The sequence below is a fragment of the Micromonospora sp. DT47 genome, assembly GCF_049844475.1.
Classification (GTDB): domain Bacteria; phylum Actinomycetota; class Actinomycetes; order Mycobacteriales; family Micromonosporaceae; genus Micromonospora.
Map to the genome: position 1 here is coordinate 1 of NZ_JBNCLC010000032.1, position 42372 is coordinate 42372.

A 42372-nucleotide genomic window follows, 5' to 3' on the forward strand; every position below is an offset into this window, starting at 1 on the left:
GGGCCATGATCATCGTCATGACCCGCCGCCTCGCCCGTCACCAACACACCTGAAACCCTTATTTACCAGGCTCTTAGGAGTTCTTAGTGGACCGGACTCAGCCAGGCGAACGGCGTCGAGGGGCGCGGCCGGGGGGGCGTTTGGGGCGCCTGGGTCCGTGGGCGACTACACCGCAACACGGACAAGGACCTGACCGACCTGACCGTCCGAAACCAGGACGGCAAGATCACTAAGGCCGAGACGATCTGGCACCACTGCCGTTCTGGAACGCCTCAGAACGGCAGTGGAGCCACGCCGGGGACCTGAAGCCCGCGACGCGGCGTCCATGGATGCCGGTTACATCAACTCCTGGCCCCTTACGCTGTAACCGTTTTGGCCTCGTACGCGGCTCGCGTGCGAGGCCTCCGTTCACGCCTGGAAGTCCGGGTTCATCTTGATGATGGAGAAGTGCCCGCCCTGCGGATCGGTCAGCACCGCGAAGCGCCCCGGCGGGATCTCCTGCGGCGGCACGGGTGCGGCGCCACCGAGCTCAACTGCTTTGGCCGCCGTCTCATCGGTATCAGCGACCGCGAAGTAGACCATCCAGTGGTTCGGCAGGTCCGGCGGCCACAGGTCGCCTTCCATCGGCATTAGGCCCGCGGCCGGATCGCCACCGAGCTTGAATGTCGTGTACGTGAATTGCTCACTGGCGCGATCATCCGGTACCCATCCGAAAACCGCGTTGTAGAACTCCTTGGAGCCCTTGGGATCCCGGGTTGTGAGCTCTGACCAGGTGTAGCTGCCGGGCTGGTTGAAGATCTCGGCGCCGGTCATGTCGCGGGGCTGCCAAAGGCCAAACGGCGCCCCACCCTGATCCACGACCACAGCGAAGCGGCCCTGGGTCATCACATCCATGGGCGGCACGATCACCTGGCCGCCCGCTTTCGTTATCTTCTCCGCGGCTTCATCGGCATCGGTCACGTTAAGGTGGGTCAGCCACGCCACCGGGTTGCCTTCGGCCATGAGCGGCCCGGCACCCGCGGCAGGTTTGCCGTCCTTGTTGAAAATGGTGTAGCCCATCGCTTCCGGCTCCGGTGCCACGTGGGCTGTCCAGCCGAAGAGCTGCGTGTAGAAGTCCGTGGCTCCTGCCAGGTCTGAGGTCGAGAGATCGACCCAGACCAGCATGCCGGGTGAAGTGTTGGCCATGTCTATCGATCCTCCCATCCGGTTCTGACGTTGTCCCGGTAACGCCTTCGACAGCTTTCACGGGCGGGTGACGTGTGTTCGCCCGGCGTGCTGCTGCCGCCTTGCCGGGCAGACCCGCATCGGTAACTGACGTGTTACGGTAACCCCGTCGTTACGAATGTGGGCGAAGGGACAGTCACGAGATGCGGTTTTACGAGGCGACGTCGACGATTGCGGCGGCTCCGGATGCGGTGTGGCCGGTGCTGGTCGACGGGGCGGCCTGGCCGCAGTGGGACTCCGGCGTCGATGGCGTGGAGGGGCGCATCGCGCTCGACCAGAAGATCAAGATTCGGTCGCAGGCGGCGCCGGGACGAGCGTTCGCGGTCCGCGTTACGTCGTTGGAGCCTGAGCGCGCGTTGAGGCTCAGTGGCGGCATGCCGCTGGGTCTGTTCAAGGGGGTGCGGACCTATTCGCTCGCGCCGGACGGGACCGGTGGCACGACGTTCTATCTGCGCGAGGAGTACAGCGGCCCGCTGCTCGGGCTGATCTGGCGATCGATGCCCGACCTGGGGCCGTCGTTCCGCCAGTTCGCCGAGGGACTCAAGAAGCGTGTCGAGTCCGGCAGGTGAGCGGGTGGTCCGGGCGCAAGCCACCGGTGATCCGTTCGAGGCGCTGGGTGACGCGAACCGGCGGGCGATCCTCAGTCTGCTCGGCGGTGGCGGCAAGTCGGTGCAGGAGATCGCAGCCGTCCTGCCGATCAGTCGGCCGGCGGTCTCCCGGCACCTGAAGCTGCTGAAGACGGCGGGACTTGTCACCGAGGAGCCACGGGGGACCCGGCGAATCTACCGACTCCAGGACGAAGGGATGCGAGCCGTCCAGGCGTACCTCGAACAGGTCTGGGGCGATGCGGCCATGCGTTTCCGGTTGATGGCCGAGAACACCCAGAGCGAGCGAAGCCGGTGATCGAGCCGCTGCGACTGTCCTTCGACGTCGACTGCTCAATCGAGCACGCCTTCACCGTGTGGACCGCACGGATCGATGGTTGGTGGCTGGCCGACCACACCGTCACCGGCGAGCCCGGCAGCATCGTCGTATTGGAGCCGCGCGTCTGGCGCAACCGCAACCGTGCCGGCTGGCAGTCCTTGCTCCCGTACTACCGCGGGGTATGGACCAGGTTGCCGGCGGTGGCGGCGAGCGTCATCGCGGCCTCGGCCAGGTCGACCGCGGTCTCCGGCGGGACGACCAGCAGGTCGATTGACAACGGCCCCGAACTGATCGCGCACGCGCTGGTCCACTGGTGCCGATACAGCGGCGTCGACCCGGCCTACATCGACCCGGCATCGCCGTGGCAGAACGGAGTCTGCGAGTCTTTCAACGGCCGTTTCCGCGATGAGTTCCTGGTCTGCGAACAGTTCGACACCCTGCTGGAGGTGCAGGTCCTGGCCGAGGACTGGCGCACCGAGTACAACACCTACAGGCCCCACGGCTCGCTGGATGTGCTCACCCCGGAAGCCTTACGACAGCGGTGGATCACCAACCGGCAACCAACGCTCGCATAGCCGGTGGTCGGCCCACCCCTCGAGGCGATCAACCGAACAGCTCTCGGAATCCCTCCCGCCATGACGGGTACTCCAGGGTCAGCCCCAACTCAGACTTGGCCTTGGCGTTGCTGGTCGCGCGGAGCTGGGTGCCGTAGTACACGGCTTGAACGCCGATCTGTTGCTCGGCCTCCTCCTCAGAGACGCGCCGCGGCGGAGGAGCGTCCAGGATTTCGGCCAGGTACGGCAGCCACTCAGCCTGGGGGGCGGGCTCGTCGCCCACAACGTTGTAGATGCCGGGGCTTCCCCTGTCGACCGCTTGCACGGTGGCCGACACCGCGTCGCGGACGTGAACAAACGGATACCGGCCGGCGCCCTCGCCGACAATCGGCACGTCGCCCGACTTGACCCCTGTTGCCCATTCTCCACCCGGCCCGATCGCGGTGCCTTCACCGTAGAGAAAACCGTATCGAAGGACGACGCCTTCGATCCCCGGTGTGCCCAACACCAGTGTTTCGGCCGCGATGTTCGCCTGTATGTGGCTTCGGATCGGCTCCGGGGCTTCCACGTACAGGGGTGACGACTCGTCCGTGGGGCCCGATCCGACCGGCTGGGTCATGAAGCTGGCGCTCTGCGCAACGACCCGACGGGTGCCGGCTTCGCGAGCCGCCGTCATCAGTGTCTTCGTGCCCTCGCTCCGCAGCCGGTTGGTCATTGCCAGCCACGTAGCGTAGTCACGAGACGGCGCGGAGAGCGCCGTGATCTGGTTGATGATCACCTTCGGTTCGGTCTCGAGGATCGCCTGACGCACCGCAGCATCGTCGAGCCCGTCCATCAATGCCGGCCGCGCCCCGAGTGCCTCTATGACGGAGAAGTTCTCGCTCCGGTGGGTGCTGGCCGTGACCTCGTGGCCCAGGTCCACCAGCGCCTCGACGAGGGGCCGGCCCAAGACCCCTGTTCCCCCCGCGACGAAAATCCGCACTGTCGTCTCCTTGCTGGAACGAGGCAGCTCTATCCACCGCTTCCTCAGGTTATGCCGCAATTGTCATGAGCCGACCGCCGACGCTGCGGCTGATCCGGTGGCGGCTGGATTCGGGCGCGGTTGTCGGCGAGACCGGCGAGTCACAGGTCGACCTCCACGAGGTGCCAGAACCGGAGCCGGGAGCCGGGCTCATCGATCAACGGGCGGATCGGGGATCTTCCCGCGGTACCCGCCCGGTGACGGCCCACACCTGACCACGACGCTCCGGTCGACACGGGCCGACTACCTCGGACGGCAGGGGGTAGAGCCCGGACAGGACGGGCGACGCCGGGAGGAGGGACATGGGCCGGAAGCGACAGGACGTACGGGTAGCGGTGATCACGGGCGCCAGCGCCGGGGTGGGGCGGGCCACGGCCCAGTTCCTCGCCCGACGGGGCATCGCGATTGCGCTGCTGGCCCGAGGACGCAAAGGGCTGGACGCAGCCGCGGACGAGGTGCGGGCGGCCGGCAGCCGGGCCCTGCCGATCGAGGTGGACATGGCCGACCACGAGCGGGTGGTCGTGGCCGGGCAGCGGATCGAGGCCGAACTGGGACAGATCGACCTGTGGATCAACGTTGCCTTCAGCTCGGTCTTCGCCCCGTTCCAGGAGATCCGGCCGGAGGAGTTCCGGCGGGCGATGGAGGTCACTTACCTCGGCTACGTGCACGGCACCCGGGTCGCGCTCGCGCACATGACGCCGCGCGACCGGGGGACGATCGTGCAGGTCGGGTCGGCGCTGGCGTACCGGGGCATCCCGTTGCAGGCCCCGTACTGCGGGGCCAAGCACGCCATCGTCGGGTTTACCGAGTCGCTGCGTTGCGAGCTGCTGCATGACAGGAGCAACGTCAAGGTGACGATGGTGCAGCTGCCTGCGCTCAACACACCGCAGTTCGACTGGCTGCTGTCCCGGCTGCCCCGGCACGCGCAGCCGGTGCCGCCGATCTACGCGCCGGTGGTGGCTGCGCGGGCGATCGTGGCGGCCGCCGACCGGCCTGGGCGCCGCGAGTACTGGGTGGGCATGCCGACCGCGCTGACCATCCTCGGGAACCGGATAGCGCCGGGGCTGTTGGACCGGTACCTGGCCCGTACCGGGTACGACTCGCAGCAGACCGGCCGGCCGGCCGATCCGGACCGGCCGACGAACCTGTGGCACCCGGTGGATGGCCCGGACGGCGAGGACCACGGAGCGGAGGGCAGCTTCACCGGCCGGTCGCACAGCCGCAGCCCTCAGGCCTGGCTGTCCCGGCACCGCGTGGCCACCGCAGCCGGCTTGGCCGGAGCGGCGGTCGGCGCCCTGGCCTGGCGCAGGCACTGACACCGTCCGGCCCGGCATCCTAATTGACGCCCATCGCTGGTTCGGCGGCTTCGGCGGTGCCAGCGGCCGCGGACGCCTCCCCACCGCGGTTGCTCCAGTCCGGCAGGCCGCAGACCGGTGGCGGCAGGATCCCCCGGTCCGCGCCGGAGTCGATCCGGCGGCTCTGTTGCGTTGAGGGTTGGCATGATCGAGGCAGGTTTGAGCAGTGAAGTCGTTGACCTGCTCTCGCCCGTGGCTGCCTGCGAAGTCGGCGTTCGCCGGGTTCCGGTTGCCGCCGGAGGTGATCGTGATCGCGGTCCGCTGGTATCTGCGTTTCAACCTGTCCTATCGGGACGCTGAGGAGTTGCTGGTCGCACCTTCAGTTGGGTACTCGCGTCAGCGCCGACCACAACGCCGACTGGTCCGCCCCTGTCTTGACTGCAGGGCACAATCCGTTCCGAGATGAGGACGGTCGACCCGAGATTGGACAATGCTCGGATCCGCCAGAGCGCGGCCGGTTGTTCTGGTGTGTGCACTGCGCCGACACCGTGCTGCTCGTCGAGCTGACCGGCCAGCGGTACGACCGGCTGGTGCTGGAGGTCGACCGGCCGCGCGAGGTGTGCCGGGCGATCACCCTCGCCCGGTGTCCCGGCGAGCACCCGCGCCCGGTTTCGCTGAGGTCCGCGCCGCGGCCGTCCCGGAGTCCGCTCGCGGGGCAGACGGATTGCCGGCCGGGTGCCATGATGACTCCCGATGCAGCGCGGGACCCGCCGCTGCCATGGGGGATCGTCACAGACGGAGAGACTGCCAGCAGCCCGGCGCACGCCGGGCTGCTTTGTCGACCCGCCCGCTTTCTCCATGCACCGGCGGACACCGCCGCCGCACCTCGTCCCGCCACCGGGGCCGAGGGACAGCCACCCCTCAGGAGGAAGCATGCACGACAAGCGTTCCGACCGTCGCGGTCTGCTCCGGGCCGCGGCGGTCACCGCGGGCGCTGCCGTCGCCGCGCCGGCGCTGGGCGCCATCACGCCCGCCCAGGCCGCCGCCCTCGCGTCCACCGGCGCCATCCCCTGGGTCGGTCCCGCCGGCTCCGGCGCCACATACGAGATCGACCCGGCGGTCGGCGCCCAGGCCGCCATCAACGCTGCGCTGACCAACAGCAGCCAGGGGGCTGTCTACATCGCGCCCGGCACCCACACGGTCAAGGCCCCGGTGGTGCTGTACGACAAGCAGGCCCTGATCGGCGCCGGTCCGCTGGTCACGATGCTGCGCGCCGGCTCGGGCTTCAGCGGGTCGGCCCTGGTCGTCAACGGCTCGACCAGCGACGTGAACGGCTCGCGGCAGTGCGTGACCGACATCGGACTCGACGCGGCGAACCTGGTGGCCAACGGGATCAACTTCCAGATGAACGGCGCGCCGACCTATTACGGGCCGGACCCGGCGCCGTGGGTGACCCGGGTCTTCGTCACCCGGACCACCGGCGACGGCATCTACCTCGGCGGCACGTACTCCGGCGGGCAGCGCGAGTTCAAGTTGACCGACTGCCGCGTGGAGGACTCGGGCGGCTGGGCCTACAACCTCCAGTCCTCCGACGGCTTCGTCAGCGGCTGCTCGTCGCAGGGCTGCTCCGGCGGCGGCTACCTGATCAGCGGCGGCAACATCAAGGTCTGGGGCAGCAAGGCGTACGGCACCGGCACCGCGACGGCGCCGAAGCCCGCGTTCCGGCTCGAGTCCGCCCGCGCCACAGTCGTGGGCTGCGAGGCCCAGGACACCATCGGCAACGGCTTCGAGATCGTCGCCGCGAATTGCACGGTCTCCGGTTGCACCGCCGACTCCACAGGGGTCGGCAGCAGTGCCAGCAATGACGCTCAGTCTGCGGGCTTCTACGTCGCCACGTCCGCGCTGAGCCTGGAGGGCAGCGCCTTCCAGCGGAGCGGCGGCGGCGCCTCCTGGCTCCTCTCCGGAGCGGGCATGCGGTGCGCGCTGTACCTGGCCAGCGGCGCCGACTACCTCTCCGTGCGGCTGGTCGCCGGCGCGGGCCGGGCGGCGCCGTTCCAGCGCCTGATCAGCGGTACGGCTGGCGCCCACTCATCGGTCTCGGTCATCGGCTGACAGGCCGCTCGTGCACTCACAGACTGAGCCGGTTGCTCGGGGTCGGCATCGGCTTCCGGGTGCTCTGCGTGGTGCTCGTCATGGGGCTCGCGGGTCTGGCGGTCCTGCCGACCGGCTGGCCGGTCTACCTCATGATCGAGGTCGTCGGGCAGCTGGTGGTCGCCGCGGTTGCGATTCGGTACGCGGATGTATTGCGCCGGGGAATAGGCCGACAGAGTAGGCGTCGCGACGTGTCATGACCGGGCGGGAGGCGTGCCTCCTGCCCGGTTCGCGTCGTGCTCGGCGTCGTCGCTGCAGGCGAGCTGCGTGGCCACAATGTCGACGTAGCCGTCGACTGGACCCTGCGCCCGGAACCGGGCCAGCACCTCGCGCTGCGTCTCCAGCGCCTCGGCCAGCTCCTCGCGGCCCTGCTCGGGGCGGCGCGCGCCATCGGCACCAGCAGCGCGTGGAAGACCGGCGCTAGGAGCAGCGGCTCGGCGAGTACGAGGTCGCGGACCGCGTGGTCCTCGTCCATTGATGATCACGGATCATGATCGACTCGGTTGGTTCGCTGAATCTTGTCCGGTTTGTGGTGTCAAGTGGTGACGGGTCTTTACGCCGCCGCTGGTCGATCTCTACAGTTCAGCAACTCTTCCACCTTGATCAACGGGTATCGGTGACTGAGCCCTTTTCGTCGTGATCATGCTGGTCACGGCGGGTGCGGGCAACCCGGAGATCGATGAGGGCGAGGCTCCACGTAAGACGGCAGTCGACCAAGATCCGATGCCCGGACCGGGAGCTTCGCCGTGCTGTCCTACCCCGCCACGATCCCGCTGTCCAGCCGAACCCTGAACCACCTCGCCGAGCGCGTCCGCACCCACCGCTACCAGCGTCGATCCCGGTGGCGGCGCCTGGACCCCGGCCGGCAAGCCCTGCTCACCCTCGCTCACCTGCGCAACGGCGACACCTACACCCGCCTCACAGCCGGGTTCGGCATCGGCGTCGCCACCGCCCGGCGCTACCTCCGCGAAGCTGTCGACCTGCACGCCGCAGCCGCCGACGACCTGGCCACCGCCATGCACCGGATCCGCAAGCTGGCGTACGCGATCCTCGACGGCACGCTGATCTCGATCGACCGGGCCGCCGACCAGAAGCCCTACTACTCCGGGAGACATCAGCGTCACGGCGTGAACGTGCAGGTCATCGAGGCCATCCTCGTCCTAGACCGCATCGACACCAGCCGCTACTCACGATGAAAACGGCTCACTGATCAAGCTTAGAAAGCCGCTCCCCGATGTGGGCAGCGAAGCGTCTGCCCGGAGTGAATGTCTTGAGGCGCCGGCGCACTTACAGCCGCAGAGCGAGCGCCACATGGCGCTACTCCTCCTTCACATTCGCCAACCAGCCGCGTGCCACGCTTGCAGCCTGCCGGTCCCAGGCCCGCACGCCGCCTCGGACTGGCCATGCCCGTGTCCTTCCCTCTTGGGGCAGGTCGGCGCACACGTCGGCGAACCGACGTGTGAGGGCATCTGCGGCCAGCAGCGCGTCGGCGCGGCCCCGCACAGCCTGCTCGTTCACTCGATCCAGCAGCTCGACGTGAGCGGCGGCGTGGTTGAGCCACTCGTGGTCGACTTCGGGGTCCGAGCCGATGGCCAAGACCAGGACTGATGGTTCGACACCCTCGGCGAGGGCTGCGGCCAGACGGCAGTGTCCGTCAATCAGCAGGTAGCCGTCGAAGCCACTCACGGACCACAGCAGGATTGGCGGAAGTACTTGCTCGCGGGCCTGTCTGCGGTAGGCCTTAACGCGGGCGGCATTGGCATCGGGTAGCTGACGCAGGGGGAGCACGCCGTTCCAACCCTCGCCCAGCCAGTCGAGGTAGGCGGCGGGGTAGTCCTGGGTCAGGTCGTCTCGCAGGCAGTACGGCGGCAGCCTGCGGGGGCGGAGGATCCAGAACCCGTTGTGCAACGGCCCTGCGCCGGCGTCATCGAGCCAGGAGGCGAATTGATGGGCCCATCGGTCGAACCAGGCTGCGCTGCCGGGTGGAGTGACCTGGCGCGCATGGTCGGCTCGCAGTGGGGGAAGCGGCGAGAGATATTCCCCGGTCCGGTACACGTGCACGCCATAGTTCCAGCGGTGCACCTTCCCGAGAAGGGCGAGGCGGCTCGGTTGACGTAGCAGCATGCGCCCGCCAGACGCGACCTCAAGTCGCAGAGCAGGCATGTCGCGGCCGGTGACGATCAGCCCAAGGCCTCCCGTGGCGGCATACAGATTGACCCGGTGCACTGATCGAGCTTAGTACTCCAGCCGCACTTCGCGGAGTCGGAGTCTTCGCTGGTAGTGGCTGATCTGGGCGCGGTATTGATGTCGCCGTCGCCACCATGACCTTCGATTGATGTGGGCGGTGGTCCGGGCTCGGGTGATCAGGTGTGCCAGCAGACGTCCCTGGCGTCTCCCGACCAGAGCTGTCCTCTGTAGACTCTCGCGTTCGTGGCGGTTGAGGATCTTGCTGGCTGGGCGGTCGGGCTCGATGACCTGATGGCCCGGATCTCGGGTCGGTTCGGCCGGGTGGAGCCGCGTCGACGGGCCCGTGCCCACCTGCTCGGACTGCTCTCGCCGGTGGCGGGCAAGAACGGCTGGACCCTCGCCGAGGCGGCCGGAGATCGGTCTCCGGATGGCATGCAACGGCTGCTCAACAGGGCGGCGTGGGACGCCGACGCGGTGCGTGACGACCTGCGTGGGTATGTCGTGGACCACCTCGGCCACCGAAGCCGGTGTGCTGATCATCGACGACACCGGCTTCCTGAAGAAGGGCGTCAAGTCCGCCGGGGTGCAGCGCCAGTACTCCGGAACGGCCGGGCGCACCGAGAATTGCCAGATCGGTGTCTTCTGCGCCTATGCCAGCCCGGCCGGGCGGGTGCTGCTGGGCCGGGAACTGTACCTGCCGCAGAAATGGTGCGCTGACGCCGAGCGGCGCGCCGAGGCCGGTGTGGATGCGGCGGTGCGGTTCACGACCAAACCCGCGCTCGGGCTGCGGATGCCGGCCCGCGCCCTCGACGCCGATGTCCCCGCATCCTGGGTGACCGCGGACGAGGCCTACAGCCAGGACTCCAAGTTCCGGCTGTGGCTGCAGCAACGACACGTCGGATACGTCCTGGCCGTCCCGCGCAGTCAGAAGATCCCCACCAACGGCGCAGCGCCCGCGCGGACGCCCTCGCCGCCGCCGCACCAGCCTTGGCCTGGAAACGCCGCAGCTGCGGCTCCGGCGCCAAAGGGCCACGGCTGTATGACCGGGCCATCGCGTCGCTGCCCGACACCGGCACCGGCCAGTACGGCTTCACCCGATGGCTGCTGATCCGCCGCTCGATCACCAACCCCGACCAGCTGGCCTACTACCTGTGCCACGGACCCGACAACACCAGCAACGAGGAACTGATCCGCACCGCCGGCACCCCGCTGGGCGATCGAGGAGTGCTTCCAGACCGCGAAGGGTCAGGTCGGCCTCGACGAGTACCAGGTCCGCCGTCACGACGCCTGGTACCGGCACATCACCCCGGCCATGTGCGCCCACGCCTTCCTCACCGTCACCGCCGCGGCGGCGAAAAAGGAGGCACCCGATCCGACCAGCATGGCCTCATCCCCCACACCCTCGCCGAAGTTAGACGTCTGCTGGCACACCTGATCACCCGAGCCCGGACCACCGCCCACATCAACCGATGGTCATGGTGGCGACGGCGACATCAATACCGCACCCAGATCAGCCACCACCAGCAAGACTCCGACACCGCGAAGTGCGGCTGGAGTACTAGCACGGCAGCCGCCATTCGGGATCATGGCTGAAGTTCGAGGTTGAGTCGGCGTGTGTAATGGGATCGTCGCGCTCGGGCTTGATGCTGACGCCGCCAGCCTGACCAGTGCAAACGGTGGGCGAGGTTGCTGATCGGCCGGATGATGAAGGCGTTGCTCAGGCCCGGCGGCGCTAGGGCAGGGGTCAGCGGCCGTTCGCCTGCGGCGCCCACTCGCACGCCCGCACCGCCGCCTCCAGCACGGCCCGTTCGGTGGCGGTGAGCGGATAGGCGTCCCCGGCGCCGGGGGACGGGGTCAGGTGCGGGCGGACCCGCTCCGCGTCGGCGGCGTTGAGGGCGGAGACCGGCTTGGTCAGCAAGTTCAGCGGATGCTCCAGGTCCTGGACGACCGTCGAGTAGAAGTCCGACGCCGAATCGCGGGTACGGGTGGCCAGCCCGCCCTCGTACACCGCCAGCCGGCCGTACGGCGCCGACGCGAACTTACCGATGGCACGCCCTACCCGCAGGTCGTCGTCGTTGTCGTCGGGACAGGCCTGGACGAGGAAGTCGGGAGCCGGGCACCGGTCGAGGGTGCCGATGTCGTAGTGGTAGTTGACGTTGCCGCCCTCCGCCACCAGGAGATTCCACGGCGCCACCGGGCTGAGTCTGAAGAAGGTACGCGGCGAGGATCTCAAGCCCGAGTGCAGGCCCCGGATTCGGCCGCCGATGATCTGCCAGCGGTGCAGGCCCTTGTCGTAACCGGCGGTGACGATCGAGTCCTCGGTGAAGGTGACCGCGTTGATGTCGCCGTGCTGCAGCCGTTCCACCGCGATGTCGTGCAGCGGCTGGAGCCGGCTGTCGGTGACCAGCAGCCGGGTGCCGTCGGCGAAGACGATCCGGGTGCCGGTGGCGTCGACGGCGAACAGGTCGGCGCGACGTAACCCGAACTCCCGCAGATTGAGCTGCTCCTGCTGGCCGTCGGCGAGGGCGAACGCGAACGCGTTCAGTTTCGTACCGACGACGAAACCCGTGGCGGTCGGTTCCACCACTGCGTCCAGCAGCCCGCTGCCGTTGGCCAGTACGACCTCCCTACCGGGGGTGTACTCGACGATCTCGGTGTCACCCCGGTAGCCCCCGCTGTCGAACTCCCGGCGGGCGATCACCGTCTCGCTGTCGAGCGCACACAGCGACCAGTGCTGCGCGGGTCCCTCGTAGAGGATGCTCCGTACACCCGTCCGGTCCACGGTGACCACCCGCGAGGTGTGCGTGTCACGGCCCCTGGTGCCCAGCGCCACGACCGGGTGGCGTACCGAGAAGCCGACCGGGTTGGCGAAGCCCAGGCTGGTGGGCAGGATCTGGGTCGTACGGTCGAACAGTTGCGTGCCGAGCCGGATCGCCTCCTTCGGGTTGATGCCGGTGAGTAACTCCGCCAGCCGGGTGTCGGCCTCCGACGGCGAGTTCCACTTGCGGAGATTGAGGTGTGCCGCAGCGCCCACGGCCTGGGGCAGCGGTTGGGACAGGATCAGCCACCACAGGCTTCGCCAGTCGCCCTGCCGGGCCATCTTGCGCGCCAGACTCGCCGGCTCCGAACCACCGCCGATGCGTGGGAACACCGCGTGTCGCCTCCCCCTGGTGAGATCCACCTCTGGTAACTACCCGGACACATTCTGTCGCTGGTGCTAGATTGAGAACCAGCCACCCGGTTTGATGTCCACCCCGAGCCGGCGCAACGTTGCATCCTTGAGCTGTGCGTCGAAGTCGCCGATGGCGCTCGCCGCGCGTACCCGTACCGAGCGATCCGAGTCCGGCGACTCGGCCAGTTCCCGCAACAGCCGCAGGCCCTCCTCCCGGTCCACGCCGGCCAGCGCGGACGCGGCGGTCACCTGGGCTTCGCCGGTCAGTTCGGCGGCGTACGCGCGCAGCAGCGGCAGACCCGCCTCCCGGTTGCGTCGGGCGAGCAGCACGGCGGCCTGAATGCGCGGGCCGTCGTCCCAGCCGGGTTCGCTGGCCAGGGCGACCAACCGGGCGTCCCCTTCGGCCGGTGCGTAGTGGGCGAGTTCGGCCGCGGCCCGCAGCCGGTGCTCGGGTTTCCCGCCGACCGCGCGGGCGATCTCGCCCAGCGTCCGTACCCCGGCCTCGCGGTCATGCTGGGCGAGCAGCACTGCGGCATCGCAGCGGTAACGACCGGGCAGCGCGCCGTCGGCGAAGTCGCGGAGCAGGGCGATGCCGGTGTCGGTGTCGTAGCGGGCGAGCCGGTGGGCCGCCTCCACCCGGTAGCCGGCGTCGACCCGGCCGTCCCGGGCGATCCGCTCCAGCAGCAGCGTCGCGGCGGCGCGGGCCTGCCCATCTCCGTTGGCGGACGCGGCCAGGGCGTCGGCCGCGTAGACCCGGCAGTCCGCGAAGAAGCGTCCGTCGGCGGCGAAACGCCGCAGCCACTCGGCCCCGGTGGCGCGGTCATGGCCGGACAGCTCGATCGCGGCCTCGACCTTGGCCAGATCCGGGCAATGCGGGTCCGCGACCAGGGTACGCAGCCGTGCGGTCCCCGCCGGGGTGTCGTGCTCGGCGAGCCGGGCGGCGGCCTGGGCGCAGTAGCGGGACGCGGTGTCGTCGGCGAACCGGGTGAGCAGTGCGGTGCCCGCGTCCCGGTCGACGTGCGCCAGGTGCCCCGCCGCCGCGATCCGCAGTTGCAGCGGGAACGAGTCGTCGTGGGCGTAGGCGGCCAGCAGATCCGTACCGCGTGGGTCGTGCCCGGCCAGTGCCGCGGCGGCGTTGATCCGGTCGACCGGTACCGAGTCGGGGTCGGTTGACATGTCGTGCAGTCGGCTCTGCTGCGGTGCGAGATGGGCGAGCGCGGCGTGGGTCTGCCGCCAGTTCCGGATCACCGGGACCGCGTCGCGGTCCGGCCCGTCGGGGCGCTGCCAGAGCTGATCCAGGATCCGGCCGCGGGTCTCGTCGTCGCACATTCCCTCCGCGAGCAGCCACGAGGCCTGCTCCACCCGCTCCGGATCGGCGGCCAACCGGCTGGCGATCTCGCGCTGCCGGTCGGCCGGCTGGCGGTCGAACGCGAACAGCGCTGCGATCCGAGTGTCGGCGTCGGAGAGGGCGTCGCCCCAGGTGGCGGGGTCGGTGCCGAGACGGTCCCGCAGGTGCGGCGCCGCCAGGTACTCGGCGAAGGTGCGGTGCAGGAAGCGGGGGTCGGCCGTGTGGACGTCGACGACCAGGCCGGTGGCCTCCAGCAGTGCGGCCACCGCCCGGTGCTGGTACGGGTCCTCGTAGGTCGGCTCGGTCAGCAGGCTGGTGGCGGCCCGGGTCAGCGGTGTGCCGTGCCGCAGGTGCGTGTCGGCCAGGTCGCCGAGGAAGCCGCGCAGGGCGGCGGTGACGGCGGCGTGGCGTGGGGCCTCCCGGGCGTACCGGGCACGGAGCAGGCCGAGCAGGCCCTCGACGCGATCCCGCAGTGGTGTCTCGTACGGGCTCTGCCGTTGCGGGAAGCGGCCGAGGAACTCCGCCACGGCGCGGGCGTACAGGTCGACCCGGCGGGACTGGGCGCGCGGCTCGCCGCCCGAGTCGAAGTACTGGCCGACCGCGAGACGGGCCAGCAGGGGCAGCCGGACCAGGTCGAGCATGCCGTTGCCCCGCACGTACGCCAGGAACTGTGCGGCCCGGGCCGCCGCTCGCTCGTGGATCTCGGGGTCTGTCAGCCGCTCGGCGCCAGCGGTCTGGTGGGCCATCACGAACCGGCGCAACTGCTCGACGGTGAACGGCTGGAGGCGGAACTCGGTGGCCCCGACATTGGCGAGGCTGCGCCAGGTGCTGTCGTGCAGGCTGCGCGCGGAGAGCACCAGCCGGCGCGGCATGCCGGACCCGCTCGCGCTCTCCCGCGCCGTGCCGAGCAGGACCTCCATCACCTGCCGCCAGTCCTCGGGCCGGGTGACCTCGTCCAGCGCGTCGACCAGCACCAGCAGTTGGGCACCGGGCACCGGCGGGTCGGCGTCCAGCAGTGCCCGCGCCGACGGGCTGGCGGCCGAGGCGATCGAGTCCCGCCCGACCAGTTCTCGGGCGGCGATCCGCAGCGGGAGCAGCGGCCCGAACGGCGCCCCGCCCGGCGTCGTGCCGCGGGTCGCCGCCCGCCACCATCGCCAGGCGGTGGTCTCGACGTACTCCAGCAGGCTGGACTTGCCTACCCCGGCCTCGCCGGTGACGACGACGTGCCGGACGGTCGGGTCGGTGAGCAGGCGCTCGACGGATACCGGCTGCCCGGTGACCCGCAGCGGCACGATCGGGGCCGATCCGTCCCGGCCCGCCGGGGCCCGCGCGTCCCGATCGGCGGTGGTGTCGAGGTGCTGCCGGGTGTAGACACGGGCGAGCTCGCCGGGCTCGGCGGCGTGGTAGGTGAGGCCGCCCCGGTCGCGCACGGCGTTGGCCGGGGGAGCGGCGGCGAGCAACTCGGGCGGTAACAGTGGGGTATGGCGCCGCAGGTGCCAGGCGCGTACGGCGGTGGCGGCGCACCCGGCGGTGGCCACGGTCGCTGCGGCCGGTGTACTCCAGGGCAGGGCGACGCCGGCGGCAGTCGCCGTGCCCAGCAGCAGCGCCGCCGGGGAGATCCAGACTGCGGCCGAATGGCGACGTCGGGATACGTCAGCCGGCGCGGGCCGGCTCGGCTCCGGCCGCTCGATCGGCCGGTACGCCCACACGCCCGTCCCGCCGGCCCACCGGATCCACTCCGCCAGCAGCGGATCGTCCGCGAACGCCCGCGCGGGTACGGCCCGCAGCTCGGCGACCGATCCGGAGCCGCCACTGGCGTCGGCGGTGACGATCCCGGCGAGCCGGTCCCCGGTGAACAGCGCGGCCCCGGACATGCCCGCCCAGCCGCTACCGGACGTCGGCCTCGCCAGCGCACCGGTGCTGATGACCCAGTGCCCGGAGCGCACCCCCGACAGTGGGTGCACCACACCGCTGAACTGCCGCGACTCGCGCATCCTGCCCACCACGTCGTGGTTGGGGAAGCCGACGGCGGTGACCTCGACCGGGTCGGCGGCGGTGAGGTCGGTCCAGTACGTCGTCGACCAGCCGGCCGGCGGGGCCGGATCGTGGGCGCCCTCGGTGACCAGCAGCACCGCCACATCGGACTCGGGCCGCCACCACACGGTCACCGCGTCCCGGAACGGCCGTCCGGCACGGGCGTCCGCCAGCGCCCGGACCCGACACCGGGGCCGGTCCCGGGACAGCTCGTCCAGTGCGGCCGGCGACAGCGGGCGGCGCGGCGGCGGCCGGCCGGGCGCGGACTCGCCGTCCCGGGTGCTGCCCTCGGCGGCGTGCCAGACCGTGAGCACGAGGTGCGGCGCGACGAACCAGCCCGAGCCCACCACCCCGGCCGGCGGATTGAACACCTCCGCGACGCGTTGGGCGGTCAGCGGCACCGTCCGATCCCTCTCAGCCCGGCTCGCCGTCGACGTCTGCGGTCACCCGTACGGGATGATCGCCCCGTGGCGCCACCGGGTTGAGCGTCAGCGACAGTCGGTGGGTCGTGTCCGACGCCAACTTGCCCGCCGCGCCGAACGACACCACGCCGAACCGCAGGCCGCCGTCCCCGGAGCCTTCCCGGATGATGGCGAGCGACAGCTCGACGTCCACCTGCCCCAGCTCGAACTGCAACGGCTTTCCGCTGCCCTGTGCCATCGCCGCCGTCAGTTCGGCCCGCAACGCCTCGATCGTCTCGGCCAGCCCACCGGCAACAGCCCCGTTATCGCTGCCCATGACAACTCCCATGACTCGGCTCCGGCTCATGAACACCGTCCATGATGACACTCGCGTCCGCCGATGCGGCTCCGCGACGGGGCGGGGTTCCCGGCCGGCCCCGGAGCCGGCCTGATGTCGGCCTGGCCCAGCCTCGGCCCATGGACATCATCCTGATCCCCGGTCTGTGGCTCGATGGCTCGTCGTGGGACGAGGTCGTGCCCGTCGTCGAGCAGGCCGGGCACGGCACGCACGCGCTCACGCCTTGCCGAGCCGGCAGCAGCCGGTAGGGGCTCGGGAGCTGCGCACGGAGCCGCAGGCGACCGCCTCGCCGGCAATCCATAGGTTCAGGGAGAGTGGCAGTAGAGGAACTGGCTCACCGAGTTACAGCGCGACTCCGGCTGGCTGCGATGATCGAGGCCGCCACCTCGTCAGCCCGAGTGTGCCTGCCCGTCCAGGTGGCAAGGTTGGACTTCTGCACGGCCCACGCGACCACGCGCTCACCTGTCGAGGTCGTGATGGTCAAACCGCCATACCCAGGCTCGACCTTCGCCACATCCCGCAGGCTGACGTGTTGGGAGCCGTTGGGGTTCCGCACGATCACTTCCGTGTCTGTCAGTACCACCGAGGGGCGGAAGGCGAACCGGAACCAACTGACGAGCGCACCGAGGCTCGCGAGGAGACTCACGAACACGTTGGCCCAGCCCAGCCAGGTGAAGGCGCCAAGCAGAGGAATGAGAGCAAGTACGCCGTACCGCCCAAGCGGTGAGACCTTCCAGATCTGGTGCATGAGCCGGGATCGTACGGGGCATGGGCCACCCCTGCTGCCCCCTAGCTGCTGGTGAAGAAGTTCGGCGGGCAGTTCTTCGACGTCGCCTATTCGATCAAGAACAAGGTGCAGCACTACCGGTTCGTTCCGTCCGCCATCCGAAGCCAGATCGAGGCCGCGATCGATACCATCACCGCGGGCATCGGGACGCTCTACAACGCGCTCGTCCCGCCGACGGACTGAACGACATGAGCTCACGTGCTTGGAGGACCGGTGTCGGTAAGGCTCCCCAGCGGGATGCGAATCATCGTCGCGGCTCTCGTCGGAACCCTGCTGATCTGCGGCGGGATCCTGCTCCAGGCTCGCCTGGGCGCCCCGATCGACCAGCGGGGCAGCGAGGGAACGGCGGTGACCGGCCGGATCGTGCAGGCGGACCGGTTCCGGGTGAGCCGCGCGTACGTGGTGACGCGGATGACCGTGGCGTACTCCGTCGACGGTGTGGCGTACCAGGAGCGGTTCTCCAGCGAGCTCGACGAGGGTTGGCGCCACGCCGGGGAGGAGCTGACGGTGTACGTCGACCGGGGCGATCCGTCTAAGGCGGCCACGGCTGACGGGTACGCGACGGAGGACCTGCTGCTTCAGCTGCCCGCCGTGCTCGGGGTCGCTGGGGCCGTGGCGATCGTGGCGGCGCTCGTCTGGATCAGGGCGGAAGCCCGGCTCGTCAGGCGGCGATCAGCATGGGCCACATCGTCCGGCTCTCCGTCACTGGGCCCGGACGGTCGCCGGGGCGGGCACGTCCCACCAGGGCGGCAGCGGGGTGGGCGTCCAGTCCGGGTCCGGGATGAAGTCGCGGGACGACAGCAACGCCGACAGCAACCGAGGCGGTCAGAGTCGCCTACGGTCACCTCGTCGCGGTGCGTCCGGCCGAGCTACGCGGCCGGTGGTCGTGACACTGGCGGTGCCTCTTAATCCGCTGGTCCGACGGATGCAGGGTGTAGCAGCGGCTGTAGCAACGATGACGAACGACGGCGCACGATCACGTGCTCCTGGCGGGTCGGACGGGGACGGGCCAGCCGGGGATGGACGCGGTCGGACGGCTGCCCAGAACTTACAAACGAGGGGCCGGGCGGCTCATCGCGCCGCGGCTTGGCGCAGCGCCGTCACAATCCACTCGTCGGGAGGAGTGCGCGCCGAGGTGAGGAACCGCCATGGACGCCATCAGACGAAGCGCGCAGAGCTTGTAAGCGAGTCGTCCGGGGCTGGCACGCCATGCCGGGCGGCGGCAGGATGGCCTGGGCGACAGTCTGGATGTCGGCGGCTGATCCGTGGGCCGCGAACAGGCCGCAAGCCCGCGTTCTGGGCGGGGTCCACCGGCTGCGCGAGCGGTTAGGGTGCGACGGGCAAAGCTACGACGTGAAGGCCGAGTGATGCGAAAACTGGTCAGTACTGCGGCGTTCGTGCTGTCCATGCTGCTCTTTCCGCTCGGGCTGGCGGTGCTGCTCGTTTCCGAAGCCGCGTACCGGTCGTGGGGTGTCCCGGTGATGCTGGCCGCGCTCGGCTTGGCCGTTGTGTGGTGGCTCCTCAGCGGCCGGCACGACCAGGCCCAGGGCAAGGTGCGGCCCGGCCGGCACCTGTTGCTGACCCTCGCCGGCTTTTTCGGTGTCCAGTTCGTCCTCGTCGGACTCGGCTGGGTCGCCGCCGTCTCGGGTGCGGCACGGTCACTTGCCGTCGCGTGGGTCGCGGTCGGCGTGGCCCTCTTCACCGCCTTCTGGCGGGGGATCGTCTCCCACTACCGAGACGGAGCCTGAGACCGGGCCAGGGTCGTCGCCGCCGCAGCATGGTCTGACATCTACGACCGACATCAAACGGACAGCGGCGAATGGCACAGGGGAATACTGAGCAGCCACACGAGCAGCCAAACCGGCGAGGGGGGGCGGACGATCGCGGACGCTTACGCGATACCGGGTGCGAGGATCAGGCGGTGGACCGGCAGCCGGCGACCGACTCGTAATGAGTAGGTCGAGACGTAGCCAGGCTGCACCGGCTGACGGTTGCCGCACCTGGGATGCTGGCTGTCATGCTGCCGCCGTACCTACTGCCCGTCCTAGAGGTCTTGCAGAGGGCGTACCCGAGCGGACTACCGGCCAGGGATTACCTGCCACTTCTGGCTGTCCTTGAGGCTGACCTGTGCGAGGGGAACCTGGCGGCCGTCGTTGCCGAGCTCATCGACGACGAGACGGTGGTTATCGCCAACGACGCCGCTGCCGCCGCGTCGCTGCGGCGCCCGCCGCCGCAGGAGGTCGAGAGGGTCCGCAGGCGGCTGGTTTCGGCGGGCTACCCGGAGGAGGACTTGTACCCGGACGACTGGTGAGGGCGGAAGGATAAACATCTTGCCAACGGAGGCGGCGCAGGACTCTTCGCCGCACAGCCCAGAAGTACAGCAACGAACGCGACCGCTAGAGCCGCAAACCAGCCAGTAGCCGCTCATGAGCTGCGCACGGAGCCGTAAGCGATCCCCTTGCCGGCAATCCATAGGTTCAGGGTTCGAGTCCCTGGCGGCCCACTCCTCCGCAGGTCAGCGAATCAACCGCCCCGGGTTTGGTAGCGGCCGTCCCGGTCTGGTCGCGCTTGTAGTAGTTGAACGCGGTGGGCAGTGGCAAGATTGCGCAATGGCCAAGCTCATCTACTCGGCGATCGCCTCGCTGGATGGCTTCACAGCTGACGGCAACGGCGACTTCGACTGGGCGGCGCCCGACGAGGAGGTGCACGCCTTCGTCAACGACAAGGAACGGCCGGTCGGCACCTACCTTTACGGGCGCCGGATGTACGAGACGATGGTCTACTGGGAGACCGCCTTCACCGGCGACGACCAGCCGGCCGTCGTGCGTGACAACGCGCGGATCTGGCAGGCGGCCGACAAGGTCGTCTACTCGTCGATGCTGGACCCGGTTTCCAGCGCGCGGACCCGGCTCGAGCGGGAGTTCGACCCGGACGCAGTCCGCCGGTTGAAAAAGCCGCGGGGCGGGACGTCACCGTCGGGGGTCCGGGGCTCGCGGCGCACGCGCTCGCGGCCGGCCTGGTGGACGAGTGCCACCTCTTCCTCAATCTCGTCGTGGTGGGCGGGGGACGCGCGCGTTGCCCGCCGGTCTCCACCTTGAGCTGGAACTGCTGGACGAGCGCCGGTTCTGCAACGGCGTGGTCTATCTGCGATACCGGGTCGGCTAGATGAGCACAGTAGCCAAGTACCGCAACGGAGCACGCCGAGCCAGACCCTGAGCGGTCCCAACGGGCCGGATGACGTCGCACGGAACCTAATCGGACCAAGCCGCCGACAGTTCGGGACGAAGCGGTCGCCGCTCGTGCCTGGTTGCCGTGGGGTACACCCCGCCTGCCGCCATCGGAGCCAGCGAGCTCCGCTTGAGGCGGCGGCGCTGGCGGCGGGCCGTCGCCTGGCGAAGCCATTCAGGTTGGGCAGATCCCCGAGTTCGCTCCTCGCGGCGTGAGCGGCCCCCGCCGTTTAGCGCTCAGTCAAGTGGCAAGGTGGATACCTGTGGATAGGGAGCAGGTGACTGGCTGGCTCGCGGCCTACAAGCATGCGTGGCGGACGCCGGGGACGGAGGCGCTCGCCACGATCTTCACCGCAGAGGCGAGCTATCTGCAGGGGCCTTACCATTCACCGGTCATCGGCCTGCCGGCCATAGCCCGGATGTGGGAAGACGAGCGCGCCGGCCCCGACGAGGTGTTTGAGATGACCAGCGAGATCGTTGCGGTCGAGGGCGACACTGCGGTGGCGCGGGTGGAGGTCCAGTACGGCGACCCGGTCGACCATGAGTACCGCGACCTGTGGATCATGCGCTTCGCCGAGGACGGGCGCTGCAGATCGTTCGAGGAATGGCCTTTCTGGCCGGCGCAGCCGACCACCGCCCGTCTCGGTGAAGGCTGAGCGGATGATCCGGAACAGGCGCGGAATGATCAAAAGCGCACGGGCCGCGAGGCGTGCCATCCGGCCTGGTAAATCAGCCGGGTCACGGTCAAGCGCTATCCCGTTCCTAAGCCGTGTGTCGCAGGTTCGAGTCCTGCCGGGGGTACCAGGTCAGACCCTTGATCACCGATCGTTTCCCGCCCTCCGGGGACTTCCGTGCCCGATCGTGCCCGTCCCAGCTCGTCAAGGCGGCCCGCAACGGCTCGCAACGGTCCGCACGCACCGCCAAGGCCCTCGGCCTGCACCCCGCTGCCGCTCCGCTGGGCTGCTCCCGGGCCGCTGGGGCAGCCACCCGTGAGTGATCCGTACTTCGGGACGAAGCGTGGGGCAGCGCTCACGGATCCGGTCGCCACCGCGACTCGCACTTCAGCTCTAATCCATGTTGTCGATCTCCCCATTGGGAGGGAGGACCTGGCTGCAGGACTGCTGTTGACTACCGGGATGGCACCCACTGCTTTCGCAACCGATCGGCCCCAGGCCCCTGCGCGACCCGGCATCGGCATCACCGCGACAGGTCGTCTGATGGCCCTGTGCTGCATCGGGTTCGCGGTCGTCAACATCGTCTTCGAGCTGACCGACCACTTCGCCGACGGTCCCTATGCCGAGTATTCCACCGGGATCGCCGTGATGAACTGGCTTGTCGTCGGGCTCAAGGCGGTGGGCGCGGCTGTGGCACTGTTGTCGGTCGCCAGCCGCCCGAGATTTCTTCCTCCGGTGTTTCTGGGCGTGTTGTTGTGGGGAGCGTTTGCGATGCTCGCCGTGTACGCCCTGGGCAGCGTGGTGCAAGCGATCGGCATGGCCTCGGGCCTGGCGGGCAGCGCCGACCAGATCGACCTGGCCGGAGTCGCTTACGTGCTCTTCTTCCTGTTGGTTGCGGCCGGCTACGGCGTCCTGGCGATCTCTTACTCGCGGCGCTTCAGACTCCGGAAGGGCGTCGTCGTCCTCGGCGCGCTCGGCGCACCCGTGGCGTTGGGAGTTATCCTGCTGGCCGTGCCCATGCTGCTGGCCGCCCTCGGCGTCATGCCTGCGTCCTGAGCCCTAAGTCCCGCACAGATCAGCAGGCCGAAGCCGGCGAAGGTCCCGAGTTCCACCAGCTCGAGAGTAGGTGAGCCGGCCTCGATCCCTAGCGTCGGGAGACGGGCCGGCGATGTGGGGCATACAGGGGGCACAAGATACCGTGAAACGTCGTAAACCAGTGATCAACCATGGCAGCCCGACACGTTGGTTGAGCAGGCGTCGAGCGCTGTCCGCGCTGGTAGCGGGATAGCGGCTCTTAGTTCCGCTTCAACGTCTGAGGCTCAGCCGGTCAGGTCTTGTCCCGGCTCGGCAATTCGAGTCCGATCAGGTGGCGGCGCACAGCTGAGCGCGCAGGCCCGCCCGGTCGATCTGCATCCAGTACTCCGCAATGGGGCCGTCCGCGACGTGGTACACAATCGAGTTGATCTGCCAAACGGCGTGACCCGTCGGGGCGAGGCCGTCGACCGGCGCGAGATGGCGTCCCACCTGGGTCAGCCGCACGTACGCCCGCGCACCCTCTACTAGGAAGTCGTCGACCGTCAGCTCGAACTCGCCCCAGGTTGCGATCATTTCCCGGACATGGCCAGCGTAGTCGTCGGGGGTCCGCGCGATGGTGACCTCGTCCTCCCTCGCGAGCGAGATACTTCCCCTGCCGCGAACGCTGCGCCTCATCTCCGCCGGGCCGTGCGTGGGTGGCGGCAGCAGCGGCAACTGCAGGGCGGAGTTCATGGTGACGGCCGCCGACGGCGCCACCCGTGCGGTGACCGTAGCCCGCCTCGTCAACCATCTGCGCCGCATCGGCTGGCCCTTACAACCGAGTCGCTCAGCCTACTTCGGCTGTCGCGAGACCGGCGGAATCCTGCCCTGGTCCCCGCACTGTCTGGTGCTGCACGTCCACGCCGACGACCAGCACGCGCGACCGCCGACCGGTCCCGAGGCGGTCATGGTCTCCATCGACAACATCGGGTAGGGCCTGCATGCGTCGACCTCAGCGACGGCAGCGGCCTTGACCACTGACGTCCGGGCACCGCGACGATACGGCGAGGCGCTCGGCGGCCAGACTGCCGCTACCACAGCCCATTCCCCACGACCCAATCCGCCGGGATGACACGGTAGATCCCTCGAAGGCTTCGTTCGATCCAGTCGCACCCGTCGCCCTTTGCCGGCATGGTGGCACTCGATCGCTCTGCGCCAGCCAGCCCGCTCGGCGGGCGCTCCGCTGTTGGGCTCCGCCCCAGTTTTCACGGGGAGGATATTCATGAGCGTCCGGATCAGACGGTCCAGTCACGGCGCCCGGCGCCGTTTCTGCCTGCTACTCACCCTCATCCTGCTGGTGTCCGGCGCGGCCCAGGCGGTGGCGGCGCCCGCGATCGCGGCGGACGGCTTCGACGCGGTGCGTCACCGCTGGCTGCAGCTGCTGACCGACAGCGACACCGACCACTCTGGCGACGCCCGCTACACCGGCCGCCTGCCCAAGGTCGATGATGTGCAGGACTTCGTCGACAACATCGACCCCGACGCCATCTCGACGCCGGACAATGCCGAGTACGGTCGGCTGTGGCCGACCGAGTTCAACTACGCCACCACGGCGGGCGTGTCCAACTCGTTCACCCGGCTGTCACAGATGGCCAGCGCCTACGCCACGCCGGGAACCACGCTCACCGGCGACGCGGCGCTGGCAGACAAGACGGTCGACGGCCTGAACGCACTCGTCCACACGCTCCCGGACAGCGAGGCTGATTTGCCGCTTCCGCACCCCTCGGGGAACTGGTACGACTGGGAGATCGTGATTCCCAACAAGATCACCAACATCGCGGTGATGATGTGGGGACATCCCAATCTTGCCGTGAACGACTACCTCGCGGCCATCAAGGTGCTCACGCCGACCTGCACCCGGTCCGGCCGCAGCACCAATCCCAGCGACTTCGCCGATCCGAGCCTCGGCGCCAACCGGATCTGGAAGTGCACCACCGAGGTCATCTTGGGGGTCCTCGCCAAGGACGCGGTGGCCATCGCCACAGCGCGGGACGACGCGCTCGATGCCATGGCGACGGTGCGGGTCGGCGAGGGCATCTACGCGGACGGCTCCTTCCTCCAGCACGGCCGGCACCCGTACAGCGGCGGGTACGGCACCGCGATGGCCCAGACGTACGCGGAGCTGATCTACGCCCTGCATGGCTCGTCCTGGGCGATCGACGGCACCGCCAGCACGGCATTCGCCGGCTGGCTGCGGGACGGCCTGCGGCCGCTGGCGTACCGCGGCGCCGGCACGCCCGGTGTGCAAGGTCGGGAGATCGCGCGGGCCGGGACGCCGAAGCGGAACGATGAGGCCGAGACCAGCATCAAGAACCACCAGTCCGGGCACGGCCTCACCCGGGCTGCGCTCATCCTGGCCGAGGCGATGCCCCCAGCCGACGCGCTGCAGCTGCGCAGTATGGCGAAGGGTCTGATCAGCGGCGACACCTTCGCGCCGTACCCGGACAGCTACTTCATCTCGCTGTTCACGATCGCGCGGGCGTACGCGATGATCGACGACTCCGCCATCCCGGCCGCGATCGATCTGACCGCCACCAAGGTGTACGCCGGCATGGACCAGGTCACCCACCAGCGACCCGGGTACATGTTCGGGGTGAGCATGTTCTCGAACCGGATCCTCGACTACGAGACCCTCGGCGAGAACCTGCGCGGCTGGTTCACCCGGTACGGGATGACGCAGCTGGTCCTGCCGGACGACCTCGGCCAGTACGACGACGCGTACTGGCCGACGGTGGACGCCACCCGCCTGCCCGGCACGACCGTCTCCACCGCGGCCCGGTCCACGACGCACCCCAGCGGCGTGCCGTCCACGGCGAGCTGGGTCGGCGGCGCCGCGCTCGACGGCCGGTACGCCGCGGTCGGCATGGAGCTGCGCGACCCGTTCTCGGACCTCACCGGAAAGAAGGCGTGGTTCCTGTACGACAACGAGATCGTCGCGCTCGGCGCCGGCATCACCGGCACGGGCACCATCGTCACCACAGTCGACCAGCGGCGGGTGAGCGGTGCCGAGGCGCTGACCATCAACGGCACACCGCGCTGCGCCACCAACGGCAGCACCGAGGTGGTCAATGGCGCGACGAGCGCCCAGCTGAGCGGACAGAACATCGGCTACTACTTCCCCGGTGGCGTGACCCTGCACTGCAAGCGCGAGGTCCGGACCGACGCCTGGAGTGAGATCAAGCCGGGAGCCAGCGAGACGAAGTACCCGCGCACGTACGTGTCGCTCTGGATCGACCACGGCACGAACCCGTCGAACGCCTCATACAGCTATGTGCTGTTGCCCGGCGCGACCGCCCAGCAGACCGCCGACTACGCGGCGAGCCCGCAGGTCAGCGTGCTGCGCAACGAGAAAACGATCCAGGCGGTGCAGCAAAACGCACTCGACGTCATCGGCGTGAACTTCTGGCAGCCGCGGGTGCCCCAGCGGCTCGACGCCTGGGGCGAGCCGTCGTTCCTGACCGTCGACGACGCCGCGGCGGTGGTGCTCCAGCGCACGGCCACCACCATCAGGGTGGCCGCGGCGGACCCGACGCAGCAGCGTACAGGCGCCCTGCACATGAAGCTCAACACGCCCAGCAACGGGCTGGTGTCGGGGTCGTCGAAGGTGCGGCTGGTGCAGACGGTGCCGGCGATCCTCAGCGTCACCTCGTTCCAGACCGGGGGCGCCACCGAGACGGCGGTGCTGGCGACCGATCCGCAGGTGCTGCGCGCCACCGACGACGCGATGGTCTGGAAGGACAACGGTGACGTCAACTACGGCAGCACCGGTCTGGTCGTGAAGAACAGCGGCGACGGCTGGACCCGGCGCAGTTACCTCAAATTCGACCTGGCCGGCGTGAACGCGGCCGACATCGCGAGCGCCACCCTGCGGGTACACGGCAGCAACACGACCTGCACCGGATGCACCACGGACCTGGCCGTGCAGGCCGCCGCCGACGAGACCGCCACCGGCCCCTGGTCGGAGAGCGAACTGACCTGGAACAACGCCCCTCAGCCCGGCGGCGGCCCGGTCGGCAACCTCACGGTCGGCACGACCCCGGCCTACGCCGGCGGCGACGTCACCACGTACATCCGGGAGCAGGCAGCCGGTGACGGCGTGGCCACCTTCGTGCTGAGCGAGCCGGCGAAGACCGGTGACTTCGTGCTGCTCAACAGCGACGAGGCCGCGACCGGCCAGCCGCAGCTCATCCTCACCGCCCGGGCACCGCAGGTGGACAACTGGCAGCAGCCGAATGCCCGGACCACCCCCATCGGCGACACGTACGTCGACTCCGACAACCCCGCCGGCGCGGGCGGCCAATCGACCGCGAACGCCGTCAAATACCTGACCACCCGGCAGCGAGTCACCTACCTCACCTTCGACATCGCACAGTACGGCGAGATCGAGTACGCCAAACTGCAGTTCCACGCCCAGGTGACGGGTGGCGGCGCCACCGCCACCGACAAGGTGATCGTCTCAGAGGTCGACGATGCCTGGAACGAGGGCCTGGTCAGCTGGAACACCAAGCCAGTGATCGGCCCCGCGCTCAAGACGCTGGATGTCACCGCCGCCGGCGGGATGGTGGAACTCGACGTGACCGACTACCTGCGGCGCAACGCCGCCGACGGGCGGGCCTCCTTCGCGATCACCGGCGATCCGGCGGGCAGTCGCAACTACATCAACATCACGTCACGGGAGAGCGCGGTCAACCCGCCGGAGCTGGTCCTACGGGCCGAGCAGGCCGACCGGCCGGCGCTCGCGGACACCTACGTCGACGCGGCCAACCCGGCGGCGACGCACGGCAGCGAAACCGCGCTGGCGGTCGACGGCGGCAACCGCACCGCCCTGCTGCGGTACAGCCTGGGCGGAGTGGCCGACCTGAACCGCGTCGCCGTCAACCTGTACGTCCCGCAGTGCGCCAACCAGCCGGTGACGCTCAAGGTGCACGGCGGCGCGGACGGCGGCTGGACGGAGGGCGGTACGTCCTGGAGCACCCGGCCGTCGTCGACACTGGAGTCGCTGCGCGAGGTGACGTGCAGCGGCACCGATCCCCACGTGTCCATCGATGTCACCGGCTTCGCAGTGAGCCAGTGGTTCGGTGATCAGACTCTGAGCGTGCAGGTCAAGGGAGACAAGTACTTCACCATCGGCAGCAAGGAGTCGGCCAACCCGCCGACGTTGACCGTCAAGACCAGCTGACCCTGTCGACGACGCCGCTGCCCCGGACGCCACCGCGGTGTCCGGGGCAGCCCTGTACCCAGCCTTCGCCGCTAGCGCGGGTTGACAACGACCTGCACCAGGTAGCAATGGGCACAGCCGGGCAGTGTGTGCAGTGAGACCGCGGGGCCGGCGGGTTGGCGCTGATCCTTGGCGCTGTTGTCGTTCTCTAGGTCCCTGCTAGCCAGTTGATTCGGTCGGGACGAACCGGTCGTCGTGCCCGCTACGTGCCCGGTGGGCCGGTCAACAGGGGCAGCAACGGGGATTCCGGCGAGCCTTCCGCCGCTGTCGGTAGAGCCATGACCTGTTCACGGGCACCACGAACGTTCACGGTGTTGCTGACACACCGTAAACCTTGCCTGGCCTACGGCGTTGTTGCGGTCAGGCTGTGACGGTGGCAGATCCCGTACCCGTGCGGCGGCTCACTGACCAGGAGGGTCACGCGCGAACCGGAGCGGGCTCAGGATTTCCGCAGCGGCCGGAACGCGGCCCGCACCTCGGTGGAGAAGAGCTCCGGCTCCTCCCAGGCGGGGAAGTGGCCACCCTTGTCGACCTCATTGAAGTACGTGAGGTCGGGGTAGACCGTCTCGACCCAGCTGCGCGGGGCAGCCCAGAGCTCGCCGGGGAACGTCGTGAAGCCGACCGGAACCGAGACCGGCGGAGGAGCCTGGCCGGCCGCACTGGCTGCGGCCCGGAACCGTCCAAATTCCCAGTACCACCGGGCGGCCGAGGCGCCGGTGCCCGTCAGCCAGTACAGCGTGATGTTGTCGACGATGGTGTCCCGGGTGAGGCCGCCCACGGGCTTGCCGTCGACGAACGCGCGGGAGATCTTGTAGTAGCTGTCCGTGTCGTGGTCGAGCATCCAGGCCGCCAGCCCGACGGGTGAATCCAGCAGGGAGTAGCCGATCGTCTGCGGCCGGGTGGACTGCTCCAGGAAGTAGCCGAAGCCGTCCGTCGTGAATGTGTTGAGCGCGTCGTGCGCCGCGCGTTCCTGCTCGGACTCCGCCGGCAGTTGGTCCTTGAGACCGATCGCCCCGGCGAGCAAGTTGACGTGGATGCCGAGCAACCCCTCGGGTCCTTGGCGGCCCATTGCATCCGTGACGGCGGCGCCCACGTCGCCCCCCTGGGCGACGTAGCGCGGGTAGCCGAGGCGGTCCATCAGCTCCGCCCACGCGCGTGCGATGCGGCCGTTCTCCCAGCCGAGCTCGGTCGGCTCGCCCGAGAAGCCGTAGCCGGGCAAGGACGGCAACACCAGGTGGAATGCGTCCTCGGGGGTGCCGCCATGCGCGGTCGGGTCGGTGAGCGGGCCGACGACCCCGAGCAGCTCGACGACCGAGCCTGGCCAGCCGTGCGTCATGATCAGCGGCAGGGCGTTCTCGTGCTGCGACCGCACGTGGATGAAGTGGATCTCGACGCCGTCGATGTCGGTCGTGTACTGCGGCAGGGCGTTCAGCTTCGCCTCGAACGCGCGCCAGTCGTGATCGGTCGTCCAGTAGCGGGCCAGCTCCTGGACCGTCGCCAGCTGCACGCCCTGGGAGCGATCGGTGACCAGCTCTCGGGTGGGCCAGCGCGTGGCCGCGATCCGGCGACGCATGTCGGCGATCGCTTCTTCCGGCGTGTCGAGCCGGAAGGGACGGGTTTCGTTGTCGTTGGACATGTTCTCCACCTGCCGCGTCGGGTCGACCGGCGCCGGGGCGCCGGCGGGGCTGGCACGCGCCCAGTCTCGCACCGGCCTGGCGACCGGCGGACCGGAACGCGATTTCGCGCTTGGGTCCGGCCCGGACCGGCTTACTGACTTCTGTCGTGGACAGTGCGCCGTTCACGGTGGCGGTCCTCACCAGCCGCACTGAGGCGAAACTGGCCGTCGGCCTGTTGCGCAGCCACGGCCTGCGGGCGACGCGACGTACATCGCGGACGATGTCGGCGGGCAGGAGCCGCAGCTGCAGCTGGGATGGCGGCTCGACGCGGACCTGACCGGTTCCCGTAGAGGGCCATGCAGCGCTGGATCGGGCTGGACTCCGGTGGACTCCACGAGAAGGACCCCGGAGCGCGTTTCCGCAGCTCACGGGGCCATCTCTGCACCTGGTGGCGGGTAGAGGATTCGAACCTCTGTAGCTTTCGCGACGGATTTACAGTCCGCCGCTGCGGCCGGGCCTGCCGTGCGGCAGTGCTGGCGCTAGTCATGCCTGGCGAGTCGTCCGACGCCAGGGAGGAAGCGTCCGACGCTGGCCGCATAGCGACGGTAGGCGTCGCCGTGGGTGGCGATCAGGTAGGGCTCCTCGACGACGCGGACTTGTAGTTGTAGCGCGAGGACCAGGACGAGCCAGGCGACGAGCGAGACAGCGTTGCGCACCAGGAGGGCCAGGCCGAGGGTGGTGGCCGCCATGGCGGTGAAGATGGGGTTGCGGGCGAGCGCGAACGGGCCGCCAGTCACGAGGTGGGTGCGTTCGGTTGGGTCGACGCCGACGCGCCAGGAGGTGCCCATGGCGAGCTGGGCGGCGAGCGTGGCGGCGATGCCGGCGACGGTGAGGACGAGGGCGACGACGTGTAGGGCTCGGTGGTTGAGGCCGGGCAGTGACGGCAGGCCGGCGAGGGCAGCGATCGGCCCGGCGGAGCCAAGCATGAGCGCGGCGATGAACAGCAGTTTGGCCCACCAGCGCAGGGTGCCGGGCTGGCCGGCGTCGAGGCGTAGGCCGGTGTCGCCGGTGCGGCGCCATTGGGTCAGGGTGCGCCAGCCGAAGGCGAGCAGCAGGCCCAGCAGGTAGAGCAGCAGCGCGAGCCAGGCCATGATCACGCCTTCCGGTCGGTGCAGCAGCCATCGGCGCAGCCCGAGGCTTGGTCAGTGGCGGTGTCGGCGGCAGGGAGGGGTGCGCAGTCGTCGCAGTGCTCGCCGCGCCAGGCTTCCACGCCTTCCTTGACCGCGACCCCGGCGATGACGAGCGCGGCGATCGGGTCAGCCCCTGACCAGCCCCACACGGCGTTGAGGACCAGGCCGACGAGCAGCACCGCGGACAGGTATGTGCACAGCATGGTCTGTGTCGAGTCGGCCATGACGGTTGCCGAGCCGAGTTCCCGGCCGGTGCGACGCTTGGCCGCCACGAGCAGCGGCATCACGAGCAGCGACGCGACGGCAAGGCCGATTCCGACTGGGCTGGCGTCAGCGTCGCCGCCGGCCAGCAGCGAGCGGACGGCATCGAAGGTTACCCAGGCAGCTAGAGCGAAGAATGACGCGCCGATCAGCCGCAGCGCCAGCCGTTCCCGATCCTCGGGTACGCGGGAGCGGAACTGCCAGATCAGCACGGCGGCGCTGGACACCTCGACGAACGAGTCCAGGCCGAAGCCGATCAGTGCCGTGGAGGAGGCCGCCGCGCCAGCGACGATGGCCACGAGGCCCTCCAAGAGGTTGTAGCCGGCGGTGGCGTAGGCCAGCCACAGGCTGCGCCGGGACAGCATCGCCCGACGCTCGGGGCTCAGCACGGAGGTGCTCACGCGGTCACCCCGCCGGGGAGTTGGCCGGAGTCCCGTAGACCGGGCACAGGGCGACCGCTTCGCCCGTGGCGGCCAGAACCCGTTCCGCCGAGCGCAGCAGGTCCAGCAGCTCCGGGCGCGTCAGCGCGTAGAAGGACTGGCGACCCTCCACCCGGTAGTCGATCAGGCCGCAGTCCCGAAGGCACGCCAGGTGCTTCGACACCGTCGACTGCGCCAAGCCCAACTCGCCGGTCAGGTCCACGACCCGCGCCTCGCCGGATGCGAGCCGGCGCAGGATGGCCAGCCGGGTCGGGTCACCGAGAGACCGGAACAAGGCAACCGCAGGAGCGAGTCCCGGAGTGCAATCAATCGCCACGGCGTGATGATATCCCCGGCGGGGGATGGGTCATCACATGCGGGGAGCAACCCAGAGGTAAGGTCCCTGCCTGGGGCCCAGGCCGTCGCCAGGCCGTCGGGCGCTGGACAACCGCGACCAACGACGGCCAACGACGGCCAACGACGACCACACTTGCCCAGGTCACGCAGTGTCACCCGTGCAGGGACCAGCCCCGGCCCTAGCGCCTTCCCTGTAGTTGGTGAACTGATGCGCAGGCCGCTCAGCCCGTTCCTCTCCATTAGGCCGCCAACAGCGCCACGACTGCCACCAGACCGATACATCTAGGTCCGGCGCAGAGGACCAGGCCATCGCCCAGAATCCCGACCGCCACCGCCACCGCCTCAGCCGGGTTGTTCTGTAACGCGGTAAACGCTGAAGACGTTGAGGAGCACCCCGATCTGGGTTACGAAGCGTTCCGTCAACCCGTCTAGCTCAATATCGATCAAGACGAGGTCCTCCCCACCGGAGAGCCCCAAGGTTACCGACAGTTCGCCAGCAAGCTGATAGTCGAACCAGCGATCTGCCTCGGGGTCCGTGTCGGCAAGGCCCGTCAAGACTGCATCCTCATCCTCGCTGCCGAAGCTGTAGCGGACGAAATCCGATGTCATCTTCAGGAAGGGCAGGAGGTTGGGCCGCCAGATCCACCCGTGAAGCGTGCCGGAAACGTCTTCGATCACGACGGCAGGGTACGGCCAAGCACGGCGGAGAGCCTTGTCCAGCTGTACACAGGAAAGTGCAGCGACCAACCCCAGCGAGCAGGACCACGAGGAGCACCTGCAGCGGACGACAGTAGATGATGCGCCGCACCCGCGTTCGGGACGAAGGAGGCAGGCTCCGCCGACGAGTAGGTGGCCGGCGGAGCCTGACGCCAGTCAGCAGGAAGTCAGCAAGACCCAGCGATAGCCAACGGGTGCCAATGGCCGTAGGCGGGTAATGCCGACGACAGGACTGCGGGGATCGACACGCGCTGACACTGGCCGACATCAACGACGAGGCTCCCCCCGACGGGGGTCATGCCCGCGGCGAGCACCAGCCGGCAGCAGAGGCGGCTTGACATCCGTGGCTGACATCAACGGTGGCGGCCGTGGCCGGACATGTTCGTACGGATCTTGCCTCCGGCCCGGACCCAGTGGACGTCAGCGGACGCTACGAGTCTTGCCGGAAGCGCCTTGTAAGCGAGATGTCAGGCAGCATCTCGTCGGGCCCCGGATCGTGCCGGAGCCCCAACCCAGCCAGCCGCAGCTCTCGACCTGCGCAGGGAGCCGTGAGTAACCGCCTCGCCGACAATCCAAGGATTCAGGACGACTGAAGGTCGTGGGGATTGCCTGAGAGTCAACGCTGAATGGTGGTTAGCGACACGCGGGCTCACGCCTCGAGGTTCTTCTTGAGCAGCGCGAGGTTTCGAGGCAGGCCCTTGCGGGTCTCGGGCTTGACGAGGAGGGGCACCAGGAGCTTGCCGATCCCGCGGCCCTCGAAGTCGAGCTCGACAGTCACTCGCGAGCCGACCGCCGTCGGCTCGACTCGCGTGTCAACGAGCGGCCGGACCGGGCCATCGACCCCCCTCATCGACCAGCTGTGCGGGGCGTCGTAACTGGTGAACTCCATCGTCATGGGCTGCTCGCGCTTACCCACGCGACGGACGGTGATCACCTTGCCGCCGACGGCGAGCTCACCCTCCTGGGACGCCGACACGACGTTCTCCTGCCAGGCCGACAGATTCGCCGGGTCGATCGCGTAGGCGAAGACCTTCTCGACGGGCACGTTGATCTCGATACTGGCGATTACGGCGGCCATGCGGGCTCCTCCGTCGGCGGCGATCGTTTGGAACTCTAGTCGCGCACTGCCGGACCCGCGCCAACGCTGTGCTGCCGGACAAGGCACCCGGCTTGCCCTTCAACACCTCCAGGTAGTGGTCCAGGTCCACCCTCTGCCCGCCGCGGGTGACCAGCCGCGGATGTCGGGCGATGACGTTGCGGCCGTCGAACAGTGGAGGTCCGGTCGACGGCCGGTCCTTGCTGGTGCCCGTCGACGAGGACGGCGTCCCGCCCGACGCTGATCGCTGCTGCCAAGATCGTCCTCACCGACCCCACGACCGACTGGGAGCAGTGCGGCATCTGGGAAACGGATGGCCCGGCGGTGCTCATGGACTCGGTCACCGCCGGGACCGAGCTGCACATTGCGTACCCCGACGATGGAGGGGTGCCCGAGCAGACATTTATCCCGATACGGTCGGGCCGTTGGATAGTGCGTGCCGTCCAGACGCGGGGGAACGAGGAAACCTCGATGGGCCTGGTCCAACTTCTGCCATGGTCACAGAGTTGATCCAAATTCCGTCGCTGGGGCAGGAACATCAGGAGGCTTCTCCAAGAAGCCGGCTGAGCAACCGATGCTGCTTGCCTGGCCTTCCGCTGCCTCTGCCGCCCACACCCGGGAGCGGCTCGTACGGCAGAGATCTGGAAGCGACGCAGCATTGACGCCAAAGCCCCCGGCTCCGCCGTTCCTGCCATCGCTCACATTGACCTGGTGCGGCAACGAGGTCGCCGTCAACAGCGACATCCGTCGCTACGGCGGACCGGCGCGTTGCTCAGCCAGTTCAGCGGCCCGCAGCGCCGCCCCGGCCGCCGCGACGCCAGCTGGGAATGCATGATCCTCGCCGAGGATCAGATCTTCCACCGAAACCGCTGGATGCGGATCAGGTCCGGACCGGATTCTGCGTAGTTTGCCGGTGCAGCCAGGCGAGACGGGCTTTCAACGGGCCAGACGGTCTCAACTCGGCACGACCGCGCGTCGAGCGCCACCGTACTTCCGTCACACACTGTGACGCCCGGTCGGCGGCAGATCCGGATGCCGAGCAGGTCAGTGCCGCTTGGAAAATATGTGCTTGGCAAGGCAGACGGGCCTTCTCGGTGAGTGGTCAGTCAAGGCAGAATCTCGACGTACCCGTCGCTTCCGTGCACGCGGATCCGCTGCCCATCGGGAATCAGCCGGGTGGCATCTACCACACCGACGACAGCCGGCAGGCCGTACTCCCGTGCGATCACTGCGCCGTGTGTCATCAATCCTCCGACCTCCGTCACCAGGCCTGTGATGGCGACGAAGAGGGGCGTCCAGCTCGGGTCCGTGTGGGCCGTGACGAGGATGTCACCCGGTTCGAGATCAGCCTGGGCCATGTCCAGGATGACGCGGGCGCGCCCTTCGATGGTCCCGGCGGAGACCGGTAGGCCGATCAGGGCGCCGGTCGGCACGTCGTCGCGTCGGTACGCCCCGGCGATGGCCTCGCCATCCGATGTCAGCACCCGGGGCGGCGTGAGCGCGTGGTACGACCGGAACGCGTCCTTGCGCTGCTGGATGAGCTGGTCGTCCAACTGGTTGCTGCGCGCGACGTCGTGGAGCTCCTGGAACGTGAGGTAGAAGATGTCCTCCTTCTCAGCGAGCACGTTGGCCTGCACGAGGCGCTCGGCCTCTTCCAGCAGGGCCCGCTTGTAGACGAAGTAGCGGCTGACGATGCCGTACTTCGGGTACTCCCGGTAGCCGATGAAGGTCCGGACCCGGTCGATCATCCGCTTGGCCTCGTCGGCTTTCTGCTCCCCGTCCGGCAGGGCCCGCAGGCGTTCCAGCAGGTCCTCTTGTTTCTTCTGCGCCTCCTGTCGCCCTTGCTCGAAGCGCCGCTCGGCGGCGCCCGGCTCGAAGAGCTTGATATTGTCGAGGATCAGGGGCACGAGCGTGGTGGGGCGTTCGCTCCAGCGCGGCCTCGTGATGTCGATCTCGCCGACGCAGCGCATGCCGTACCGGTCGAGGTAGGCCTCGATGGCGTGGCGCGCTTCGGTCCCGCCCGCGAGCTTCGGCAGCTCGTCAAGGAAGCCGTCGTCCTCGACGCCCTGCAGGGACGCCACCACCTCCGGGTGCGGGCGGATCACGTCCGCGACGTCGAGCAGCGCCAGTCCCATCTCTGACGTGACGTTGCCGGGGGCGGACAGCGTGAGGGTGTCGGCCGCGTTCTTCTCGCCCAGCCATTCCTGCAGCTGGTCGTTGAGCCACCAGGTGGCCTCCATCCCCGCCATGATCGCCTGCATGCTCAGCGGATCGCCGAGGACTCGCTTGTGCTCCTGGAAGGCCTCCAGCAGGAAGTCGAACAGCGTCGGTCCGGTCTTCGTCCGGATGTCGCGCCGCAGGGCGGCGATGGAGGCCTGGCTGCGCTCGATCAGCTCGGTGACGATGGCCGGATCGGTCTCGATCGGGGCGGACGCGCCGCTGGCCGGCGGCCCGCCGGGACCAGCCTCCGGGAGCGTCGGGACGAAGTCGCCGCGGTCGAGGACGGTCTCCAGCGCGTCCCTGATCAGCGGATCGCCCCTCCCCGCCACCTCCAGGAGGCCGGCGCGGCTCGCGGGCGAGGCCAGGCGCCGGGTGACGTCGACGAACAGCCTCCCGCCGGCCTCGTGCATCGGCGCCATGGCCGTCAGCTGCCACACGGAGACGCCCAGTGGCTTCATGGGGTCGGTCATCATCTGCTGATGACCAACGGAGACGTAGACGTGGTTCTCCCGGTCGCGGGCCGCGGGGATGGGGAACAGCGTGGTGATTGGCCGGCTCTGCACGATCTGGAAGTCATCGTCGACCAGGCACCATTCGATGTCCTGCGGGCGGCCGAAATGCGCTTCGATCCGCCGCCCGAGCTGCACGAGCCGCACGACCTGCGCATCCGTCAGCGCCGGCTGCTCCTGCCGCTGCGGGTCGATCGCCACTTCCTGCGTCCCGCCAGCCGGCAGGGCGTGGATGGCACGCTGTTTGGCGGCGACCGCCTTGGCGACGATTTCGCCGTCGCGCACCTTGAAGACGTCCGGGTTCACCAGGCCGGAGACCAGGGCCTCGCCGAGGCCGAAGCTGGCGTCCACGGTGGCGACTTTCCGGTTGCCCGTGACGGGGTCGGCCGTGAACAGGATGCCGGCCGCATCCGGGAAGACCATCTGCTGCACGACCACGGCCATGTGGACCGTACGGTGGTCGATGCCGTTGCGCTGGCGGTAGGTCACGGCCCGCTCGGTGAACAGCGACGCCCAGCACCGGCTGACGTGCCGCAGGATCGCCGCCGGCCCCACGAGGTTCAGGTACGTGTCCTGCTGGCCGGCGAAGGAGGCCGTCGGCAGGTCCTCTGCCGTCGCGCTTGATCGCACGGCGTAGGCGGCTTGCTCGCCGAGCTGGGCGAGCGCGCGGGTGATCGCCGCCGCCAGATCGCCCGGGATGGCAATCCCTTCGATGATCCGGCGGATCTCCGCGCTGAACGTGCGAATCGCCTCCCGGTCGTCCGGGTTCAGGCGGGACAGCTGATCGAGTCGATCGTCGATCGACGGCGCTTCCGCCATGATCCGCCGGAAGGCGGCCGTCGTCACGCAAAAGCCAGCCGGCACGCGGATGCCTTCGATCCGCGACAGCCCGCCCAGGTGCGCGCCCTTGCCGCCAACGACCGCGACCTGCCTCTCGTCAACCTCTTGAAGATCCAACACGTACTGCTCGATCATTGCGATACCTCCGAGGCAGCCGTGCTCCGTCGCACTGCACTGGCCGATCGAATCACCGGCGCCTCGAGCTGTGTCGAACCTGTCGCTGGGCACGTCCTCATGTCTGGTTGGCTTCCCTCTGACGAATCGGCCGGCCGCTGCGCCCGGTCGGGCGGCGCGCACCCCCGCACCTCCGCGTCAAGCGCCCGCAACTGCACCGCCAATCTCATCAGCGGTTCGAGGTCGCCGCGTCCCCCGTACATCGACAACGCACCCACGTCGTGCCCCCCCATTTCCTCGTCGGTGCTGTGTCCGGCCGCCGATTCTGCGGCAAGACCCGGGTCTTGCCGCAAGCCCCCCTGTGCCCGCGATCGTCGGTCAGCTCATCATCGCCGCGGCCGAGGTGATCTGGCCGAGCAACCGGGACCTCGGCGACGTGCTGTTCAGCGTCTCCCCGATCCTGACCGGGGCCGGCCTGGTCACCGCCGGCGTGGCCATCATCCGCGTCTGGGCCCGGCCGTTCCGGTTCCTGCCGCTCACGCTCGGCGGGTCGCTGCGGAAGGGAGTGGCCTGCGTTTCTCAGGCCGTCGGCCGTACGGATCTGACGAGGCGTTCCACCAGGTCGCACAGGTCGCGTAGGTCGGTGCGGAACTCCTGGTTCCAGTCCACCGGGGCGTCCAGATGATCAGCGAGGGCTTGATGACCGGGTAGCTGTTCCGGTGGCAGCTGCGCTCGCCGGGCACGCGGATCGAGCGATCCGTCGCCGAATCGGCCGTTGACCTCGGAGCTGACGTGTCCGATTACGAACGTGCTGAGCATCCGCTCGAGCCGGGGCACCTCGGCCGCCGGAATGCCGGCGGCGAGCAGCGCCTGGTAGACCACGTCGACGATCCGCACGGCGGCAGGGCTCACCGCCGGCCGGGTGAACAGCAGCGGCAGCGCGGACGGATGGCGGGCGGCGACGGCGCGCAGGCCGTACGCCAGATGTTCGATCACTTCCCGCCAGCCGAGCCCGTCCGGCGGCTCCGGTACCTCCGCGAGGAGACGGCCGAGCACGGCGTCCAGCAGCTCGTCCTTGCTGCGGAAGTAGCCGTAGAGCGCCATCGGCGTCAGGCCCAGGTGCTGGGCCACGGCACGCATCGAGACGCCGTCGAGCCCGCGTTCGGCCGCGACGGCCAGCGCCGCGTCGAGGATTTCCGGCCGGCGGGATTCCTTGAGCTTTCGCACCGTTCCAGTCTACGGTGTATACCGTCAGTCTACGGCGTATACCGGAGGTGGTTGTGCTTCATGCGGACGGCTTGATCAAGCGCTACGGCGCGGTACGAGCGCTGGACGGGTTCACCCTCGACGTGCAGGCAGGCGAGATCACTGGCCTGGTTGGGCACAACGGCGCGGGAAAGTCGACCTTCGTCGACGTGCTCTGCGGCCTGGTGCGGCCCGACGGCGGCGCCGTGACCATCGGCGGCCGGCCGCCACGGGCCGCCCGCGGCGACGTCGGAGTGGCGCCGCAGCAGATCGCCCTCTACCCGGCCGCCACCGCCCGCGAGCACCTGCGCCTCTTCGGCCACATGGCCGGCCTACGCCGACGGGCACTCGCCGCCGCCACCGACGAGGTCGTCGACGCCTTGATGCTGACCGGCTTCCTGGATCGGCGGGTAGGCCTGCTCTCCGGTGGCCAGCAACGGCGCGTGCAGGCCGCGACAGCGCTGCTGCACCGGCCCGGGCTGCTGGTGATGGACGAGCCGACAGCCGGCGCCGATCCGGAGACCCGGCAGTCGCTGCTCGCCGTCCTACGCCGGCGTGCCGACGCCGGCGCGGCGGTCCTCTACACCAGCCACTACCTGCCCGAACTCGCCGAGCTGGGGGCGACCGTCGCGGTGGCACAGCGCGGACGGATCATCGCACGGGGTACGAGCGCGCAACTGCTCGACGGCCTGCCCGGCGAGGTGCGCCTGCGCGCCGACGACGCTGAGGAGATCCGGGTACGTACCACCGATCCCGCCCGGACGCTGATCACCCTGCTTGGCAACGCCCGCGGGGCGATACACGAGATCGACGTACGCAAACCGTCCCTGGACGATCTATACCACTCGCTGGCGGGCTAACCATGAGCGACTCCCTGTGGCGGATCGCCGCCGTGACCCGGCACAACGCGATTCTCCGGCTGCGCGACCCCGGTCCATTCCTCACCTACCTCGTGATGCCGATGGTGGTCATGCTGGCACTCCAGCCGATCTACCAACGCGCCATTCCCGGCGGAACCACGCAGATTGCGACCGGCATGCTGGTGATCTTCTCGGTGCTGGCCTTGTCCATCGTGGGCACCGCGACGCTCACCGAGCGCAGCTGGCACACCTGGGACCGGCTACGCGCCACCCGAGCGTCAACCACGGAACTCCTGCTCGGCAAGGCACTCCCGGTCTACGCCGTCTTGCTGCTGCAACAGTCGATCCTGCTGCTCTACGGCATCACGGTCCTCGGGGTGCGACCCAGCGGCGCATGCTGGTTGATCGCCGTCGCCATCGCCGCCTGGGGCGCGACGCTGCTCGCCATCGGCGCTGCCCTCGCGGCGGTCGTCCGCAGCCACGGCGAGCTGAGCGCGATCAGCGACATCAGCGCGCTAGTCCTTACCACGCTCGGTGGCGCCTTCATTCCGACCACGATGTTCCCGCACTGGCTGCAAGCGGTGGCTCCGGTCTCACCCGGCTACTGGGGCCTGACGATGCTGCAGGCCGCGCTGCGTGGCGACGTACCCGGCACACTGGCACCGGCCGTCATCCTGCTTCTGGTCGGCGCGGCGGCCGCGGCGTTCGCCTGTTGGCGCCTCGCCCGCGGCTGGGGACGCGCAACAATGTTGTGACCCGCAACCCGAACCTCTGGCGGCTCCAGTCATGAATCTCTCGCCCCCATCCGGCGCACACTGATCTCGGCAGATCCGGTCGTCTCGTCTCGGACGCGCTGTCAGCAGCCAGATGCGGATGCCTGTGGCCCGGCTCGCGACGCAGCGGGGAGGAGCCGCGTCACTGCTGGCCGGTCCCTAACCAAGTCAGGGGCGGATGGCGCGGAGGAACGTGGTGGCGAGTGTGTTGTGGGCGAGTGTGCCGGCCGCCAAGACAGCGCGCACATGGTTTTCAAAGCGGTAGCGCTCCTGATCGGTGAGCATTTGCGCCAACGCCTCCTCATACGTGGGGGCCAGCGGGTTGGGTGCCGTCTTCTTCAGCACCTCCCAATCGGTGGTCGGCAACGGGTACGGCACCTCGACCTCTGCCCGGTAGTCCAGCTCTACCGAAGCAAAGCCGGCCCCGCGCGCCCACCGCAGCAGGTCGCGCTCGTCGAAGCTGAGCATCGGGTTCTCGGCCTGCGGGACGCTCTCGTACGCCCGGCGTAGCTTTGCCGCCAAGTCGGCGATAGGCGTCATGTCCAACCCGAACAGAATGGGGCCTGCCTCGGTTACGCCGAAGCTGTTGATCGGCTCGAAGATGGACAGCCGCCCGCTCGGGCGCAGCACTCGGAAGAACTTGGCGAACGCGGCCTGCTTGCGCTCGACGTAGATGAGCACCGACCGGGTCGTCACGATGTCCACCGACTGATCCTGAACCCCGCGCAGGTCGTCGGCGGAGGCGTGCACGAACCGGGAGCGGTCCAGTAGGCCGCCCGCGGCCGCCCGGAGTCGGCACTCGTCGAGTAGATCCGTGGAGATGTCGCTGAAGATGACCTGCCCGCCCGGGCCCACCCGCTCCAGCGCGGCGAAGCCAAGCAGGCCGTTGCCGGTGCCCACGTCGAGCAGCACATCCCCTGCCGCGACTTCGGCACGGTCCAGCACCCCGTCGCGATAAGCCGCCAGCAGCGATGCCCCGTGCGCCCGGACGCCCGGGTCACCCGCGTCCCGGCGCCGCAGTATCCACTGCGCCCACCGATCCTGATTGGCGCTCGTCATTGCCTCACGCTAGCCGACAGCGGGGTGTTGCCTGCGGCGGCGATCTGCAGCGGTCACGGCACCACGCCTTCTGGCGCCGGTCAATCACGCGCATCGGCGGGACCGCGCTCATCGCGGCAGATCCGTGCGTTCCGACCTGAGCGCGGCAGGCCCTGTCAGCGGTCCGCATAGCATTCGTCAACTGGGCACGGGCTGTTCATCGGTAGAGCGGCTGGTCCTGGGTGGGGTCGGCGGGGACCACGTCGAGGCGCGGGTCGGTGGTGAGTTGGGTGATCAGCGCCCGGGTCCCGCCGATCCCGGCCCAGTGCGGATCGACGTCCTTGGCCACGCACCAGGCGTGATCAGCGGGCCAGGCGAACGCCGGCTCGGCGTTGCTGAGACGGCGCTGGCCCGGCCACCCCGCAGCAGTGTCCCATGTGCCGACGTCGACTATCGGCCCTCGAAACAACCAGTACGCACGGTTGGGCACCACAACCTTGGGCGCGCGCGGCATCGAGGGCGGGGCAGCGGGTGTGGGCGCCAGTCCCGGCTGGCCGCCGAGCCGCTCAAGCGGGGCGCCGGTGTTCTCTTCGTCGATGTACACGGCGTCGTCGTCGGCTGCGACGTCGGCGTCGCCGAAGCCTTCCCAGACGCAGAAGTAGCAGTCTGCGGGGGTCGTGGTGTGGGTGGCCAGCACCTCGAAAAGGGTGGGCAGCTGGTCGGTGGGCCATTCCGCGTCGACCTCGTTCTCGCTTTGGCCGGGGCGTGTCGGATCGGGCAGGAACCGAAGCCGCGCGTAGGCGTCGAAGCCCGCAGGGCCGAGGCCCACAAGCTGTTGCCACGGCAGGTCGCTGTGGGCGATCCAGTCGGCGGCCGACAGTTCCCGACAGAAGTTGAGTGTCACGTTCCGGTTCTACCGCCAAGCCCCGTACCGGCGCATCTGCCAGGTCACGCCGACGGGTCAGATAAGGAGTGAACTGCCGCCCAGGGGCAAGGCAGGAGCAGGCTTATGGGTGCTGCCTCTGTCGGTACGGATGACAGCCCGCCGGGGGCGAGGCCCCGAGACCACCGCAGGTTTCCAACGGCGACCAACGCAACTCGCGATCATCGGCATGAGCGCGGATCGCGATGATGACAGGACGTTGCGTGAGGGTGGTCTGCACGCCAGACGCGACACGTACCCGCCACCGACGTTGGGCACGCATCGGCGCGTGGCGCCGAGCCGGGTTGGCGGAAACCATGCGGCTCCCAGCACCTTTGCGAGTAGTCTCCGGGGTAGCTGCGTCGTACCGATTCACGCAGCTCGTCGAGCCTGCAACGCCCCGCTGCATTCGGGTTGTTGCCTCCCCGGCCCCGGGCCCAGCCCCCGCCCGCTCACCAAGCAATCCCTGTAAGAGCCTGGTAAATAAGGGTTTCAGGTGTGTTGGTGACGGGCGAGGCGGCGGGTCATGACGATGATCATGGCCCA

The 42372-nt window shown here is 69.2% G+C and carries 37 protein-coding genes, 1 tRNA gene and 5 pseudogenes; 24 read left to right on the forward strand and 19 right to left on the reverse strand.

The genetic code is table 11. The features are described 5' to 3' along the window. Positions 1–408 precede the first annotated feature (408 nt). Entirely contained in the window at positions 409–1185 is a 777-nt protein-coding gene (locus tag ACLQ2U_RS29620; RefSeq protein WP_425754194.1) for a VOC family protein, read from the reverse strand. Between the two features lie 182 nt (positions 1186–1367). Here ACLQ2U_RS29620 and ACLQ2U_RS29625 point away from each other — a divergent pair, with 182 nt between their 5' ends. From ACLQ2U_RS29625 to ACLQ2U_RS29635, 3 genes are read left to right on the forward strand one after another with little or no spacing between them, the layout of a single operon-like run. Further along, positions 1368–1793 (forward strand): SRPBCC family protein, encoded by a 426-nt coding sequence (locus tag ACLQ2U_RS29625; RefSeq protein ID WP_425754195.1) that lies wholly within the window; start codon positions 1368–1370, stop codon positions 1791–1793. A gap of 4 nt (positions 1794–1797) precedes the next feature. Next, complete coding sequence (locus tag ACLQ2U_RS29630) at positions 1798–2127, forward strand: ArsR/SmtB family transcription factor (protein WP_425754196.1); 330 nt, start codon at positions 1798–1800, stop codon at positions 2125–2127. Next, positions 2124–2723: an integrase core domain-containing protein gene (locus tag ACLQ2U_RS29635; RefSeq protein WP_425754197.1), complete on the forward strand. Its 600-nt coding sequence runs from the start codon at positions 2124–2126 to the stop codon at positions 2721–2723. The genes ACLQ2U_RS29630 and ACLQ2U_RS29635 overlap by 4 nt, the downstream gene beginning before the upstream one ends. Before the next feature lie 28 nt (positions 2724–2751). Here the strand turns inward: ACLQ2U_RS29635 and ACLQ2U_RS29640 are convergent, their stop codons facing one another. Beyond that, on the reverse strand, positions 2752–3684 hold the full coding sequence (locus ACLQ2U_RS29640) for an NAD-dependent epimerase/dehydratase family protein (RefSeq protein WP_425754198.1): 933 nt from the start codon (positions 3682–3684) through the stop codon (positions 2752–2754). A 341-nt stretch (positions 3685–4025) separates the two neighbouring features. On the opposite strand from ACLQ2U_RS29640, the gene ACLQ2U_RS29645 reads away from it, so the two are divergent. From ACLQ2U_RS29645 to ACLQ2U_RS29670, 6 genes and pseudogenes are all read left to right on the forward strand, one after another. Beyond that, entirely contained in the window at positions 4026–5039 is a 1014-nt protein-coding gene (locus ACLQ2U_RS29645; protein ID WP_425754199.1) for an SDR family oxidoreductase, read from the forward strand. Between the two features lie 235 nt (positions 5040–5274). Further along, positions 5275–5388: pseudogene (locus tag ACLQ2U_RS29650) on the forward strand (IS6 family transposase); the annotation flags it as partial. Positions 5389–5951: 563 nt separating this feature from the next. Beyond that, on the forward strand, positions 5952–7130 hold the full coding sequence (locus tag ACLQ2U_RS29655) for a glycosyl hydrolase family 28-related protein (protein WP_425754200.1): 1179 nt from the start codon (positions 5952–5954) through the stop codon (positions 7128–7130). A gap of 32 nt (positions 7131–7162) precedes the next feature. Then, entirely contained in the window at positions 7163–7369 is a 207-nt protein-coding gene (locus tag ACLQ2U_RS29660; protein ID WP_425754201.1) for a hypothetical protein, read from the forward strand. A 36-nt stretch (positions 7370–7405) separates the two neighbouring features. Continuing rightward, a complete protein-coding gene (locus tag ACLQ2U_RS29665) occupies positions 7406–7663 on the forward strand; it encodes a hypothetical protein (protein ID WP_425754202.1) in 258 nt (85 codons plus the stop codon). A 252-nt stretch (positions 7664–7915) separates the two neighbouring features. After that, positions 7916–8314, forward strand: a pseudogene (locus tag ACLQ2U_RS29670) (transposase family protein); the annotation flags it as partial. Between the two features lie 172 nt (positions 8315–8486). Here ACLQ2U_RS29670 and ACLQ2U_RS29675 read toward each other — a convergent pair. Continuing rightward, positions 8487–9395: a hypothetical protein gene (locus ACLQ2U_RS29675; RefSeq protein WP_425754203.1), complete on the reverse strand. Its 909-nt coding sequence runs from the start codon at positions 9393–9395 to the stop codon at positions 8487–8489. 252 nt (positions 9396–9647) lie between these two features. Between ACLQ2U_RS29675 and ACLQ2U_RS29680 the strand changes: the two are divergent. Beyond that, a pseudogene (locus ACLQ2U_RS29680) lies at positions 9648–10791 on the forward strand (IS701 family transposase). Between the two features lie 309 nt (positions 10792–11100). On the opposite strand, the gene ACLQ2U_RS29685 reads toward ACLQ2U_RS29680, so the two are convergent. From ACLQ2U_RS29685 to ACLQ2U_RS29695, 3 genes are all read right to left on the reverse strand, one after another. Then, on the reverse strand, positions 11101–12507 hold the full coding sequence (locus ACLQ2U_RS29685; RefSeq protein WP_425754204.1) for a hypothetical protein: 1407 nt from the start codon (positions 12505–12507) through the stop codon (positions 11101–11103). Positions 12508–12573: 66 nt separating this feature from the next. Next, a complete protein-coding gene (locus ACLQ2U_RS29690) occupies positions 12574–16311 on the reverse strand; it encodes a trypsin-like peptidase domain-containing protein (RefSeq protein WP_425754205.1) in 3738 nt (1245 codons plus the stop codon). Positions 16312–16324: 13 nt separating this feature from the next. Further along, positions 16325–16648, reverse strand: coding sequence for a trypco2 family protein (locus tag ACLQ2U_RS29695; protein ID WP_425754206.1), 324 nt, complete (start codon positions 16646–16648; stop codon positions 16325–16327). 140 nt (positions 16649–16788) lie between these two features. Between ACLQ2U_RS29695 and ACLQ2U_RS29700 the strand changes: the two genes are divergently transcribed. Beyond that, positions 16789–16917, forward strand: coding sequence for a hypothetical protein (locus ACLQ2U_RS29700; protein WP_425754207.1), 129 nt, complete (start codon positions 16789–16791; stop codon positions 16915–16917). Between the two features lie 86 nt (positions 16918–17003). Here ACLQ2U_RS29700 and ACLQ2U_RS29705 read toward each other — a convergent pair whose 3' ends face one another. After that, positions 17004–17417 (reverse strand): PH domain-containing protein, encoded by a 414-nt coding sequence (locus ACLQ2U_RS29705; protein WP_425754208.1) that lies wholly within the window; start codon positions 17415–17417, stop codon positions 17004–17006. 51 nt (positions 17418–17468) lie between these two features. On the opposite strand from ACLQ2U_RS29705, the gene ACLQ2U_RS29710 reads away from it, so the two are divergent. From ACLQ2U_RS29710 to ACLQ2U_RS29745, 8 genes and pseudogenes are all read left to right on the forward strand, one after another. Then, the gene (locus ACLQ2U_RS29710) at positions 17469–17639 is read left to right on the forward strand and encodes a hypothetical protein (protein ID WP_425754209.1); all 171 of its coding nucleotides are present in this window, start codon (positions 17469–17471) and stop codon (positions 17637–17639) included. A 54-nt stretch (positions 17640–17693) separates the two neighbouring features. Next, a pseudogene (locus ACLQ2U_RS29715) lies at positions 17694–17996 on the forward strand (DUF3592 domain-containing protein); the annotation flags it as partial. Between the two features lie 827 nt (positions 17997–18823). Beyond that, the gene (locus tag ACLQ2U_RS29720) at positions 18824–19204 is read left to right on the forward strand and encodes a hypothetical protein (RefSeq protein ID WP_425754210.1); all 381 of its coding nucleotides are present in this window, start codon (positions 18824–18826) and stop codon (positions 19202–19204) included. Between the two features lie 269 nt (positions 19205–19473). Continuing rightward, positions 19474–19767 carry a DUF3349 domain-containing protein gene (locus ACLQ2U_RS29725; RefSeq protein WP_425754211.1) on the forward strand — a complete coding sequence of 98 codons (294 nt, stop codon included), beginning with the start codon at positions 19474–19476 and terminating at the stop codon, positions 19765–19767. 298 nt (positions 19768–20065) lie between these two features. Next, positions 20066–20281: pseudogene (locus ACLQ2U_RS29730) on the forward strand (dihydrofolate reductase family protein); the annotation flags it as partial. Positions 20282–20475: 194 nt separating this feature from the next. Continuing rightward, complete coding sequence (locus ACLQ2U_RS29735) at positions 20476–20625, forward strand: hypothetical protein (RefSeq protein ID WP_425754212.1); 150 nt, start codon at positions 20476–20478, stop codon at positions 20623–20625. Positions 20626–20946: 321 nt separating this feature from the next. After that, positions 20947–21339, forward strand: a complete 393-nt coding sequence (locus ACLQ2U_RS29740; protein ID WP_425754213.1) for a YybH family protein — start codon at positions 20947–20949, stop codon at positions 21337–21339. Positions 21340–21819: 480 nt separating this feature from the next. After that, positions 21820–22413 carry a hypothetical protein gene (locus tag ACLQ2U_RS29745; protein WP_425754214.1) on the forward strand — a complete coding sequence of 198 codons (594 nt, stop codon included), beginning with the start codon at positions 21820–21822 and terminating at the stop codon, positions 22411–22413. Positions 22414–22719: 306 nt separating this feature from the next. On the opposite strand, the gene ACLQ2U_RS29750 is transcribed toward ACLQ2U_RS29745, so the two are convergent. Continuing rightward, positions 22720–23124: an ester cyclase gene (locus ACLQ2U_RS29750; protein WP_425754215.1), complete on the reverse strand. Its 405-nt coding sequence runs from the start codon at positions 23122–23124 to the stop codon at positions 22720–22722. Between ACLQ2U_RS29750 and ACLQ2U_RS29755 the strand changes: the two genes are divergently transcribed. Together ACLQ2U_RS29755 and ACLQ2U_RS29760 are read left to right on the forward strand one after the other, a co-directional pair. Continuing rightward, positions 23123–23365, forward strand: coding sequence for a hypothetical protein (locus tag ACLQ2U_RS29755; protein ID WP_425754216.1), 243 nt, complete (start codon positions 23123–23125; stop codon positions 23363–23365). The two genes, ACLQ2U_RS29750 and ACLQ2U_RS29755, sit on opposite strands and share 2 nt — an antisense overlap. A 288-nt stretch (positions 23366–23653) precedes the next feature. Then, on the forward strand, positions 23654–27610 hold the full coding sequence (locus ACLQ2U_RS29760) for a DUF7594 domain-containing protein (RefSeq protein WP_425754217.1): 3957 nt from the start codon (positions 23654–23656) through the stop codon (positions 27608–27610). 478 nt (positions 27611–28088) lie between these two features. Here ACLQ2U_RS29760 and ACLQ2U_RS29765 read toward each other — a convergent pair whose 3' ends face one another. From ACLQ2U_RS29765 to ACLQ2U_RS29795, 7 genes are all read right to left on the reverse strand, one after another. Beyond that, positions 28089–29285 carry an epoxide hydrolase family protein gene (locus ACLQ2U_RS29765; RefSeq protein ID WP_425754218.1) on the reverse strand — a complete coding sequence of 399 codons (1197 nt, stop codon included), beginning with the start codon at positions 29283–29285 and terminating at the stop codon, positions 28089–28091. 426 nt (positions 29286–29711) lie between these two features. Then, positions 29712–29787: transfer RNA gene (locus ACLQ2U_RS29770), tRNA-Tyr, on the reverse strand. A gap of 17 nt (positions 29788–29804) precedes the next feature. Continuing rightward, positions 29805–30416: a methyltransferase family protein gene (locus ACLQ2U_RS29775; RefSeq protein WP_425754219.1), complete on the reverse strand. Its 612-nt coding sequence runs from the start codon at positions 30414–30416 to the stop codon at positions 29805–29807. Between the two features lie 2 nt (positions 30417–30418). After that, positions 30419–31117, reverse strand: coding sequence for a cation diffusion facilitator family transporter (locus ACLQ2U_RS29780; protein WP_425754220.1), 699 nt, complete (start codon positions 31115–31117; stop codon positions 30419–30421). A 4-nt stretch (positions 31118–31121) separates the two neighbouring features. Continuing rightward, on the reverse strand, positions 31122–31472 hold the full coding sequence (locus ACLQ2U_RS29785; RefSeq protein WP_425754221.1) for an ArsR/SmtB family transcription factor: 351 nt from the start codon (positions 31470–31472) through the stop codon (positions 31122–31124). Positions 31473–31834: 362 nt separating this feature from the next. After that, positions 31835–32170 (reverse strand): hypothetical protein, encoded by a 336-nt coding sequence (locus ACLQ2U_RS29790; protein ID WP_425754222.1) that lies wholly within the window; start codon positions 32168–32170, stop codon positions 31835–31837. A 688-nt stretch (positions 32171–32858) separates the two neighbouring features. Continuing rightward, complete coding sequence (locus tag ACLQ2U_RS29795) at positions 32859–33287, reverse strand: SRPBCC family protein (RefSeq protein ID WP_091337209.1); 429 nt, start codon at positions 33285–33287, stop codon at positions 32859–32861. 192 nt (positions 33288–33479) lie between these two features. Here ACLQ2U_RS29795 and ACLQ2U_RS29800 point away from each other — a divergent pair, with 192 nt between their 5' ends. Beyond that, entirely contained in the window at positions 33480–33815 is a 336-nt protein-coding gene (locus ACLQ2U_RS29800) for an Imm21 family immunity protein (protein ID WP_425754223.1), read from the forward strand. Positions 33816–34411: 596 nt separating this feature from the next. Here the strand turns inward: ACLQ2U_RS29800 and rph are convergent. Beyond that, positions 34412–37009, reverse strand: a complete 2598-nt coding sequence (rph, locus tag ACLQ2U_RS29805; RefSeq protein ID WP_425754224.1) for a rifamycin-inactivating phosphotransferase — start codon at positions 37007–37009, stop codon at positions 34412–34414. 558 nt (positions 37010–37567) lie between these two features. After that, positions 37568–38215, reverse strand: coding sequence for a TetR/AcrR family transcriptional regulator (locus ACLQ2U_RS29810; RefSeq protein ID WP_425754225.1), 648 nt, complete (start codon positions 38213–38215; stop codon positions 37568–37570). A gap of 53 nt (positions 38216–38268) precedes the next feature. Here ACLQ2U_RS29810 and ACLQ2U_RS29815 point away from each other — a divergent pair, with 53 nt between their 5' ends. After that, a complete protein-coding gene (locus ACLQ2U_RS29815) occupies positions 38269–39093 on the forward strand; it encodes an ATP-binding cassette domain-containing protein (protein ID WP_425754226.1) in 825 nt (274 codons plus the stop codon). Between the two features lie 2 nt (positions 39094–39095). Further along, the gene (locus tag ACLQ2U_RS29820; protein ID WP_425754227.1) at positions 39096–39848 is read left to right on the forward strand and encodes an ABC transporter permease; all 753 of its coding nucleotides are present in this window, start codon (positions 39096–39098) and stop codon (positions 39846–39848) included. Positions 39849–40034: 186 nt separating this feature from the next. Here ACLQ2U_RS29820 and ACLQ2U_RS29825 read toward each other — a convergent pair whose 3' ends face one another. Next, positions 40035–40925 (reverse strand): methyltransferase domain-containing protein, encoded by an 891-nt coding sequence (locus ACLQ2U_RS29825; RefSeq protein ID WP_425754228.1) that lies wholly within the window; start codon positions 40923–40925, stop codon positions 40035–40037. A gap of 196 nt (positions 40926–41121) precedes the next feature. Further along, the gene (locus ACLQ2U_RS29830) at positions 41122–41808 is read right to left on the reverse strand and encodes a hypothetical protein (RefSeq protein ID WP_425754229.1); all 687 of its coding nucleotides are present in this window, start codon (positions 41806–41808) and stop codon (positions 41122–41124) included. Positions 41809–42372 lie beyond the last annotated feature (564 nt).

Bases quoted from the DNA above. Each gene is read 5' to 3' on its own strand.
- ACLQ2U_RS29620 (WP_425754194.1), bottom strand. From the start codon at position 1,185: ATGGCCAACACTTCACCCGGCATGCTGGTCTGGGTCGATCTCTCGACC.
- ACLQ2U_RS29625 (WP_425754195.1), top strand. From the start codon at position 1,368: ATGCGGTTTTACGAGGCGACGTCGACGATTGCGGCGGCTCCGGATGCG.
- ACLQ2U_RS29645 (WP_425754199.1), top strand. From the start codon at position 4,026: ATGGGCCGGAAGCGACAGGACGTACGGGTAGCGGTGATCACGGGCGCC.
- ACLQ2U_RS29655 (WP_425754200.1), top strand. From the start codon at position 5,952: ATGCACGACAAGCGTTCCGACCGTCGCGGTCTGCTCCGGGCCGCGGCG.
- ACLQ2U_RS29695 (WP_425754206.1), bottom strand. From the start codon at position 16,648: ATGGGCAGCGATAACGGGGCTGTTGCCGGTGGGCTGGCCGAGACGATC.
- ACLQ2U_RS29700 (WP_425754207.1), top strand. From the start codon at position 16,789: ATGGACATCATCCTGATCCCCGGTCTGTGGCTCGATGGCTCGTCGTGG.
- ACLQ2U_RS29705 (WP_425754208.1), bottom strand. From the start codon at position 17,417: ATGCACCAGATCTGGAAGGTCTCACCGCTTGGGCGGTACGGCGTACTT.
- ACLQ2U_RS29720 (WP_425754210.1), top strand. From the start codon at position 18,824: ATGCGAAAACTGGTCAGTACTGCGGCGTTCGTGCTGTCCATGCTGCTC.
- ACLQ2U_RS29725 (WP_425754211.1), top strand. From the start codon at position 19,474: ATGCTGCCGCCGTACCTACTGCCCGTCCTAGAGGTCTTGCAGAGGGCG.
- ACLQ2U_RS29745 (WP_425754214.1), top strand. From the start codon at position 21,820: ATGGCACCCACTGCTTTCGCAACCGATCGGCCCCAGGCCCCTGCGCGA.
- ACLQ2U_RS29755 (WP_425754216.1), top strand. From the start codon at position 23,123: ATGGTGACGGCCGCCGACGGCGCCACCCGTGCGGTGACCGTAGCCCGC.
- ACLQ2U_RS29750 (WP_425754215.1), bottom strand. From the start codon at position 23,124: ATGAACTCCGCCCTGCAGTTGCCGCTGCTGCCGCCACCCACGCACGGC.
- ACLQ2U_RS29760 (WP_425754217.1), top strand. From the start codon at position 23,654: ATGAGCGTCCGGATCAGACGGTCCAGTCACGGCGCCCGGCGCCGTTTC.
- ACLQ2U_RS29765 (WP_425754218.1), bottom strand. From the start codon at position 29,285: ATGTCCAACGACAACGAAACCCGTCCCTTCCGGCTCGACACGCCGGAA.
- ACLQ2U_RS29775 (WP_425754219.1), bottom strand. From the start codon at position 30,416: ATGGCCTGGCTCGCGCTGCTGCTCTACCTGCTGGGCCTGCTGCTCGCC.
- ACLQ2U_RS29795 (WP_091337209.1), bottom strand. From the start codon at position 33,287: ATGGCCGCCGTAATCGCCAGTATCGAGATCAACGTGCCCGTCGAGAAG.
- rph (WP_425754224.1), bottom strand. From the start codon at position 37,009: ATGATCGAGCAGTACGTGTTGGATCTTCAAGAGGTTGACGAGAGGCAG.
- ACLQ2U_RS29820 (WP_425754227.1), top strand. From the start codon at position 39,096: ATGAGCGACTCCCTGTGGCGGATCGCCGCCGTGACCCGGCACAACGCG.
- ACLQ2U_RS29825 (WP_425754228.1), bottom strand. From the start codon at position 40,925: ATGACGAGCGCCAATCAGGATCGGTGGGCGCAGTGGATACTGCGGCGC.